We start from the raw sequence: 56,966 nt of genomic DNA, 5'->3' as shown, positions 1-56,966 counted from the left end.
GATGGCGGCCCCGCTCGGGCCGCTCGCCGCGGCGACGACGCCCGGCCATCCCGGCGTCACCGTGCGCCCCTTCCAGGTCGGCCGCGACGAGGAGGCCTGGGTCGCGCTCAACGCCCGCGCCTTCGCCCACCACCCCGAGCAGGGCCGCATGAGCGTCGCCGACCTGCGGGCCCGCGAGGCGGAGGACTGGTTCGACCCCGCGCTGCTGTGGCTGGCGTTCCCCGCGGACGGGCCGGGGTCCGCCCCGATCGCCTCCATGTGGGTCAAGGTGCTGCCTGGCGAGGCGTCGGGGGAGATCTACGCGCTCGGCGTCGACCCCGACGCGCAGGGCCGCGGGCTGGGCGGGATGCTCACGCACCGCGCGATGACCGAGCTCGCGCGCCGCGGCCTGCGCAGCGCCACCCTCTACGTCGAGGGCGACAACGCCGCGGCGCTGCGGACCTACCAGAAGGAGGGATTCCGGTGCGTCAGCATCGACGTCCAGTACCGATGACATGGCCCCGCTCCCGGCAGGACCAGCCCGACGAGGGCGTCACCCGCCGGTCATCTTCAGGTGCCACTATGGATTCCATGAACAGCTCTGAGGGGACGACGGCGAGGGGTGTGCCGGTCGACGGCGTCCTGGAGGAGCCCACGGGCGGGTCGCGGCCTGGCACCGCCGTCGAGCTCGACCACACCGACGATCCCGCGCCCTACGGCGAGGCGGGCGTCGACCAGGACGAGCTCGACGACCTGCTCGAGGACGACACCGAGGACGAGCTCGCCGCCCAGGCCCGCGCGATGGCGCGCACGCTCGGCGGCGTCTCCACGTCCTCCGCGTCCCTGACCCGCCAGGTCGAGGCGGCCGAGGCCGAGGCGCGGGAGGAGAACCTGCCTCTTGACGAGGCCGAGCTCCCCGAGGGCCGGTTCGCGGACCGCGAGCTCAGCTGGCTCGCGTTCAACGAGCGGGTGCTCGAGCAGGCCGAGGACCAGGACGTGCCCATCCTCGAACGGGCCTGGTTCCTCGCGATCTTCGCCTCCAACCTCGACGAGTTCTACATGGTCCGCGTCGCCGGGCTCAAGCGGCGCATCGCCACCGGCATGGCGGTCCCGGCCGCCTCGGGGCTGTCCCCCCGGCAGGTGCTCGACGCCATCAGCCACCGGGCCAAGGAGCTCACCGCGCGTCACGCCGCCGTCTTCTCCCGCGACGTCCAGCCCAAGCTCGCCGAGGTGGGCATCGACCTGCTGCACTGGGACGACCTCAACGACAGCGAGCGCGACCGGCTCCACAAGTTCTTCCGCAAGCAGATCTTCCCCGTGCTCACCCCCCTCGCCGTGGACCCGGCCCATCCCTTCCCGTACATCTCGGGCCTGTCCCTCAACCTCGCCGTGCTGGTGCGCAACCCCGGCACCGGCAAGGAGCACTTCGCCCGGGTGAAGGTGCCGCCGCTGCTGCCCCGGTTCATCGCCGTGGACTCCGAGGGGCGCCCGTACCGGCCCGAGGACGTCCCCGCCGACGCCGGCGGCCGGACCTCCTACGTGCCCCTCGAGGAGGTCATCGCCCACCACCTCGACGCCCTGTTCCCAGGCATGGAGATCATCGAGAACCACACCTTCCGCGTCACCCGCAACGAGGACGTGGAGGTGGAGGAGGACGACGCCGAGAACCTCCTCAAGGCGCTGGAGAAGGAGCTCGTCCGGCGGCGCTTCGGGCCGGCCGTGCGCCTGGAGGTCGCCGAGGGGATCAGCGCGCACGTGCTCGACCTGCTCAAGCGCGAGCTCGGGGTCGAGGACACCGACGTCTTCCACCTGCCGGCGCCGCTCGACCTCACCGGCCTCAACGTCATCCACGACCTGGACCGTCCGGCCCTGAAGTACCCCAAGTTCGTCCCCGTCACCGCCCAGGGGCTCGCCGAGGTGGAGTCGGCCAACCCCACGGACTTCTTCGCCGCCATCCGGGAGCAGGACATCCTCCTGCACCACCCCTACGACTCCTTCTCCACGTCGGTGCAGCAGTTCATCGCCCAGGCGGCGGCCGACCCGAGGGTGCTCGCCATCAAGCAGACGCTGTACCGCACCTCCGGCGACTCCCCGATCGTGGACGCCCTCATCGACGCCGCCGAGGCCGGCAAGCAGGTCCTCGCGATCGTCGAGATCAAGGCCCGCTTCGACGAGCAGGCCAACATCTCCTGGGCCCGCAAGCTCGAGCAGGCGGGCGTGCACGTCGTCTACGGGATCGTCGGCCTCAAGACCCACGCCAAGCTCTGCCTGGTGGTGCGCCAGGAGGCGGACGGCCTGCGGCGCTACTGCCACGTGGGGACCGGCAACTACCACCCCAAGACCGCCCGCGGCTACGAGGACTTCGGTCTGCTGACCTGCGACCGCGACGTCGGCCAGGACCTCACCCGCCTGTTCAACCAGCTCTCCGGCTACGCGCCGCGCACCCGGTTCCACCGCCTGCTCGTGGCGCCGCGCTCGGTCCGCCCCGGGCTGATCGAGCGCATCGAGCGCGAGATCGACCTCAAGAGGGCCGGCAAGCCCGCCTGGGTGAAGATCAAGGTCAACTCCATCGTCGACGAGGCCGTCATCGACGCGCTGTACCGCGCCAGCCAGGCCGGCGTGCACGTCGACGTCATCGTCCGGGGCATCTGCGCGCTGCGCGCCGGGGTGCCCGGACTCAGCGAGAACATCCGCGTCCGGTCCATCCTCGGTCGTTTCCTCGAGCACGCCCGGGTCTTCGCCTTCGCGAACGGCGGCGACCCCGAGGTGTGGATCGGCTCGGCGGACCTCATGCACCGCAACCTCGACCGGCGCGTGGAAGCGCTCATCCGGATCTCCGACCAGTCGCAGATCGACTTCCTCGTGGGGCTCCTCGACGTCTCGGTCGCGGAAACGACCTCCTCCTGGCACCTCGAGCTCGACGGCTGGCACCGACGCTACCTGGCGGCGGACGGGCGGCGCCTCGACGACATCCAGGAGATGCTCATGGCGCGGGCGCGACGACGCGTGGCCGGCAGCCGGTGAGCGCCGACACCGACACCCTGGTCGAGACGCGCACGGTCGAGGCGGCCGGGGCGCTCGTCTGGCGCGTGCGGGGCCGCCACCTCGAGGTGCTCCTGGTCCACCGCCCGCGCTACGACGACTGGAGCTGGCCGAAGGGCAAGCTCGAGGACGGCGAGAGCGTGATCGCGTGCGCCGTGCGCGAGGTGGCCGAGGAGACCGGTGTCCACGTGGCGCTGGGCCAGCCGCTGCGCACGGTCCGGTACCCCCTGAGGGACGGGCGCCGGAAGGTCGCGTACTACTGGGCCGCGCAGGAGGTGCACCCGGACGCGCAGAGCGTCCACTGCCGGTCCGCCGTCAGCCCGGCCCCCTCCACGGAGATCGACGACGTGCGCTGGGTCAGCGTCGCCAGGGCGGCGAGGATGCTGACCTACCCCCACGACCGTGAGCCGCTCGGGATGCTCGAGGACCAGTGGAAGGACGAGCGGCTGCGCACCTGGACGATGGTCGTGGTCCGGCACGCCCGGGCCAAGAAGCGCTCGGCGTGGCCGGACGGCGAGGCGACGCGCCCGCTGACCCCGGTGGGGAGCGCCCAGGCGGAGCGCCTGGTGCCGCTGCTGGGCGCCTACGGCGTCGAGGAGGTCATCACCTCGCCGTGGGAGCGGTGCGCCGCGACCGTGCGCCCCTACCTGGAGGCGACCGGCATCGGGGCGGAGCTCCGGCCCGAGCTGACGGAGGCCGCGCACGAGAAGAAGCCCGGGCCCGTGCGCGAGCTCGTGCGCCGCGAGCTGACCCGCCGCAACGCCACCACCGTGGCCGTGTGCACGCACCGGCCCGTGCTGCCCACGGTGGTCGAGGAGATCGCGGGGCGGACACCGCACCGCATCATGAAGCAGGTGCCCGAGTCCGACCCCTGGCTCAAGACGGCGGAGATGCTGGTCGTCCACGTGGCCCAGCGGCCGCGCCGCGCGAGTGTCGTCGTCGCGCTGGAGAAGCACCGGGCCACGGTCTGACGCGGCTGCGGGGCGCCACGACCTGACCCGGTTGCGAAACTGTGACGCACCCGTCAGCCCGAGTTCACCCGTTGTTCACCGCCTGAGCGCCAGGCAGACACCCGCGGTGCCTAACGTCACCTCTGGTCGGCCCCTCCAACGCCGCCCCACCGACACAGAGGATGGAATGACAGTGAAGCTTGCAGGTAGCCGCCGTCTGGCGGGAGTCGCCACGATCAGCGCCCTCGCGATCACGCTCGCGGCATGCAGCAGCTCGTCCGACGACGGCGCGTCCGCCGCCGGCAGCTCCGCGGGTGGCGAGACCGCTGCGGCGCTCTCCGGCACCCTCCCCGGCGCCGGCGCGACGTCCCAGGAGAAGGCCATGAACGGCTGGATGGCCGGCTTCACCGAGGCCAACCCCGACGTGCAGGTCTCCTACGACCCGACCGGGTCCGGCACCGGCCGCGAGATGTTCCTCAACGGCTCGGCGCTCTTCGTGGGCTCCGACGCCGCGCTCAAGCCGGAGGAGGTCACCGCGGCCAAGGAGCGTTGCTTCGGCGGCGAGGCGCTCGAGCTGCCGCTGTACATCTCGCCGATCGCCGTCTCCTACAACCTGCCCGGCCTCGACGCCGAGCACATCAACCTCGACCCCGCGACCCTCGCCAAGATCTTCGCCGGCGAGATCAAGACCTGGAACGACCCGGCGATCGCCGCGACCAACGAGGGCGTCGAGCTGCCCGACACGGCCATCATCCCGATCAACCGCTCCGACTCCTCGGGCACCACCGAGAACTTCACCGAGTACCTCGACGCGGCCTCCGGCGGCGCGTGGACCCACGGTGCGGTCGAGGACTGGCCGGTCCAGGGCACGCAGTCCGGCAACGGCACCTCCGGCGTCGTCTCCACGCTCGAGGGCGCCGAGGGTGGCATCGCCTACCTCGACGCCTCCCAGGTGCCCGACGGGTTCGGGACCGTGGCCGTCAAGGTGGGCGAGGAGTTCGTGCCGTTCTCCGCCGAGGCCGCCGCCGCCGTCGTGGACGCCTCCCCGGCCACCGAGGACGCCACCGACCTGCGCCTGACGATCGACCTGGCCCGCGACACCCAGGAGTCGGGCACCTACCCGATCGTCCTCGTGTCCTACTCGATCGCCTGCTCCACCTACGACAGCGACCAGGACGCCGCGAACGTCAAGGCCCTGCTCAGCTACATCGCCAGCCCCGAGGGCCAGGAGCGCGCCGCCGACCCGAGCGTCGCCGGCTCCGCCCCGATCTCGGACACGCTGCGCGGGCAGGTCGACGCCGCCATCGAGAAGATCTCGGCCGCCTGACCCGGTCGAACCGGCCCGGTCGCGCCGTGCGATCGAGCCCGGTCTGACTGAACCTGATGAGTGACTGGTGGGCCGCCCCGACGGGGCGGCCCACCGGTCACTCATCCATCGCCTCATCCCGTATCTTCACTCCCGACGCACAAGCACCTGCCTGCCCGGCCCTCGCGCTCGCGGCAGGCTCTTCTCGGAGTGAGGGCCAACCCGCGATGCCGGCTGTTTCCAGCGCCTGTGAGGGACATGACAGGGGTAGTTCACCTGGTGTTCATCTTCTGCCCGCCCGCTGGACACCAGCGCTGCCTACCGTCTCTTCCAGCCGGGCGGACCGCTTCCGGCGCACCGAGACGGGGGATGGTCATGCACGTGGCTCTGCGCGCCTCCGCCGTCTGGCGGCGGCGGCCGTGAGCGGCGCCCTGGCGCTCACGCTCGCGGCGTGCGGCGGCACCGGCGGCACCCTCCCGGGAGGCGGCGCCTCCTCGCAGGAGATCGCCATGACCGCGTGGATCGCCGGCTTCGGCGACGCCCACCCCGACGTCATCGCCTCCTACGACCCGGTCGGCTCGGGCTCGGGCCGGGAGATGTTCCTCAACTCGGCCACCCTGTTCGCCGGCTCCGACGAACCCATGGACGCCGACGAGCTCGCCAAGGGGACCCAGCGGTGCTTCGGTGGCGAGGTGGTCGAGCTGCCGCTGTACATCTCGCCCATCGCCGTGGCCTACAACCTGCCGGGCCTCGCGGCGGAGCACCTCGACCTCGAGCCGAGGACGATCGCCGCGATCTTCAACGGGGACATCACCCGCTGGGACGACCCAGCGATCGTCGCGACCAACCCCGGTGTGGCGCTGCCGGACCTCGGCATCGTCCCGGTGAACCGGTCCGACGACTCGGGCACCACCGAGAACTTCACCGAGTACCTGGCCGCCGCGGCCGGCGACGCCTGGCCGCACGAGCCGAGCGAGTCCTGGCCGCTCTCGGGCACGCAGTCCGGCACCCAGACCACGGGCGTCATCCAGACGATGCAGGCGGCGGAGGGCACGATCGGCTACGCCGACGCCGCGCAGGTCCCGGGCGAGCTCGGCACCGTCGCGGTGGGCGTGGGCGAGGAGTTCGTGCCGTTCTCCGCGGAGGCCGCCGCCGCCGTCGTGGACGCCTCCGCGCCCGCCGAGGACGCGAGCGACCTGCGCCTGACCATCGAGCTGGCGCGCGACACCACCGCGGCCGGGACGTACCCGATCGTGCTGGTCTCCTACACGATGGCCTGCTCGACGTACGACAACGAGCGCGACGCCCGGAACATCACGGACCTGCTCGACTACATCGCCAGCCCCGAGGGACAGGCCCGCGCGGCCGACCCCCGGGTGGCCGGCTCCGCGCCCATCTCGGACGCCCTGCGCAAGCGGGTCGATGCCGCGATCGCGCAGATCTCGGCCGACTGAGCTCAGACCCCTTCCATCCAGCAACCGATCTTCCCGGAGGATCCGTGGCAGCCCCCAGCACGACCGAAGCCCCGCCCGGGGGCACACCCCAGCTGCGGCTGAGCCGCCCACCGGGGCGTCTGGGCAACCCGATCTTCGCCGGGATCTCCACCGGCGCCGGCGTCGTCATCCTCGTCATCCTCGCCGCCGTCGCCGGCTTCCTCATCGTCCGGTCGTGGCCCGCGCTCGTCGCCTCGCAGGCGCAGTACGACGAGATCGGGTTCATGGACGAGAAGAGCCTGGGGGCGTACCTCGCGCCCCTGGTCTTCGGCACGCTGCTGTCCTCGGTGATCGCGCTGCTCATCGCCGTGCCGCTCAGCATCGCGATCGGCCTGTTCATCTCCCACTACGCGCCGCGGCGCGCCGCGCAGGGCCTCGGGTACCTCGTCGACCTGCTCGCCGCGATCCCGTCGGTGGTCTACGGCATGTGGGGCATGGCATGGCTCGTCCCCGTGCTCAACCCCTTCTTCGCCTGGCTGAGCGGCAACCTCGGGTTCATCGCGCCCCTCGCCGGCTTCCAGGCGCCCGCCCGGAACATCATGGCCGCGTCGATCGTCCTCGCGGTGATGGTCCTGCCCATCGTCACCGCGACGATTCGTGAGGTGTTCCTCCAGACGCCCCGCCTGCACGAGGAGGCCTCGCTGGCGCTCGGGGCGACGCGCTGGGAGATGATCCGCATGTCGGTCTTCCCGTTCGGCCGCTCCGGCATCATCAGCGCCTCGATGCTGGGCCTCGGCCGCGCGCTGGGCGAGACCATGGCCGTGCTCATGATCCTCTCGCCCGGCTTCCTCGTGAACTTCTACGTCCTCAGGCCCGGACAGCACCAGACCATCGCCGCGAACATCGCCAACCAGTTCCCCGAGGCCTCGGGCCTCGGTGCCGACGTGCTCATCGCGACGGGCCTGACCCTCTTCGTGATCACCTTCGGCGTGAACCTGCTGGCCCGCTGGGTCATCGCGCGCCGCGCCGAGTTCTCTGGAGCGAACTGATGACCGCCCTCACCTCCGAGCTGGCGACGCGCGCCCCCCGGCTGCCGAAGTGGACGCCGTGGGCCGTGCTGGTCGCCTCCGTCGCCCTCGTCTACGTCCTCCTCCTCCTCGTCGGCGAACCGACCGTCGTCTCGGTCGTGTTCCTCGGCGGGATCCTGTTCATCGTCGCCAGCTGGGCGCTCTCGCGAGCCGTCGAGGGGGAGCGGCCCTCGAAGGACCGCCTCGCGACGTCGCTGGTCACGGGCGCCTTCCTGGTGGCCATGGTCCCGCTGGTCTCCCTGGTGTGGATCGTGCTGCAGCGTGGCCTCAAGCTCTTCAGCTGGGACTTCCTCACCACGGACATGACCGGCATCTTCGGGGACATGGTCGAGGGCGGCGCGCTCCACGCGATCGTCGGCACCCTGTGGGTCACGGGCATCGCCTCCGTGATCTCGATCCCGCTGGGGATCTTCACCGCGATCTACCTGGTCGAGTACGGCAAGGGCCGGCTCGCCCGCGCGATCACCATCCTCGTGGACGTGATGACGGGCATCCCCTCGATCGTCGCCGGCCTCTTCGCCTTCGCCCTGTTCACGATTCTCGTCGGCCCCGCCTACCGGTCGGCCCTCATGGGGGCCGTGGCCCTCGCCGTCCTCATGACCCCGGTGGTCGTGCGCTCGGTGGAGGAGATGCTGCGTCTGGTGCCCAACGAGCTGCGCGAGGCGTCCTACGCCCTCGGCGTGCCCAAGTGGCTCACGGTCATCAAGGTCGTGCTGCGCACCGCGATCGCCGGCATCACGACCGGCGTGATGATCGCCATCGCCCGCGTGATCGGGGAGACGGCGCCCCTGCTGATGACGGTCGGCATCATCGCCAGCATCAACAACAACCCGCTCGAGGGCCGCATGGCGACCCTGCCCGTGTTCGCGTACCGCCAGTTCTCCCAGGGCGGCGTCGGCATCGACCGCGCCTGGACCGCGGCGCTGACCCTCGTCGTCATCGTCATGCTCCTCAACCTCGGGGCCCGGCTGATCAGCCGGTACTTCGCGCCCAAGGGCCGCTCGTGACCGCCGCCCGCGCCCCCCGCCCCCGCACTCCCCGCGGCCCCGCCGCCTGCCCCGCCCCCGGAAGGAACGCCCATGTCTAAGCGCATCGACGTCAAGGACCTCAACGTCTACTACGGGGACTTCCTCGCGGTCGAGGACGTCAACATGGCCATCGAGCCGCGCTCGATCACCGCCCTCATCGGCCCCTCCGGCTGCGGGAAGTCGACCTTCCTGCGGACCCTGAACCGCATGCACGAGGTCATCCCCGGCGCGCGGGTCGAGGGCTCGGCGATCCTGGACGGCCAGGACCTCTACGCCCCCGAGGTCGACCCGGTGATGGTCCGACGCCACGTCGGCATGGTCTTCCAGCGGCCGAACCCGTTCCCCACGATGTCCATCGCGGACAACGTGCTCGCCGGCGTGCGGCTGAACAACCGCAAGATCAAGAAGCACGAGGCCGAGGAGCTCGTGGAGCGCTCGCTGCGCGGCGCGAACCTGTGGAACGAGGTCAAGGACCGCCTCGCCCGGCCCGGCTCCTCGCTCTCGGGCGGCCAGCAGCAGCGCCTGTGCATCGCCCGGGCGATCGCCGTCAAGCCCGACGTCCTCCTCATGGACGAGCCGTGCTCGGCCCTGGACCCGATCTCCACGCTCGCCATCGAGGACCTCATGGCGGAGCTGAAGGACGAGTACACGATCGTCATCGTCACGCACAACATGCAGCAGGCCTCACGCGTGTCCGACCGCACCGGCTTCTTCAACATCGCCGGCACCGGCAAGCCCGGCCACCTCATCGAGATGGACGAGACGGACAAGATGTTCTCCTCGCCGTCCGTCAAGGACACCGAGGACTACATCTCCGGCCGCTTCGGGTGAGCTGACGCACCGGCCCGGCGGAGCCCGGCCGGTCCCGACCGGCCGGGCTCGTCCGTGCCCGGGGCTGGGCCGCTCCGGGGCCGGCCCGTCGCCGGCGTCGGGCCGCTCCGGGGCCGGGCCGCTCCGGCGTCGGGCCCGGCGCTCACGGCAGGAGGACGTGGACCCCGAGGTACAGCCCGGCGGCGACCAGCGCGGATGCGGGGATGGTCAGGACCCAGGCGACGGCGATGTTGCCCGCCACGCCCCAGCGCACCGCGGAGAGCCGGCGCGTGGCCCCGACGCCCATGATCGCTGAGGTGATGGTGTGCGTCGTCGAGATCGGCGCGTGGAAGATGAAGGCCGTCGCGTAGAGCACGCCGGAGGCGACCGTCTCCGCCACGAAGCCGCGCGCGGGGTCCAGCTCGATGACCCGCCGGCCCAGCGTGCGCATGATCCGCCACCCACCGGCGTAGGTGCCCAGCGAGATCGCGCTCGCCGCGACGAGCTTGACCCACAGCGGGATGGACGTGCCCTCGTGCAGCCCGCCGGCCACCAGCGCCAGCGCGATCACGCCCATCGTCTTCTGCGCGTCCTGCAGCCCGTGCCCCAGCGCCATGGCGGCTGCCGAGACGGTCTGCGCCATCCGGAAGCGCCGCATGGTGCGGCCGAACGGCCGGCGTCGGAAGACCCACAGGACCGCCACCATGAGCGCGTACGCCAGGGCGAACCCGACCAGCGGCGAGAGGACCATCGGGACCACCACGCTGCCGCCGATGACGTCCCAGTGCACCTGCGTGGCCGAGGCCAGGCCGGCGCCCGTCAGGCCCCCGATGAGGGCGTGCGAGGACGACGACGGGAGGCCCAGCCACCACGTCACGAGGTTCCAGGCGATGGCGCCGAGGAGGCCGGCGAGGACCACCGCGAGGCCGGAGGCGCCGACGGGCGGCGTGATGATCCCGGAGCCGATGGTCTCGGCGACGCCGGTGCCGAGCAGGGCGCCGACGAGGTTCATGACGGCCGCCAGGACCAGCGCCGTCCGGGGCGTCAGGGCGCGGGTGGACACCGACGTCGCGATCGCGTTGGCGGCGTCGTGGAAGCCGTTGGTGAAGTCGAAGCCGAGAGCGACGACCACCACCACGAGCACGAGGACGAGCGTGAGGTCCACGGCGGGTCAGGACTCCTTGAGGGCGATCGTCTCGATACCGTTGGCCAGCCGCTCGAAGGCGTCGGCGCCGGACTCGAGCGCGTCGACGATCCCCTTGAGCTTGATGACCGTGATCGGGTCGTGCTCCTGCTCGAAGATCTCGGCGAGGAGACGCCGGTAGGCCCGGTCCGCCTGGTTCTCCAGGCGGTTGATCTCCACCCAGTACTCCCGCAGCCCCTCCATCGACTTCAGCCGCGGCATGACCTCGCACGTCAGCTCGGCACACCGCTGCAGGACGGCGACCTGGTCGCTGACGGCGGTGGGCAGGACGCCGACCTTGTACAGGACGATGAGGTCCCCGGCCTCCTCCATGGCGTCCATGCAGTCGTCGAGCCGGGACGCGAGGTGGTACAGGTCCTCGCGGTCCAGGGGCGTCACGAACGTCTGCGCGAGCCGCTTGTAGATCGCGTGCGCGGCCTCGTCGGCCGCGTGCTCGACGGCCCGCAGCTGGTCGGCGAGCTCCTTGCGGTGCGCCCGGTCGGCGCCGAGGATCTGCGCGAGCAGGCCCGCCCCCGTCACGAGGTGCGCGGCGGCGGCGGCGAAGAGGTCGAAGAACGTGCCGTCACGCGGTGAGGGGCGGAATCGCACCAATTGCTCCAGTCGAGAGGTCGTGTCCAGGAGGTGAACAGGCTTCAGGCTAGAGCAGATCGTTGGGGGCGCCGCGTTTCGTGACCTGGCCCACCGGGGGACCGGGGGAGGGGCCGCGCGCGGCGCGTCGGGGCGGCCGCCGTCGGCCGCGGGGGAGGTGAGGACGCCGGGCCGGAGAGCGCCAGTCGGCGCTTAGGCCGCTCTAGGCGGCTTGTGTTGGAGCCCGGGGCTTTCGCGACCCGGCGTCGGGTCCAACAATACGTCAGGTGCGCCCGGCGCGCGCAAGGGCGGGAGGGCGCCGGGGCGTCAGCCGACGGCGTCCTTCTGGGGCACCGTGGCCACGTCCGCGGGGCTGGCGTCACGGCCCCGCGGGTCGAACCGGTAGCCGACGTTGCGGACCGTCCCGATCATCTGGTCGTGCTCGCTGCCGAGCTTGGCGCGCAGCCGCCGGACGTGGACGTCGACCGTCCGGGTACCGCCGTAATAGTCGTAGCCCCAGACCTCCTGCAGCAGCTGGGCGCGGGTGAGGACCCTGCCCGGGTGCAGCACCAGGTGCTTGAGCAGCTCGAACTCCTTGTAGGTCAGGTCGAGCATCCGGCCGCGCACCCGGGCGGTGTAGGCGGAGGCGTCGATGACGAGCTCGCCCGCCTCGAGCTGCTCGGGCGGGGCGGCCTCGTCGTCGTCCCGCGCGTGCTCGCCCATCATGCGCAGGCGTGCCTCGACCTCGGCGGGCCCGGCCGTCTCCAGGATGACGTCGGCCGCGCCCCACGAGGCGGAGACCGCCGTGAACCCGCCGTCGGCGAGGACGAGCAGCACGGGCGGTGCCTCGACCGGCCCGCTGAGGAGCCGGCACAGCGTGCGCGCGGCGACCAGGTCCCGGCGGGCGTCGAGCAGGATCGCGGCGGCGTCCGCGTTCTCGACCACCGCCGAGGGCGACATCGGCGCGACCACCACCTGGTGACCCAGGAGCGTCAGGGCGGGCAGCACCCGCGCGGCGCCACCGGGGTCCGCGGTCAGCAGCACGAGATCCGCCACTATCAGCTCCTCCGGTCCGGTGGCCCACACTTTAGTGGCCGCCCGGCGGCGCTCGTGACCGGGTCGATCCCGTACCCGGCGGCGCCCGGCGGCGCCCGCCGTGGCCCGCGGCCGCACGCCCGGCCGGGGGCGCGAGCCGCATCTGCGACAATCGCCGGGTGACCCCGTGCCCTTCCCCGCTGCCGCCGCGGCCGGTGACCCGCCGGCGGCGCGGGGCGGCGGGTCGGCCGGGCGCCCCGGGACGGCGGTCGTGATGGGGGCCTCGTCCCGCGCCGCCGCCACCGCGCTCGGTGCGGCCGCCGTGGCGGTCGCCGGCTACCTCTCCCACGGCGTGCTCACGGCCCTCGTCCTCCTCCTCGCGCTCGTCTTCGCGGCCGGGTGGCCGCGGCTGATCGACCTGCCCACCACGCGCGGCGCGGGGATCGTGATCGCGCTCGTGGCGGTCGCGTCCGTCGCCGCCGTCCTCCTGGCCTCGCTGCCGGCGCTCGCGCTCGTCATGGGCCTGTCGGTCGTGGCCGCCTTCGTCCACCAGATGCTGCGCCGGGACGGGCGCCCGCGCCTCGTCGAGTCCGTCTCCGGGGTGGTCGGCGGCAACGTCGTGGTGGTCTCGGCGGCCGGCTGGGTCGCCGTCGAGAGCGGCTTCGTCACCGAGGCCCTCGTCGTGACCGCCGCGGCCGCCATCGCCGCAGCCGCCTCCTGCACCGCGATCCCGGCGCGCACCGGGCTGGTCGCCAGCGTCGCGACCGTCGCCGCGGGCGCCGTCGGGCTGGTCACCGGCGAGCTGCTCGCCGAGGTGGGGCCCGTGCCGGGGCTGCTCCTCGGCCTGGCGGCGGGCATCCTCACCGCGGCGCTGCACGTGCTCTTCGGCCGGTTCCCGTCCTCCCGCCGGGTCCGGCCCGCGGCCGCCGCCGCGATGCTCCCGCTGCTGGCCGCCGGGGTGCCGGTGTACCTGGTCAGCCGCCTGCTGACCGTCTGAGGGCCGGGCGGCGCAGCGCGCGGCGAGCGCGGCTAGCCTGGGTGCATGGCCTTCACCATCCCCGACGACCTCGCGCCGGAGTGCTACCCCCTCGCCTGGCTCCTGGGCCGCTGGCGCGGGTTCGGCATGCTCGGGTACCCGGGTGTGGACGAGCAGGCGTTCGTCCAGGAGGTCGTCTTCGACCACGACGGCGGCCCCTACCTGCGGTCCACCAGCACGATCTGGACCACCGACCGCGCCCGCTCCGGCGCCATCGCGCAGGAGATGACGGGGACCGAGGGCGCGGGCGCGCTCGTCCCCGACCAGGTGTGGGCCACCGAGACGTCGTACTGGCGGCCGCTGCCGGCGTCGGTCACGTCGGTGCCCGCCCAGCAGGGCAACGGCGTCCCGACCGGCGCGCAGGCCGCCGGCCCCGCCGTGCGCCCGGCCGCCCGGACGGCGTCCGGCGCCCCCCTGCCCGACGCCACCGAGCTCGAGGTGCTCGTCTCCGACCCCGCCGGCCACCTGAGCGTCTACCTCGGCACGGTGCGGGGCGCCCGGGTCGACCTCGCCACGGACGCCGTCGTGCGCACCGCGACGGCCGCCGAGATGACGGCGGCGCGGCGGGTGTACGGCCTCGTCCAGCACGACCTCATGTGGGCGATGGACCTGGCCGCGTTCGGCCAGGAGCTGCAGTCCTACGCCTCCGGCCGACTGAGCAGACAGGACTGAGATGAGCACCGCCCTGACCCCCGAGGAGCTCCGCTACCGCAGCCCGCTGATGGCGCGGCCGGGCGCCGTGGAGGGCTCCGGCCCGGACGCCGGCGTCGCCCTCCACTACGGCGACCCGACCCACGAGCAGCGTGCGCTGGCCCGCGGCGAGGGCGTGGTGGACCTGTCCCACCTCGGCGTCGTCACCGTGACCGGCCCGGACCGCATCACCTGGCTCAACACCCTGAGCTCCCAGCTGCTCCTGGGCCTGGAGGCCGGGGCGAGCACCGAGCTGCTGCTGCTCGACGTCAACGGCCACGTCGAGCACGCCCCGGCCGTGCAGGACGACGGGACACGCACCTGGCTCCTGACCGAGCACGCCGACGCCGCGCCCCTGGCGGAGTACCTCGAGAAGATGCGGTTCATGCTCCGGGTCGAGGTGGCGCGCCCGGACGACGTCGCCGTCCTCGGGACCGCGGCCGGCGGGTGGGCCCGCCTGGCCGGGCACGAGGCCCACCTGCTCACGTGGCAGGACCCCTGGCCCCGCACCGCCCCGGGCTCGACCCACTACGGCCCGCGCGACGCCGACCACCCGGGCATCGACATCCACCGCGCCCTGAGCGTCGTGCGCCGCGACGCCCTCGGTTCGGTGGTCGACGCGTTCTGCGCGCCCGACCAGGCCGGGGGCCGGCCGGGCCGGCTCGCCGGCACCTGGGCGTGGGAGGCGCTGCGCGTGGAGGCCTGGCGGCCCCGGCTCGGCCGCGAGGTCGACGAGCGCACCATCCCGCACGAGCTGGACTGGCTGCGTACCGGCGTGCACCTGAACAAGGGCTGCTACCGCGGCCAGGAGACCGTCGCGCGGGTGGTCAACCTCGGCCGCCCCCCGCGACGCCTGGTCATGCTGCACCTGGACGGCTCGGAACACCTGCTGCCCGACGCCGGCGCCGAGGTGCGCCTGGGGGAGAAGGTCGTGGGGCGCCTGACCTCCGTCGTCCGCCACGAGGAGCTCGGCCCCGTCGGGCTGGCGCTGGTCAAGCGGTCCGTGCCGGGCGACGCGCAGCTCGACGTCGGCGGGGTCGCCGCCGCCCAGGAGATCATCGTGGGCCTGGAGGGCACCACCGACGTGCGCCCGGCCGAGCGTCCCGGCGCCGGGCTGCGCCGGCGCGACCTGCGGCCATGAGTCTGCGGTCACGGGAGGGCCGCCCCGCCGAATCGGGCGGCGCGCGGACCCCCGGGGCCGCCCGCCTGATCGCTGCCGGCGTCGGGAACTCGATGGACCTGCGCCGCCTCAGGGTGGCGGTCACGGTCCAGGGGCGCCAGGGCTCCCGGCGGGTGCGCCACTCCTTCGTGCCGATCCTCACCGCGGCGCTCGCGGCGGGGATCGCCTACCTCATCTCCGGCCAGGTGCTCGGGCACAACCTGCCCATGTTCGCGCCCATCGCCGCCTGGGTGTGCCTCGGGTTCAACCCCGACCGTCAGGTCCGCCGCGTCGCGGAGATGGGCGCCGGCGTCGCGCTCGGCGTGGGGATGGGGGAGATCTTCGCGAAGCTCTTCGGGGCCGGCCCCGTGCAGATCTTCGCCGTGCTGCTCGTCTCCGCCCTCGTGGCCCGGTTCCTCGACCGCGGGCAGCTGTTCACCACCCAGGCGGGGGTCCAGAGCATCGTCATCGTGGCCATGCCCGCCACGATGCTCAGCGGCGGCGCGCTCGGGCGGTGGTCGGACGCCCTCGTCGGCGCCGCGCTCGCACTGGTGTTCACCGCCGTCCTGCCCGGCGACATCGTGCGCCGCCCGCGGCTGCTGGCCCGCGAGGCCCTCGGCGAGCTCTCCGCCCTCCTCGGCACCCTCGCCCGCGGCCTGCGCGACGGCGACCCCCAGCTCGCCGCCGACGCCCTCGCCCACGGCCGTGGCTCCCAGCCCGTCCTCGAGTCCTGGCTCGAGGCGACGCGCGCCGCGAGCCAGCTCGTGCGGGTCAACCCCGCGCTCCGGGCCGAGCGGTCCACCATCGCGGAGCTCTCCCGCGCCTGCACCCTGGCGGACCGCGCCATGCGCAACGCGCGCGTGGTGAGCCGGCGCGCCATCGTGGCCATCGAGGAGGACGGCGCGTCCCCGGACATCGCCGACGCCGTCGCCCAGCTCGCCGTGGGCCTGACCTCCCTCGCCGCGGCGATGGGCCGCGGCGACCCGCCCGACCACGCCCGCGCGACGCTCTCCGCGGTCGCGAACGAGCTGGCCCCCGAGCGCTACGCCGAGGACGGGTGGCGCAAGCAGACCCTGGTGTCCCTGCTGCGCTCCCTCGCCGTCGACGCGCTGCAGATGTCCGGGATGTCCCAGGGGCAGGCGCGCACGGAGCTCGCCGAGGAGTGACGGGCCCGTCAGGCCAGCACGACCTCGCCGTCTTTGACCGTGACGGGCACGGGCGGCAGTGGCTCCGTGGCGGGGCCCTGGGCCACCTGCCCGGTGGCCGCCTCGAAGCGGGACCCGTGGCAGGGGCACGCCGCCTCGGCACCGTCGATCGCCACGAGGCAGCCCTGGTGGGTGCACACCGCGGAGAACGACACGATCGTGCCCGACTGGGGCTGGGCCACCACCACGGGGTCCCCGGCTGGGGTGGTCACCACGACGCCGGAGCCCACCGGGACGTCCGCGGCGGCCACGAGGGCGCCGCCGGTGCCGCCCGCCGTCGCCGGGGTGGTCGCCGGGGCCGGGCCCCCGCCGCACGCGGCCAGCAGGGGCGTCACGACTAGGCCGGTGCCGGCGGCGGTGAGCACCGCCCGGCGCGAGGGGAGCCCCGGAGGGATGTCCATCACCCCATGCTGCCTCAGGGCGGCGCCCGCCGGTAGCGACCCACGGCCGGGAATGGTGAGGTGGCGGCCTCGGCTGGTTACGCTCAGGGGGTGCTCCTCGTGACCCTGCAGCAGTACCTGATGCTCGGCCTCTCCCTCGTGCTGTTCGGGGTCGAGGCGTGGGCACTCATCGACGCGGCCCGCAGGCCCGCCGCGGCCTTCCTCGCCGCCGGCAAGCGCACGAAGAACTTCTGGCTCATCCTCACGGGCGTGGCCGCCGCCGTCGGGTTCATCGGGATCGGCGGGATCGGCTTCCTGCAGTTCGTCGCGGTGGTGCCCGCCGGCGTGTACCTGGCCGACGTGCGCCCGGCGGTCTCCGGGTACGGCGGCGGGCGCGGCGGACGGCGTCCCCCGCGCTCGGGCAGCGGCTGGTGACCCCGGCCGGACCCGCCGCATGAGGGCGGTGCTGCAGCGGGTCACCCGGGCCTCGGTGAGCGTGGCCGGCGACGTCGTCGGCGAGATCTCGCGTCCCGGGCTCGTCGCGCTGGTGGGCGTGACGCACGACGACGGCGCCGCGGAGGTCGAGCGTCTCGCGCGGAAGATCGCCGAGCTGCGGATCCTGCGCGAGGAGCTCTCGGTCCTCGAGGCCGGGGCGCCGGTGCTCGTCGTCTCCCAGTTCACCCTGTACGCGGACGTGCGCAAGGGCCGGCGGCCCACCTGGAACAAGGCGGCGCCCGGGGCGGTGGCCGAGCCGCTGGTGGACGACCTCGCCGCGGCGCTGCGGGCGAAGGGCGTCGAGGTGGCGACGGGCCGCTTCGGGGCGGACATGGCCGTCGAGCTCGTGGGTGACGGGCCGGTGACGGTGCTCGTCGAGGTCTAACCGCATTTGAGGGTGAGAGGTCAAGTTCTCGCACGTGGTGTGCGGGTGGTGACACGTGGTGTGTGGGTGGTGAGAGGTCAAGTTCTCGCACGTTAGGACTTGACCTCTCGCGGCGGGAGGTGGTGAGGACTTGACCTCTCACCACCGGGGTTGTCGGCTGGGGGAGGATTGGGGCGTGAAGATCGAGGCGGTCCTGGGGGACCTCACCCGCGAGCACGTCGACGCGATCGTCAACGCCGCGAACTCGTCCCTCCTCGGCGGGGGAGGGGTGGACGGGGCGATCCACCGCGCCGCCGGCCCCGGGCTGCTCGAGGAGTGCCGGCAGCTGCGCCGCACCCAGCTCCCGGGCGGCCTCCCGGTGGGCAGCGCCGTGCCGACCGGCGGCTACCGGCTGCCCGCGCGGTGGGTCGTCCACACCGTCGGGCCGAACGCCCACCGCGGCGAGACCGACCCGGCCCTGCTCGCCGCCTGCTTCACCGGCTCGCTGCAGGTGGCGGCCGACCTCGGCGCGCGCACGGTGGCCTTCCCGGCGGTCAGCGCCGGCGCGTACGGCTGGGCGGCCCCGGACGTCGCCCGGGTCGCCGTCGACGCGGTGCTAGGCTTCGGCGCCCGGCAGGACGCCCGGTGCGGGCAGCAGGTCTGCGGGCTGAGCGTCACCGACGTCGGCGAGACGACGGTCGAGCTGGTCCGCTTCGTGCTGTTCGACGAGGCGGTGCTCCAGGCGTTCGAGGCGGCGCTGTCCTGACGGCGTCGACGCGCCCACGGGGTTCCGCGGTGTCAGCCCCGTGCGCGCTGGTGCGTGGCGCCGGCGTCCTCCCCGGCCGGCTCGGGGGTGAAGACGTCCTCGATGCGGCAGCCGAAGACCGCGGCGATCCGGAACGCCAGGGGCAGCGACGGGTCGAAACGCCCGCGCTCGATGGAGATGACCGTCTGGCGGGAGACGCCCAGGCGCTCGGCCAGGGTGGCCTGCGACCAACCGTGGTGGGCCCGGCGGCCGGCGATGTCGTTGTCCATCAGGACTCCCGGCGCGAGAGGACCTGGTAGCGCACGGCCGCGTCCACCATGGACAGGAGCACGACGGCGGTGAGGACGGTTGTGCCGGAGACGTCCAGGTCCGTGATCGCGAGGGTGGTCAGCCCGACGCCGGTCGCGATGAGGACGTCGAGGAAGGCGCCGCTCTGGGCCCGCTCGAGCCAGCTGCGCTCGACGCTCTGCTCGGCGTGCGGCTCTCGCTCCACCGTGTGCCGGGAGACGAAGAGCAGCCAGCCGAGCGCCGCCATCGGGGCGAACGTGCAGAGGGCGAACACCCCGCCGACGAGCCAGAACTGCTCCGGGCGGAAGGTCCCCGCCAGTGCCCCCAGGCCGGTGGCCAGGACGAGGCCGAACCCCGCCGCCAGGACGTATGCGGAGAACGGGGCCTTCTTCTTCGTGCCGGCGGTGCTGGCGCTCATGTGGGTGCCTCCGGTTGTGTGAAGCGTGCTTGACGTCACGCAGTCAAGCGCGCTTGACCAGGACATGTCAAGGTCGCTTGACCGGGAACTTGACACGCCCCTTCCCGGGCATCACGCCCCTGGCGAACACGGGCAGGGTTGGCGCACCCGCGCCGTTAGCATCGATGAAGTTGCCCAGACCGGTCGCCGCCGGGCTCCGGCCGAGACAACCGCCCCATGAGGAGTGCACATGTTTGAACGATTTACCGACCGTGCCCGTCGTGTGGTCGTCCTCGCCCAGGAAGAGGCGCGGATGCTCAACCACAACTACATCGGCACCGAGCACATCCTCCTCGGCCTGATCCACGAGGGTGAGGGGGTCGCCGCCAAGGCGCTCGAGGCGCTCGACATCTCCCTCGAGGCCGTGCGCGCCCAGGTCACCGAGATCATCGGTGAGGGGCAGCAGTCGCCCTCCGGCCACATCCCCTTCACGCCGCGCGCCAAGAAGGTCCTCGAGCTCTCGCTGCGCGAGGCGCTGCAGCTCGGCCACAACTACATCGGCACGGAGCACATCCTCCTCGGCCTCATCCGCGAGGGCGAGGGCGTGGCGGCCCAGGTCCTCACCAAGCTCGGCGCCGACCTCAACCGCGTGCGCCAGCAGGTCATCCAGCTGCTGTCGGGCTACCAGGGCAAGGAGCCCGTCGCCGCCGGCGGCCCCACCGAGGGCCAGCCCGCGGGCTCGGCCGTGCTCGACCAGTTCGGGCGCAACCTCACCCAGGCCGCCCGCGAGGGCAAGCTCGACCCCGTCATCGGTCGCACCAAGGAGATCGAGCGGGTCATGCAGGTGCTCTCCCGGCGCACCAAGAACAACCCCGTGCTCATCGGCGAGCCCGGCGTCGGCAAGACCGCCGTCGTCGAGGGCCTGGCCCAGGACATCGTGCGCGGCGACGTGCCCGAGACCCTGAAGGACAAGCAGCTCTACACGCTCGACCTCGGCTCCCTCGTGGCCGGCTCCCGCTACCGCGGCGACTTCGAGGAGCGGCTGAAGAAGGTCCTCAAGGAGATCCGCACCCGCGGGGACATCATCCTGTTCATCGACGAGATCCACACCCTCGTGGGGGCCGGCGCCGCCGAGGGTGCGATCGACGCCGCGAGCATCCTCAAGCCGATGCTCGCCCGCGGCGAGCTCCAGACCATCGGTGCCACCACCCTGGACGAGTACCGCAAGCACATCGAGAAGGACGCCGCCCTCGAGCGCCGCTTCCAGCCCATCCAGGTGGCCGAGCCGACGCTCGCGCACACCATCGAGATCCTCAAGGGGCTGCGCGACCGCTACGAGGCGCACCACCGCGTCTCCATCACGGACGAGGCCCTCGTGGCCGCCGCCACCCTGGCGGACCGCTACGTCTCCGACCGGTTCCTGCCCGACAAGGCGATCGACCTCATCGACGAGGCGGGCGCGCGCCTGCGCATCCGCCGCATGACCGCCCCGCCGGAGCTGCGCGAGCTCGACGACCAGATCGCCGAGGTGCGCCGCGAGAAGGAGTCCGCGATCGACGACCAGGACTTCGAGAAGGCCGCGCGCCTGCGCGACAGCGAGAAGACCCTGGGCGAGCGTCGTGCCGCACGGGAGAAGTCGTGGAAGAACGGCGACCTGGACGCCGTCGCCGAGGTGGACGAGGAGCTCATCGCCGAGGTGCTGGCCATGAGCACCGGCATCCCGGTGTTCAAGCTGACGCAGGAGGAGTCCTCCAAGCTCCTGCACATGGAGGACGAGCTCCACAAGCGCATCATCGGCCAGGACGCGGCCATCAAGGCGCTGTCGCAGGCCATCCGGCGCACCCGCGCCGGCCTGAAGGACCCGAAGCGGCCCGGCGGTTCGTTCATCTTCGCCGGCCCCACGGGCGTCGGCAAGACCGAGCTGGCCAAGGCGCTCGCGGAGTTCCTCTTCGGTGACGAGGACGCCCTCATCCAGCTCGACATGTCGGAGTACTCCGAGAAGCACACCGTCTCACGCCTGTTCGGCTCGCCCCCCGGGTACGTCGGGTACGAGGAGGGTGGCCAGCTCACCGAGAAGGTCCGCCGGCGCCCGTTCTCCGTCGTCCTCTTCGACGAGGTGGAGAAGGCCCACGCGGACATCTTCAACTCGCTCCTGCAGATCCTCGAGGACGGCCGCCTGACCGACTCCCAGGGCCGCGTGGTCGACTTCAAGAACACCGTCATCATCATGACCACGAACCTCGGCACGCGGGACATCGCCAAGGGCCTGCTCACCGGGTTCCAGGCGTCGGGCGAGCTGTCCACCAGCTACGACCGCATGAAGACGAAGGTCAACGAGGAGCTCAAGCAGCACTTCCGGCCCGAGTTCCTCAACCGCGTGGACGACGTCATCGTCTTCCCGCAGCTGTCCGAGGAGCAGATCGTCCAGATCGTCGACCTGATGATCGCCAAGCTGGACGCGCGGATGCGTGACCAGGCGATGACGATCGAGCTCACCCCGGCCGCGAAGTCGCTGCTCGCCGAGCGCGGGTACGACCCCGTCCTGGGCGCCCGGCCGCTGCGCCGCGCCATCCAGCGCGAGATCGAGGACGTCCTGTCCGAGAAGATCCTGTTCGGCGATCTCAAGGCCGGGCAGAAGATCCTCGTGGACGCGCAGGGCGAGGGCCTCCTCGGGGAGTTCACCTTCACCGGTGTCTCCACCGACGAGATCCTCAAGCCCGAGCCGGTGACCGTGGGCCACGGCGCCACGGTGGAGCAGCGGGACATGCCGACGGCGCCCGACGGCGGCGGCGCGGGCGGCGGCGGGCAGCTCCAGCCCGAGTAGCCTGGGCGCCCGTCCGGGGGTGGGCTGATCCGCCCGCCGCCGGGCGGCGCCTGGCAGGACCACGCGGGGCCCGGCAGCCGACAAGGCTGCCGGGCCCTCGGCATGCCCGGGGAGCCTGCCGACCTCGCACGCCCACCGCGGCCCAGGCCGACTGGTCGTACTCACGCGGACGAAGTCGTCGATTGCGGAGCGCGACCTGCTCCGGCGGAGTACGACCAGTCCGGGGGCCGTGCGCCGGCGGTCCGGGAGTCCGGGCGTCGGCCCGGCGCGCTCATTCCTCCCGGGCGTAGCGCTCGGCGAAGGTGCGCAGCAGGCGGTGCGAGCCGCCGACGTCGGCACGGGAGATCCGCACGATGACCGCCTCCACGGCCTCGGCCGGGAAGTAGCCCGAGTGCCGGTAGACGTTGATGCGGGTGACCATGGCGTCCCGGTCCATCTCTGGGTGGAACTGGGTGACGTACTGGTGCTCGCCGAGGCGGAACATCTGGACGGGGCATGCCGCCGAGGAGGCCAGCAGCACCGCGCCCGGCGGGAGCACCGTGCACGCCTCCTTGTGGCCGACGTAGGCGTCGAACGCCGCGGGCATCCCGGCGAGCAGCGGGTCGCGGGCGCCGTCGTCGGTCAGCTCGACGCGCACGGCCGCGGTCTGCTCGGCGAAGGTGCCGTCGATGACCCCGCCCGCGAGCCCGCCCATCATGCCGACGCCGTAGCAGAGCCCGAGGAAGGGGAAGTCCCGGTCCCGGACCTCGGTGAGCACCCCGGCCAGCTGGGCCTCCACCCGGCGCTGCACCGCGTCCTTGCGCGCGGCGGGGGTGGACGCCGTGAAGGGGCTGCCGCCGAGGAACACCCCGGAGTAGTCGTCCAGGTCGAGCGGGGCGACCCTGCCGGACTCCAGCCGGAACCGGACCAGCTCATCCGGGCCGAGACCCGTGAAGCGACGCAGGCTGGCGTACTCCTCGGCCGCCGCCACATCGTCGCTGCGCGAGGCGAGCAGCGCGAAGGGCTTGATGGGCATGCCCGAAGTCAACACCAGCACCGGCGGGGGGCGCCGCCGTTGTCCACGCCGGAGCGCCCCGGCGCGGCCGCCGGCCGGATGCTGAGACGGCGCGGGCCTCGACGCCCGGCGGGCGCACCCACCGAGAGCTGGCCACCGGGGATGCGGCCTCGGCCCGACCGATCTAGCGTGGTGTGTGCCACCCCCTCTGGGGTCATCGTCGAACGGAAGGAGCCCGTCATGGGTCTGGGAGACAAGATGAGCAACGCCGCCGATAAGGCCAAGGGCAAGGCGAAGGAGGCGGCCGGCAAGGCGACCGACAACGAGCGCCTGGAGGCCGAGGGACAGGGCGACCAGGCCAAGGGCAGCCTCAAGCAGGCCGGCGAGAACGTCAAGGACGCCTTCAAGTAGGCGTCTCGCCACGCCAACCGGACCCCGCGGGAGCAATCCTGCGGGGTCCTCGTCGTGGTGGTGGTGCCACGCTCGGTGGTGAGGGCACCGCTCGTTGTATGCACAGGATCGCCGATTCCGCACCGACAACGCTCAATCCACCCCAATATGTATACAAACAGCGAGCCTTCTGCGTAGAGTCTCCGTGTGCGCGCCAGTGAGAGGGTCTACACCTCGCTCAGGGAGGACATCCTGGCCTGGCGCCTCCTGCCCGGGGACGTGCTGAGCGAGGTCGAGCAGGCGGAACGGCTCGGCGTCTCCCGCACGCCGCTGCGCGAGGCGCTCGGCCGGCTCGCGTCCGATGGGCTCGCCGTGGTCGGCAAGGGCCGCACCCTCGTCGTGACGGACCTCTCGGCCGACGACGTCCGTCACCTGTTCGAGCTCCGCGAGGCGCTCGAGAGCCAGGCGGCGCGCCTCGCCGCCCGCCGCAGGCGCCCCGGCGTCTTCGAAAGCCTCTCCCAGGGGTTCGCCGCCGCCCCCGCGCTGCTCACCGACGCCGACCCCGACCGGGCGGCGTACTACGGCCTCGTCGCCGAGCTCGACGCGGCCATCGACGACGCGATGGGCAGCCCGTACCTGCTCCGGTCGCTCACGGCGCTGCGCGGCCACGTCGCCCGGGCGCGGCGGCTCGCGCACGACAACCCCGACCGGCTCGTGCGCGCGGCGCACGAGCACCAGCTCATCGCCGAGGCCATCGCCGACGGCGACGAGATCCTGTCCATGCAGGTGACCGCAGTACACCTGCGCGCCAGCCTGGTGAACATCCTCGCCAGCCTCGCGCACGTCCGCCCCGGCGAGCACCGGCTCGCGGGCGCAAACCAAGGAGCCGCGTCATGATCACCCATGACATGATCACCCACCACGTGCGCGTGCACCCCAGCGCCGACAACCTCCCGCGCGAGGACCAGCTCGCCTGGAAGATCGCCGAGGTCGCGGCCGACGAGGTCGCCGTCGCCGACGAGGTCACCGAGATGGTGATCAACCGGGTCATCGACAACGCCGCCGTCGCCACCGCCTCCCTGACCCGGGCCCCCGCCGCCGCCGCCCGCGCCCAGGCCCTCGCCCACCCGTACGCGCCCGGCGCCACCGTCTTCGGCGCCCTCCGCACGCAGCGGGTCAGCCCCGAGTGGGCCGCCTGGGCCAACGGGGTCGCGGTGCGCGAGCTCGACTACCACGACACCTTCCTCGCCGCCGAGTACTCCCACCCGGGCGACAACATCCCGCCGATCCTCGCCGTCGCCCAGCACCTCGCCGCGCGGCGCGGCCTGAACGGCGCCGACGTCGTGCGCGCCGTCGCCACCGGCTACGAGATCCAGGTCGACCTCGTCCGGGCGATCAGCCTGCACGCGCACAAGATCGACCACGTCGCCCACCTCGGCCCCTCGGTCGCCGCCGGCCTCGGCACCCTCCTCCGGCTCCCCACGGAGGTGATCTTCCAGGCGATCGGGCAGGCCCTGCACACCACCACCGCCACCCGGCAGTCCCGCAAGGGCGAGATCTCCACGTGGAAGGCGTACGCCCCGGCATTCGCCGGCAAGGTCGCCATCGAGGCGGTGGACCGCGCCATGCGCGGGCAGACCTCCCCGACGCCGATCTACGAGGGCGAAGACGGCGTCATCGCCTGGCTCCTCGACGGCCCCGACGCCGCCTACGACGTCGCGCTCCCCGCCACCGGCGAGGCCAAGCTCGCGATCCTTGACACCTACACCAAGGAGCACTCGGCGGAGTACCAGTCGCAGGCCCTCATCGACCTGGCCCGCAGGCTCCACCGCGCGCACCCCGAGCTGGCCGACCCCGAGAACGTCGCATCGATCGTCATCCACACCTCCCACCACACGCACTACGTGATCGGCTCCGGCGCGAACGACCCGCAGAAGTACGACCCGACCGCCTCGCGGGAGACCCTCGACCACTCGATCCCGTACATCTTCGCCGTCGCCCTGCAGGACGGCGCCTGGCACCACGTCGACTCCTACGCCCCGGGGCGCGCCGCCCGCCCGGACACCGTCCAGCTGTGGCGCAAGGTCACCACGACGGAGGACCCCGAGTGGACCCGCCGGTACCACTCGACCGACCCCGCGGAGAAGGCCTTCGGTGGCCGCGTGGAGATCACGCTCACGGACGGCTCCCGGGTGGTCGACGAGATCGCCGTCGCCGACGCCCACCCGCTCGGCGCCCGCCCCTTCGCCCGCGCGCAGTACGTGAACAAGTTCCGCACCCTCGCCGACGGCGTCCTCGAGCCGGCGGAGATCGAGCGCTTCCTCGACGCCGCGCAGCGGCTGCCCGAGCTGGAAGCGGGCGAGCTCGGGGAGCTCACCGTCACGGCTCCGCGGGGGCTGCTCGACTCCGTCACCACCCCCGAGGGGATCTTCTGATGCTGTACTCCACCACCACGCCCGCCGACAAGCGCGCCGCCCTGCGCGCCCGGCTCGCGACCGGTGAGCTGCTCCGCTTCCCGGGCGCGTTCAACCCGCTCAGCGCCAGGCTCATCCAGGACAAGGGCTTCGACGGGGTCTACATCTCCGGCGCCGTCCTCTCCGCCGACCTCGGGCTGCCCGACATCGGCCTGACCACGCTGACGGAGGTGGCCGGCCGCAGCCAGCAGATCGCCCGCGTCACGGACCTGCCCGCGCTCGTCGACGCCGACACCGGCTTCGGCGAGCCGATGAACGTCGCCCGCACCGTCCAGTCCCTCGAGGACGCCGGCGTCGCCGGCCTGCACATCGAGGACCAGGTCAACCCCAAGCGCTGTGGCCACCTCGACGGCAAGCAGGTGGTCGACACCGACACCGCGCTCAAGCGGATCCGCGCCGCCGCCGACGCCCGCCGCGACCCGAACCTGCTCCTCATGGCCCGCACGGACATCCGGGCCGTCGAGGGGCTGGGCGCCGCGATCGACCGCGCCAAGGCCCTCGTCGACGCCGGCGCGGACGCCATCTTCCCCGAGGCCATGAGGGACCTGGGCGAGTTCGAGGCCGTCCGCCGCGCCGTCGACGTCCCGGTCCTGGCCAACATGACCGAGTTCGGCAAGTCGGACCTGTTCACCACCACCCAGCTGGCCGACGTCGGCATCAACATCGTCATCTACCCCGTCTCGCTCCTGCGCCTGGCCATGGGCGCGGCCGAGCGGGGCCTCGACACGATCAACCGCGAGGGCACCCTCAAACCGCTGCTGGGCGAGATGCAGCACCGCGCCCGGCTCTACGAGCTCCTCGACTACGAGGGCTACAACCACTTCGACACGTCCATCTACACCTACGCCGCCGGGGCCGACCCGCGCTGACACCGCACCACCGACAGGCCGAACGCAAGGGAGCGATCATGACTGTGACCCAGAACGAGAACGAGATCCGCAAGGGGCTGGCCGGTGTCGTGGTGGACACCACCGCCATCTCCAAGGTCAACCCCGACACCAACTCGCTGCTCTACCGCGGCTACCCCGTCCAGGAGCTCGCCGCGCGGTGCTCCTTCGAGGAGGTCGCCTGGCTGCTCTGGCACGGCGAGCTGCCGACGGTGGAGCAGCTCGCCGGCTTCCAGCGGGACGAGCGGGCCCAGCGCGAGCTCGCCGCGAACGTCAAGGCCGTGATCGACTCACTGCCCACCACCGCGCACCCGATGGACGTGGTCCGCACCGCGGTCAGCGTCATCGGCGCCAACGACCCGACGACGCCGGACGCGTCCCGGGAGTCCAACCTGGCCAAGTCGGTGCGCCTGTTCGCGCAGGTGCCCGCCGTCGTCGCGTACGACCAGCGGCGCCGCCGCGGGCAGCGGCTCGTCCCGCCGCGGGACGACCTGGACTACTCCGAGAACTTCCTGCACATGACCTTCGGTGAGGTCCCGGACCCCGCCGTCGTCGACGCCTTCCGCGTCTCCCTCGTGCTCTACGCGGAGCACTCCTTCAACGCCTCCACCTTCACCGCGCGGGTGATCACCTCGACGCTCTCGGACCTGTACTCCGCGGTGGTCGGCGCGATCGGCGCGCTCAAGGGGCCGCTGCACGGCGGCGCCAACGAGGCCGTCATGCACGTCTTCGAAGAGATCGGCGACGCGTCCCGCGCCGAGGCGTGGCTGGACCAGGCGCTGGCCGAGAAGCGCAAGATCATGGGCTTCGGGCACCGGGTCTACAAGCACGGGGACTCCCGGGTCCCGACCATGAAGACGGCGCTCGACACGCTCGTCGCGCATTACGACCGGCCCGACCTGGCCGCGCTGTACGACGCCCTCGAGGGCGCCATGACGGAGCGGAAGAACATCCAGCCGAACCTGGACTACCCGTCCGGGCCCGCGTACCACCTCATGGGCTTCGACACCGCCACCTTCACGCCGCTGTTCGTCGCGAGCCGGGTGACGGGGTGGACCGCGCACATCATGGAGCAGCTCGAGTCGAACTCGCTCATCCGGCCGCTCAGCGCCTACTCCGGGCCGGACGAGCGGCACCTGTGACGGCCCGGCGTCGCCGCGGGGCCCGCGGCGAGGCGCCACCGCGGGGCCCGCGGTCCGGCGTCGGACAGGGTCGTAGGTCACCGATGCGGCCTGGGCCACGCCCTAGGGTGACTAGGGTGATCGAGGTCACGACAAGTGGGAGATCGGCTGCGCGGGCCGCAGCCTGGGGAGGCTTGTGATGGCGAAGTACGTGTACCGGTTCAGCGAGGGCAACAAGGACCAGAAGGACCTGCTCGGCGGCAAGGGCGCGAACCTCGCCGAGATGACGAAGATCGGCCTGCCGGTCCCACCGGGGTTCACCATCACCACCGAGGCCTGCCGGGCCTACATGCGCGACGGGCACGTCCCGCCCGAGCTGCGGGTCGAGGTCACGATGGCGGTGCGCGAGATCGAGGACGCGATCGGACGCCGGCTCGGTGACTTCCACGAGCCGTTGCTCGTCTCGGTGCGCTCGGGCGCGAAGTTCTCCATGCCGGGCATGATGGAGACCGTCCTGAACGTCGGCCTCAACGACGCCTCCGTCAAGGGCCTGGCCGAGTTCTCCGGCGACGAGCGCTTCGCGTGGGACTCCTACCGCCGCCTCATCCAGATGTTCGGCAAGACGGTCCTGGACATCGACGGCGACCTGTTCGCCCGGGCGCTGGACGAGAAGAAGACGGCGGTCGGCGCCGCCACGGACGTGGACCTGAGCGCCGAGGACCTGAGGGACCTGGTCGCGGTCTTCAAGGGGATCGTGCAGGACGAGACGGGCCGGGAGTTCCCCCAGCACCCGCGCGAGCAGCTGGACATGGCGATCGAGGCCGTCTTCGGCTCCTGGAACACCGAGCGCGCCCGCCTGTACCGCCGCCGCGAGCGCATCCCCAACGACCTGGGCACCGCCGTCAACGTCGTGACCATGGTCTTCGGGAACCTCGGGGAGACCTCGGGCACCGGCGTCGCGTTCACCCGGGATCCCTCCACCGGGCACTCCGGCGTCTACGGCGACTACCTGGCCAACGCCCAGGGCGAGGACGTCGTCTCCGGCATCCGCAACACCCTGTCGCTGGCCGACCTCGAGCAGCTGGACCCGGCCTCCTCCGCGGAGCTGCGCCAGGCCATGCGCCGGCTGGAGACGCACTACCGGGACCTGTGCGACATCGAGTTCACGATCGAGCGCGGCAAGCTGTGGATGCTGCAGACCCGGGTGGGGAAGCGCACCGCGGGCGCGGCCTTCCGGATCGCGACCCAGCTGGTCGACGAGAACCTCATCACGATGGACGAGGCCCTGGGCCGGGTCAGCGGCGCCCAGCTCTCCCAGCTGCTGTTCCCGCAGTTCGACGGCGGGGCCGAGAAGGAGCTGCTCACCAGGGCGATGGCCGCGTCGCCGGGCGCGGCCGTGGGCGAGATCGTGCTCGACAACGCCCAGGCTCTCGAGCGCACCGCGGCCGGGGCGAAGGTCATCCTCGTGCGCCGGGAGACCAACCCCGACGACCTCCAGGGCATGATCGTCGCCGACGGCGTCCTGACCTCCCGGGGCGGGAAGACCTCCCACGCGGCCGTCGTCGCCCGCGGCATGGGCACCACCGCCGTGGTCGGCGCCGACGCGATCGACGTCGACGTCACCAAGAAGGAGGTGCGCGTGGCGGGGAAGGTGCTCCACCCCGGCGACGTCATCGCCCTGGACGGCACTACGGGCGAGGTGTTCCTCGGCGAGGTCCCGGTGATGGACTCCCCGGTCATGACCTACATCTCCGACGGGCTCGAGGCGGGCCTCGCCGCGTCCAACGACGACGCCACCCGGGAGCTCGTCGAGGCCGTCGACCGGGTCCTGACCCACGCGGACGACGTACGCCGGATGAAGGTGCGCGCCAACGCCGACACCGCGGAGGACGCCCGCCGGGCGCGTCAGCGCGGCGCCGAGGGCATCGGCCTGTGCCGGACCGAGCACCAGTTCCTCGGCATGCGGCGCGAGTACATCGAGCACGTCGTCCTCGCCCAGACACCCGAGGACCGCGACGCCGCCCTGACCGACCTCCTGCCGCTGCAGCGCCAGGACTTCACCGACCTCCTGGGCGCCATGGACGGCCTGCCGACCACGATCCGGCTCATCGACCCGCCGCTGCACGAGTTCCTCCCGGACCTGACCGAGCTGGCCGTGAAAGTCGCGGTCGCCGAGGAGAAGGGACAGGTCGACGAGCACGACGTCGCCCTGCTGGCGGCGGTGCAGCGCATGCACGAGCAGAACCCCATGCTCGGCCTGCGCGGCGTGCGCCTAGGCCTGAAGGTGCCCGGCCTGTTCGCCCTGCAGATCCGCGCCATCGCCGAGGCCACGGCCGCGCGCCGGGAGGCGGGCGGGAACCCGCTCCCGGAGATCATGGTCCCCCTCGTCGGCTCGGTCCGAGAGCTTCAGATCGTCCGCGAGGAGGCCGAGGGCATCCTCGCCGAGGTCGGGCGCGAGCACGGCATCACCCTCGACCTGCCGATCGGCTGCATGATCGAGCTGCCCCGCGCGGCCCTGACCGCGCACCGCATCGCCGAGGAGGCCGACTTCTTCTCCTTCGGCACCAACGACCTGACACAAACCACGTGGGGCTTCTCCCGCGACGACGTCGAGGGCGCGTTCTTCGCCGACTACCTCGAGAACGGCGTGCTGACCATCTCCCCGTTCGAGACCCTCGACGCCGACGGGGTGGGCGCGCTGGTGCGGGCCGGGGTCGAGGGCGGCCGCTCGACCAAGCCGCACCTGCACATGGGCGTGTGCGGCGAGCACGGCGGCGACCCCGAGTCCATCCACTTCTTCCACAACGCCGGGCTCGACTACGTCTCCTGCTCCCCGTTCCGGGTGCCCATCGCCCGGCTCGAGGCCGGCCGGGCCGCCGCGATGGCGGGGGAGGACGCCACCGCCTGACCCGGGCGGGCGGCGCCGTCGCCCCGGGGCACGCCCCGGGGCGACGCGGCCGGATGCGCTCAGCGCGCCTTGACGGCGAGCACGGGGCAGTCCGCCTCGAGCAGGATCGTCTGCGCGTTGGAGCCCAGGATGAGCTTGCCCACCGGGCTGCGCCGGCGCAGCCCGATGACGATGAAGTCGGCGTCGGACTCGGCGGCCACCTTCACCAGGTCGTCCGCGGGCTCGTTGCCGCGCACCAGGGTGCGGACCTCGTGCTCGATGCCTGCGGCCCGCAGGTCACGCACCACGTCCTCGAACTCGCGCTCGAGCGTGCGCGCCTCCTCGGCGTCGAAGTCGGACCCGCGGTGGGAGTTGACGACGACCAGCTTGGTGTGGCGGAGCTTGGCCTCCTCCGCCGCGCGGTGCAGGGCCGCCCGGCCCTCCGGTGTCGGGATGTAACCCACGATGATGGACACTGCTTCTCCTGACGGTCGGTCGGAAAACTCGAACGTGTGCCGCCGGCTGCATCAATGGAGCCGTGCTCTCGGGCGTCACCTGCAGACTACGCATTCTCGCCCGCCGTGCCCGGGATATTGGTCCCAGCCGTCGCCATCGGGGGCCGGACCACGGACGTCGGGACCTTGATCCCACCAAATTTCGGAGCGGTCACGTCTAGCCTCGGGCCATGAGGCTCTCGCAGTGTCGTGAGTGTGCCCGCGTCCGAGTCGTCGAGGTGGCGGACGGGGCGGCGGGCGCGCCCTCGATCGCCGCGCTCGGCGTGCGGCCGGGCGCGGTCCTGCGGGTGACCGGGCGGGGAGACTTCGGCCGGGTGATGGTCGCGGTCGGCGGCGTCCGGGTGGTGCTCGACGCCGCCACCGCGCGGCGCATCGGCGTGCGGCCGGTCGTCGCCCGCGCCAGGCAGGCCTCCTGACGCGCTCCCGGCGGGCGGCCTGGCCGGCGCGGGTCCGCGCCGGCCAGACCACCGGTTACGCGCCGGTCACGGCCTCCAGCTCGCCCGGCCGGACGCCGAGCTGGGCGGCCGCCGCGCGCCGGGACTCCTCGCGTTGGCGCGCGTACAGGTCGAACGGGTCGTGGAGCTCGCGTCCCAGCGCACCGGCCATCCAGTCGGCGTCCCGTGCGACGCCCTCCTGCGTGACGTCCTTGGACCCCTCGTCGGTGAGGTTCGACTGGAAGATCCCGGCGGCCGACCTCGGGAGGAAGTCCTCGTAGACGATCGGCTCGCGCACCACCTCGCCGTCGGCGACGGCGTAGGTGAAGTACGCGAGGTCCCTCGCCGCGAGGTCGGACTCCGATGCGGGGAACTCGCGGCGCCAGACCTCGCGGTTGATGTCCTGCCGCTCCTGCGCCGTGAGACCGGCGGAGCGCTCGTCGACCTCGGCGACGGCGCGGTCGTAGATGGCCCGTCCCTCCCGCGTCAGGGCGATGCCCCGGGCCTCGACCTCGCCGAAGCGCACCCGCAGCGACGAGCTCTCGATCGACCCGTCGGGCATGCGGAAGGCGCGCGGCTCGGCGAGGGCGCGGAAGGAGGTCTGGCGCAGCAGGACGTCCGGGCCCTCCCAGCGGGGCGGGCCCTGGATGTCGTCGATCATCGTGATGCCGCGCGCCTCCATCCGCTGGTAGAGGTCGTCGATGTCGAGGACTCGCGGGGTCAGGTGGTTGATGTGGGTGCTGGCCACGCCGCCGATGTCCGCGGCGACGGCGGAGACGGCCTCCAGCTCGTCGTACCAGGCCCGGTCCACGGGCTCCCGGGACAGCTCGAAGGAGGCGGTGGCGAGCTCGAGGAAGCGGGCGGCGTCCGCCTCGGACAGGCCGCCGTCGGCCTCGGCGCGGTCGGCCAGCGCGAGGAGCTCGGGCGGGAAGATCTCCCGGGCGCCCAGGAAGGTCTCCAGCCGCTGCTGGAGGTCGGCATGGAAGAACCGCCGGTCGGAGGGGGTGAGCATGGAGGTGAACACGCGGAACGGGTTGCGGGCCAGCTCGTCCGCGGCGATCGGCCGGAACGCGGTGGAGATGACGGGGACCGCCGCGCTCGTGGCGGCCTCGCGCAGGTCGTAGAACCCGACCGGGTGCATGCCCATGGCCCCGAAGATCCTGGCCGCCTGGGCCATCTCCGTCGGGGTGCCCAGGCGGATGGCGCCGTGCCGCTCGGCGGTGACGCGGTCGATGCTGCCGAGCCGCTCCGCCCCGGCGCCGAGGCGCGCGACGACGTCGGCGTTCACCTCGTGGGAGACCTCGAGGAGGGTGGTGTAGGCGGGCACCTCCGTGCCGTACATGTCGGAGAGGCTGCGCGCGAAGGCGGCCCGGAGCTGCCAGGGAAGGACTTCAGACATCGTTCGACTTCCTTCTGTGTGTCGGATCGATCGGGTTCGCGGGGCGGGTGGTGGTCGCTGGTGCGTGGTGGATGGGGCGGGGTCCGGCGCGCCGGGCTAGTAGCCGAGCGCCCGCAGCCGGGGCAGCACCTCGGACCCGTAGATGCGCAGGAAGCGCTCCTGGTCCGTGCCGGGCGCGTGGAACACGAGGTGACGGAAGCCCAGGTCCAGGTACGTCCGGATCCGGGCGACGTGCTCGTCCGGGTCGCTGGACACGATCCAGCGTGACGCGGCCCGCTCGAGGGGCAGGGCGTCCGCGAGGCGCTGCATCTCGATCGGGTCCTCGATCCCGGTCTTCTCCTCCGGCTTGAGCGCCAGCGCCGCCCAGTGCGCGGTGTCCTGCAGGGCGCGGTCCGCGTCGGGGTCGAAGGAGACCTTCATCTCGATGAGCAGGTCGAGGTCGTCCAGGGCGCGCCCGGCCTTGGTGGCGCCCTCGGCCAGCGCCGGCAGCAGGGTGTCGCGGTAGAGGGTGTCGGGCTTGCCCGACGTCGTGATGAACCCGTCGGCCAGGCGGCCGGCGAGCCGGGTCGCCGACGGCCCGGAGGCCCCGACGTAGATCGGCACGGGCGTCTCGGGACGGTCGTAGATGGTGACCAGCTTGGTGCGGTAGTAGGTGCCCTCGAAGGTGACCCGCTCCTGCGTCATCAGCTGCCGCATGAGCAGCAGGGCCTCCTTCAGCCGGGCGAACCGCTCCTTGCCGTCCGGCCACTCGATACCTAGCGGCACCTCGTTGAGGGACTCCCCGGAGCCGATGCCGAGCACGATGCGCCCGGGGAACAGCTGCCCGAGCGTGGAGAACGCCTGGGCGACCACGGCGGGGTGGTAGCGCAGCGTGGGGGTCAGCACCGACGTGCCCATGACGATCCGCTCGGTGCTCGCCCCCAGCGCGCCGAGCCACGGCAGCGCGGCGGGCGCGTGCCCGCCGTCGTGCCGCCACGGCTGCAGGTGGTCGGAGATGAACACCGAGTCGAAGCCGGCGTCCTCGGCGGCGACGCCGAACCGGATGAGGTCCGCGGGACCGAACTGCTCGGCGGAGGCCTTGTAGCCCAGGCGAAGTGGCATGGAGATCCGTCCTAGTAGGTGAGGGCGGCGCTCGGGACGCGCCACGTGATCGACTGACGCGGGGGCGGGGTCTGCTCGCTGCGGCCGTCGACCAGCGGCTCGCCGTCGACGAACACGGCGGCGATGCCGGGAAGGTCGCCCAGCGCGAAGCACTCGAGCGCGTCCGCGCCGAGGGAGCCGGTGATGGGCCCGAGGACGACGAGGTCCGCCGGGCGGCCGGGAGCCAGCACGCCGACGTCGAGGCCGTGGGCGCGCGCGGTGGTGCCGGTCGCCGCGGCGACGGCGTCGGCGGGGGCCACGCCGCACATCGAGGCGAGCATGCAGATGTTGCGGAGCATCCCGCGGGGGATGACGCCGGTGCCGCCGGGCGTGTCCGTGCCCAGGGTCAGCCGGGCCAGGGAGTCCTGCTCGATGAGCTGCTCGACGACGAAGGCGGTGGCCCGGTAGTTCATCGAGCTGCAGACCTCGAGCGCGGTGCCCGGGAGCTGGTCGACGACCTGCGCGATGTCGTCGTCCGGCATGGGGATGGGACCGCCGGAGATGTGGCCGACGATGTCCGGGCCCACGGCGGCGACGATGTCGAACCCGGCGACCCGGCTGGAGCCCGACCGCGACACCCCGCCGGAGTGCATCTTCACGGTGATGCCGCGCTCGTGGCACCACGTCATGTACTGGGCCGGCTCACCCGTGTGGAGCAGGTTCCAGTCGTAGAAGATGAACTTCGCCTGGGTCACGCCCTCCGCCTGCAGCCGGTCGAAGTGGCCCTCGGTCATCCCCGGGACGAGCAGGACCGTGCCGGCGACGGACTTGACGCCCGAGGGGCGCATCCGGGCCGTGGTGTGCCGGGACACGGTGGCGATCGACACGACGAGCTCGGGGGTCAGGGCGGTGAAGTCGAGGCCGGGGATGTGCAGCTCGCCGGCCGAGACCATCGTCGTCGTGCCGCCGTGCAGGTAGTTGCGGACCCACCCGATCGCGTTCTGGGCGGGCGTCCACTCCCCGAAGGTCGGGTGCACGTGGCCGTCGACGAGCCCCGGGATGACGGTGAGGCCCCCGGCGTCGAGCACGCGGTCGGGCGAGGAGACGTCGACGCCGACGCCCGTCACCACCCCGTCCTCGATGAGCAGGTTGGTGTCGCGCAGCGGCGGCGCCCCGACCTCCCCGGTGGCGAGGACCCCGATGGAGTCGATGAGCGTCTTCATGGTCTCTCCCGTGGTTGTGTATCGGGACGGCCGCGTGACGGCCCTGTCCCGGAGGTGCGCGGCTAGCGGGCGGGCTGCAGCGACCGGCCCAGGGACCAGCCGAAGACCGCGCCGGCGAGGGCGACGGCGGCCAGGTGGGCGGCCGCGGCGGTCCGGGGGCGTGCAGCGGTGCGCCCCGCGGAGGTGCGGCCGGGGGTGGGTGGTGCGGGCGCGCGGTCGCCCATCGGCGCCGTGGTCTGGGCCGCCTCGACGAGCGCGCCCATCCGCTTCGCGACCTGCCGCACGATCCGGCCGGAGACCTGCGTGACGAGGCCGGACCCGAACTGGGCGACCTTGCCGCCGAGCTGCATGGCCGTGACGATCGTGACCGTCGTGGCCGCCCCCGCGGGGACGGCGGAAACCACCATGGTCGCCTCGACCGTGCCCTGCCCGTGCAGGTCCTCCGCGAGGATGCGCACCTCCATGCGGCGCTCCGCGTCGTCGCGGCTGACGACGGTGGCCGTCCCGCCGAGCCCCATGGAGATGGGGCCGACCTTGACCTGGACGCGGCCGCGGTACGTGTCGCCGTCCTGCGACTCGATGACCGCGCCCGGCAGGCAGAGCGCGACCTGGCGCATGTCGCCGACCGTCTGCCAGACGACGTCCGGCGTGGCCGCCACGTCGAAGGTGTTGGTGAGCTCCATCGCGAACCTTTCGGGAAAGTCATGGGAACACGAACGGTCTTGACATCGGCGTCTGCTCGACCTCGTGGGTGCCGCCCGGAGCGACGCAGTGCCGCTCCGTGGCGGTCAACGTACCGCAGGCCGCCGTTCTTGGGAACCGTGTCGAACGAGAACCCGTGGGAAGCGGCCCGCCCGTTGCGTTCAGACGGTCCGCAATGAGAGGGTCACGTTTGTAAGTGCACCTACAGTTGCTCGAGGCACGCAGCCTCGGCTAGCGTCCGGTGCCCGGCGCAACGACGACAAAGGGGTAACGACTGTGCTGAGCAAGGGTATTGGCCTCTTCCCGACCGAGCCGATCGACGACATGCGCGAGTACGTGCAGCTGTGCGAGTCGCTGGGGTACGAGAGCGTGTGGTTCGGCGACTCCCAGAACATCTGGCGGGAGTCCTCGCTGACGATGGGGGCCGCGGCGGTCGGCACCGAGCGGATCACGTTCGGCACCGGCGTGACGAACGCGTCGACGCGGCACCTCTCCGTCCTCGCCTCGTTCTGGGCGTCCCTCCACGAGTACACCGGCGGGCGCGCGCGCCTCGGCATCGGCACCGGCGACTCCTCGCTGCGCACGATGGGTCTCAAGCCGCAGAAGCTCGCCGAGCTCGAGGAGTCCGTCGACGACCTGCGGACCCTCTTCCGGGGCGGGGAGGTCAAGGAGGGGACGAGCGGGGCGACGTTCCGCCTCGGGTGGCTCCCCGAGCCGCAGGAGGTGCCCATCTACATCGCGGCCTCCGCCCCCAAGATCCTCAAGCTCTCCGGCCGGATCGCCGACGGGGTCATCGTGCTCGTGGGCACCGCGCCCGAGTTCATCGAGGCGGCGCTGAAGACCATCGAGTCCGGCGCCAAGGAGGTGGGCAAGTCGCTCTCCGACGTGCACATCGTCCTGTGGACCCCCACGGCCATCAACGACGACCGCACCGAGGCCCGCGACCTGGTTCGCGCCCACGTCTCCCGGGTCGCGATCCGCCCCCTCCCGGCGCCCATCGACCCCTCGCTCCAGGCGGCGGTGGACCGGATCAAGGAGACCTACAACTACTACGAGCACATGAACACCGAGGCCGCCCACGCCGATCTCGTGCCGGACGGCCTGGTGGACCTCTTCGCCCTGGCCGGGACGCCCGACGAGTGCGCCGAGCGGCTCCGGGACATCAAGGGGCTGGGCGTGGACCAGGTCTCGATCGTGCCGTTCGTGCGCCCCGGGCAGAGCAAGGAGGCCACGATCCGCACCTTCGCCGAGATCGCGGACAGCCTGTCATGAGCGCGCCGCCCTACCCGCAGCCCGGCAGCGCGGCGCTCGGGGCGCCGCCGGCCCTGCGCCGGCAGGGCCCGCCGGCTCCGGCCGAGCACCCGCCGGCCGCGCGGCACGCGGAGGACCCGGTGACCGTGGAGCCCGCTCCCCGCCCGCCCGCGGCGCCGGCCGACCGGACGTCGGCCGGCGCCCTGGTGGCCGCGCTGCTGGGCGCGGCGGCCGGCCTCGCGCTGCAGCGGAGGTGGGGGCGATGAGGTCCGAGGCCGTCTCGACGAGCGACGCGCCCACCCCGCGCGCCGCGTACTCCCAGGCCGTGCGGCGGGGCCCGCTCCTGGTCCTCTCGGGCCAGGTCGGCACCGACCCGCGGACGGGCCGGCTGGTCGGCGACGACGTCGGCGACCAGACCCGCCAGACGCTGGACAACCTCGGCTCCGTCCTGGAGGCGGCGGGCTCGTCCTGGTCGGACGTGGTCTCGGTGCGTGTCTACCTCGTGGACCGGGGCGACTACGCGGCGATGAACGCTGTCTATGATGCGGCGATGGTGGAGCCCTACCCGGCCCGGACGACGATCTACTGCGGGCTGAACCCCGGCAACAAGGTCGAGATCGACGCCGTCGCCGTGGTGGCCGACTGACGCTCGGCTCCCGCGGCAATCGCCGCAAAACTTGTTCGTGTACCTTCTTTCCACAACCGCAGCCGGCCGGTAGTGTGCGTGGCGCCGGAGCCGCCCACACCGCCAACAACGCCGTTGGTGCCGGTTCCAGACGATTGCGACACCGGCCCTTGACACGGCGAAGAGTTCACGGCAGCCTTCGAAGTCATTTCTATACGTACAGTCCGAGGGCGTGCATCCCGCCGCCAGCTGATCGTCCAACGGAGGAAATCGCAATGACGCGCACCCCACGACGCACCATGTCCATCGTCGCCACTCTCGGTGCTCTCGCGCTGACCCTGGCGGCCTGCTCGGCCGGCGGCGCCGAAGACGCCGCCGGTGGTGAGGCGACCGACAAGCTCACCATCTCCGCCACCGGCGTCGACAGCCTGCCCTTCATGGCCATGCTCCAGGCCGGCATCGACAAGGGCTGGTTCGAGGAGGAGGGCATCGACGTCTCGCTCTACTCGGCCAGCGGCGGCGGCAACACGCTCCGCGTGGTCACGAGCGGCGACGCCGACATGGCCATCGCCGGCAACACGTCCATCGTGCTCGCGGCGAAGCAGGAGGACTCCCACCTCACGATCATCGCGCCGTGGTTCCAGGTCAACGACTTCTCCTGGATCGCGCCCGCCGGCACCAAGCTGGAGGACGGGGCGGTGCTCGGCTTCAGCTCCGCCGGCTCCTCGACGGAGCTCATCACGAAGAACCTCGAGGCGAAGCTCGACGGGATCACCACCCAGGCGGTGGGTGGAGCGGGCGACAACTGGACGGCCGCCCAGGCGAAGCAGATCACGGCCGGCTGGGCGATGCAGCCGTTCATCGCCGACAAGGTCATGAACGAGGGCGCCGAGGTGGTGCTGAACTCCCGCGACGTCATCGGGGACATGCCGGCCGACCTCGTCGCCGTCAACGACGACTATGCCGAGGCGAACCCCGAGAACCTCAAGGCGTTCTTCCGGGCCGTCGAGCGGCTCAACGAGTGGATCGTGAGCGAGCCGGAGGCCGCCGCGGCCGAGCTGGCGCCGCTGCTCGACGTCTCCGAGGACGTCATGGTCGAGGCCATGGCGCAGACTCCCGACCTCGCGAAGGCCTACTCGCTGGCCGTCGACCCGGCGACGCTCGAGAACCTCTCCGAGCTCATGATGACGGCCGGTCAGATCACGGAGCCGATCGACTGGTCCACGGAGCTGGACCAGCAGTACCTGCCCGAGGACGCCCAGACGGACCTGTAACGACCACCGAACCTGCGGAACGACCACCGAACACTGCGGAAGGCCGACACATGAACGACACCGGAATTCGGATCACCGATGTCGGGGTGAGGTTCCCGTCACCCAAGGGCACCGTCACAGCCGTCGAGAACGTGACCCAGCACATCCCCGGAGGCAGCTTCGTCTCCATCGTCGGCCCCAGCGGCTGCGGGAAGTCCACCCTGCTCGCGGTGATCGCGGGGCTGCAGAAGCCCACGTCCGGCGGCGTGGAGGTCCACGGCCGCCAGGTCACGGGCCCCGACCGGCACATCGGGTTCGTGTTCCAGGAGGACTCGACCCTGCCCTGGCGCAACGTCGAGGAGAACGTGCGCTTCGCCATGCAGATGGGCGGCGTGCCCCGTCAGGAGCAGAAGCGCCGGGCGCAGGAGGCCATCGACCTCGTCGGCCTCAGCGGCTTCGAGCACTCGTACCCCTCGATGCTCTCGGGCGGCATGCGCCAGCGCGTCGCCCTGGCCCGGACCCTGGCGCTCGAGCCCAACGTCGTCCTCATGGACGAGCCGTTCGCCGCGCTCGACCAGCAGACCCGCATCTTCCTCGGTGCGGAGGTGCGCCAGATCTGGTCGCGCACCCAGCAGACCGTCGTGTTCGTCACCCACGACATCGGCGAGGCGATCCTGCTCTCCCAGCAGGTCTGGGTGATGTCCTACCGTCCCGGCACCATCATCGACGTCATCGACGTGGACCTGCCGGCGGAGCGGGACGCCTCGATCGTCTCCACGCACGAGTTCAACGAGCTGCACAACCGGATCTGGACCTCGCTGCAGGCGGAGTCGATGCGCGGCTTCCAGCAGGAGGAGAGGTCGGCGTGAGCGCGAGCACCACGGCGCCGCGCCTGCGCCTCGACCCACGCCACCCCGGCGTCAGCGCCACGGGCACGGCCGCCGTCGTCGTGCTCCTGGGCGTGCTCCTCGAGATCGGCGGCCGGGCGCGCTGGTGGGACGTGGTCCCGCCGATCTCGACCATGTTCCAGCGGGTGGGCGAGCTCCTCGGGGAGGCGCAGTTCTGGAGCGACGCCTCCCGCACCGGTCTCGAGGTCGCCGTCTCGCTCGTGCTCGGCGCCGTCCTCGGGCTGCTGGCGGGCATCACGTTCTGGAAGCTCCCGGCGGTGGGCCGCGCCTTCGAGCCCTACCTGGTCGCGCTGTACGCGGTGCCGCTGGCGCTGTTCTACCCGTTCATGATCGTCCTGGTCGGGATCAACGTGTGGTCGGTGATCATCCTGGCCACCCTCATGGCGGCGATCCCGATGGCGCTCAACACGGGCGTGGGCCTGTCCACGATGCGCCCGGTCTACACCAAGCTGGGCCGGTCCCTGAACCTCAGCCCGCGCCAGATGCTGTGGGCGGTGGCGCTTCCCGCGGCGGGCCCCTTCATCGTCGCCGGGCTGCGCATGGCGCTCGTGTACGCCCTCATCGGGTGCGTCGCCATGGAGTTCGTGACGGCGCAGGCCGGCCTCGGCTATCGCATCCGGTATCTCTACGAGATCTTCGACGACAACGGGATGTATGCGTACATCGTCGTGGTCCTGCTGATCTCGGTGGCCCTGACGGTCCTGCTCGGCCTGGTCGAGCGGCTGATCCTGCGTGGACGGATTACACGATGAGCACTCCAGACCTGGCGATGACCCGTTCGCGGACCACGTCGCTGCCGAAGATCCGGCTGTCCAGGAACACCGTCGGGCCGGTGCTGCTCGCCGTCGCCGTCCTCGTCCTGTGGCAGATCTCCTCCGGCCTCGTCTTCGTCATCCCCTCACCCGCCGCGACCGTGGGGCGCCTGGTCGAGAACATCTCGGACCCGCGGTACCGCACGGACCTCGCCGTCACGGCCCTCGCGACGGTGCAGGCCTTCGTGATCGGCGCCGGCATCGGGTTCGTGCTCGGTCTCCTCCTCGGGTTCTCCGACTGGGCCAAGGCCCTGTTCGAGCCGCTGCTGGTCGCGTTCAACGGCATCCCGAAGATCGTCCTGTACCCGGTCCTCCTGCAGCTGTTCAGCCTCAGCGGCGGCAAGATCGCGATGGGCATCCTCTTCGCCCTCTTCCCGGTGTTCGTCAACGTCGCGACCGGCGTGCGGGAGCTGCCCCGGGTCTACTGGAAGCTCGCCCTCTCGACCCGGGCGTCGCGGTGGCAGCGGCTCGTCCACATCGTCCTGCCCGGCATCCGCAAGCCCCTGCTGACGGGGGTGCGGCTGTCCGTCAGCCTCGCGATGTCCGGCGTGGTGCTCTCCGAGTTCTTCGCCACCGACCGCGGCCTGGGCCGGGTGGTGCTGCAGGCGTTCAGCCACGCCGAGTACGCGACCATGGTCGCCACGCTGCTGCTGCTGGTCGTCACCTCCTTCGTCATCTCGGTCGGGCTGTGGAACCTGGAGAAGAAGGTCCGGTGAACGAGCCGGAGGCCTCGCTCGTCGGTCGTTCGCTCCCGCGCCGGGAGGACGCACGCTTCCTCACGGGACAGGGCAGCTACGTCGCGGACGGGACGGCGGGGGCGTACCACGTGGCCTTCGTGCGGTCCCGGGAGGCGGCCGCCGAGATCCTCGGCATCGACGCCGACCAGGCGCTCGCGGTGCCCGGCGTCGTCGGGGTGTACACGGCCGCCGACCTGGGGCTCGCCATGAACCGGATCGAGGTCCTCACCCGCCCCTCGCCCGAGTTCGCCGAGGCCGCCGGCTTCGAGATGTTCCCGCAGGAGATCTACGTGCTCGCCGAGGACCACGTCACCTACGTGGGCCAGCCGATCGCCGCGGTCATCGCGCAGGACCGGTACACCGCCGAGGACGGCGCCGAGCTCGTGCACGTGCGCTACGCGGCCCGCCCGGCCGTGGTCGACCCCGAGGCGGCGCTGACGCCGGGCAGCCCCCGGGTCCACCCGGGGACCGCCGACAACGAGGCGGGGCGCATCGCCATCGAGTTCGGCCCCGCCGAGCTGCCGCCGGACGCGGTCACGGTCGAGGGCCGGTACCGGATGGGCCGGCACGGCGCGGTCCCGATGGAGACCCGCGGGGTCCACGCCTGGTACGACCCGCAGCGTGACCGGCTCGAGGTGCGCACCTCCACGCAGATCCCCCACATGGTGCGCCAGGCCGTGTGCGGGGCCCTCGGCGTCGGCGCCGACACGGTCCGCGTGGCGGTCCCCGACGTGGGCGGCGGGTTCGGGTCCAAGGCGAACGTCTACGCCGAGGAGGTGGTGCTGGCGGCGCTCGCCCGCGCCACCGGGCACCCGGTCGCCTGGATCGAGGACCGCCAGGAGAACCTCACCGCGGCGGCCCAGGGACGCGACCAGGTCCACGACGCCCGGCTCAGCGTCGACCCTCAGGGGCGGATCCTGCGGTGGGAGGACGACTTCGTCGTCGACATCGGTTCCGGCAGCCTGTGGGTGGGCGGGATCGTGGCCAACACCGGGATCCACCTCCTCGGGCCCTACCGCGTGCCGGCCGCCCGGATCCGGGGCCGGGCCGCGATGACGAACAAGTGCATCGTCGCCCAGTACCGGGGCGCCGGCCGCCCGGAGGCCTCCTTCGCCCTCGAGCGCAGCCTCGACGCGGCCGCCGCCGCCGTCGGCCTCACGCCCGAGGAGATCCGGCGGCGCAACCTGCTGCGCGCCGAGGACATGCCGTACGAGCGCCCGCTGCCCTACCGCGACGGGGTCCCGATCGCCTACGACGGCGGGGACTACGTCGCCTGCCTGGACGCCGTCCTGGAGCTGCTCCCGCGCGCGCAGGTCGCGGCGTACGCCGCCGCCCACCCCGACCTCGAGATCGGCTACGGCCTCGCCTCCTACATCGAGGCCACCGGCCGGGGGCCGTGGGAGGCCGCCCGCGTGCGGCTGGACCCAGGCGGAGGGTTCGTCGTCGTCACCGGCGCCGCCTCGGCCGGGATGTCGCACGAGACCTCCTTCGCCCAGGTCGCCGCGGACGCGCTCGAGGTGCCCTTCGGGCAGGTGCGCTACGCCCGCGCCGACACCGACCTCCTCGAGTTCGGCGTCGGCTCCTTCGCGAGCAGGTCGGCCGTCCTGGCCGGGTCGGCCGTGCACCTCGCGGGCCGCGAGCTCCTCACCCGCGCGGCCGGCGTCGTCGCGCTGCTGACCGGCGCGCCGGCGGAGTCCGTGACCTACGCGGCCGGCACGTTCCAGGCGCCCGACCGGGAGTACACGTGGGCGGAGCTCGCGGCCGCCCTCGGGCCCGGCGGGGCCGGCGAGCGGCTCGCGACGCAGCTCGACGTCACCCACGTCTTCCGGCCCCGGACCGTGACCTGGACCATGGGGGTCCACGCCGCCGTCGTCGGGATCCAGCCCGCGAGCGGCGTCGTGCGCGTCCTGGACTACGCGGTCGCCCACGAGGGCGGGGCGGAGATCAACCCCGTCGTGGTCGCCGGTCAGGTGTCCGGCGGGGTCGCCCAGGGCATCGGGGGCGCGCTGACGGAGGAGTTCGCCTACGGGCCCGACGGCCAGCCCCTGTCGACGACGTTCCTCTCCTACCAGGTCCCCGCCATGGGCGAGGTGCCGCGGGTGCGCATCCGGCATCTCGCGGTGGAGACGCCCGAGAACCCCATCGGCGTCCGGGGGGCGGGCGAGAGCGGCACCATCGCGGCGTACGCCGCCGTCGCCTCCGCCGTCGACGACGCGGTCGGCGACGGGTTCCACGTCCGGTCGACCCCCGTGGCGACGGCGGACGTCCGCCGGGCCGTGCGCGCACGGAGCCGGGCATGAAGCCGGCACCGTTCCGCTACCTGCGGGCACGGACCGTCGAGGAGGCCCTCGAGGCGCTCCAGGACCCGGGCGCGAAGGCGCTCGCCGGGGGCCAGAACCTCCTCACGCTCATGAACATGCGGCTCGCGCGGCCGGAGCTCGTGGTCGACCTCGGCGGGCTGCGCGAGCTGCGCCGCTCGTTCGACGACGACGGCCAGGTGATCCTCGGGGCGCTCCTGACCCACCGCGACCTCATCGAGCACCCCACCCTCGCGGACCGTCATCCCGTCCTGCCGGAGATGGCCTCGCACATCGGGCACGTCGCCATCCGGAACCGGGGGACCCTCGGCGGCGCCCTCGCGCACGCCGACCCGGCGGGCGAGCTGCCGTCCGCGATGGTGCTGCTCGGGGCCCAGGTCCACGCCGACTCGCTGGAGCGCGGACGCCGGACGATCCCGGCGGAGGACCTCTTCGAGGCGCACTACGAGACGGTGCTGGAGCACGACGAGCTCATCACCTGGGTCAGCGTGCCGGACCGCGGCCCCCGGCAGGGCTGGGGGTTCGTCGAGCACGCGCACCGCCACGGCGACTACGCCATCGCGGGCGCCGCCGTCCTCGTCGGCACCGACGCGGACGGCCGCGCCCAGAGCGTGCGCGCCAGCCTCCTGAGCGCGGGGGAGACCCCCGTCCTCGTGGAGGCGACCGGACGCGACCTCCCGGACCGCGACTGGGAGCCGTGGGCGCGTTCGGTGACGGCGGACCTCGAGCCCGGCGTCGACGACGTCGACCACGTACGAGATGTGGCCGCCGGTGCGCTCGCACAGGCCGCCGCGCAGGCCCACGCCCGCGCGCTCGCAGAGCTGAAGGAGCAGTCATGAACGAGATTCCTGGCGGTAGCGAGGTCGACGTCCGGGCGACGGTCAACGGCGCGGCCGTGCACCGCACGGTCCCGGCGCGGCTGAGCCTGGCCGACTTCCTGCGGGACCACCTGCGCCTGACCGGGACGCACCTGGGCTGCGAGCAGGGGGTCTGCGGGGCCTGCACCGTCATGGTCGACGGCAGGTCCGTGCGCGCGTGCCTGATGCTGGCCGCGCAGGCGGACGGCAGCGAGGTCACCACGGTCGAGGGCCTCGAGGACAACGAGCACGCCGCCCGGCTGCGCGGCGCGCTCAGCCGGCACCACGGGCTGCAGTGCGGGTTCTGCACCCCGGGGATCGTCGTGGCGGCCTGCGAGCTGCTCGGGCGGTGCACCCAGCCACCCGCCGAGGACGAGGTCCGCGAGACCCTCTCGGGCAACATCTGCCGCTGCACCGGGTACACCGGCATCGTGGACGCGGTGCTCGAGGCCGGGCAGAGCGTGGGCTCCTGAGCGGCGTGAAGACGACCTGTGCGCAACGTCGCAGCGCGGCTGCGGGCCGCGCTCAACCGCCACAGCCTGACCCGGCCCGCCGGTGCGCCCACGTGGGGCCTGAGCGCCGCGCTGGCCGTCGCGGTGGGTGGCGCGCTGCTGGTGGGCGCCCGCACCGGGCGTGCGGACGAGGCGGCGCGGGTGGTGCTGTCGATGATCCTCGTGGCGCTGCCGAGCATCCCCGAGGCTCCCGCCGCCGCGACGCGTGCGCTCCTGGTGCGGACCTCGGCCGTGACGGCCTCGTCCCTCGCGGTCACCGCGCTCGGCGGCGACCAGCTGGCCGTGGCGATCGCCGTGGTGGCCGCGGCCCTGCTGGGGTTCACCGTGCCGTCGATCGGCACGACCGCCGCCCTGGCGCTCCTGCTGCTCGGCCTGCGGACGGACATGACCTCCGGCTCGACGAGCCTCCCGGCCCTCTGGGAGCTGACCGGCGCGCTCGTCGTCGCGCTGGCGACGTTCGCGACCAGGATCCGGCGCTCTCCCGCGGCTGCGGCCCCGGCGCCCCCGGCAGGGGCGCCCGGGCCCTCGTGGACGGCGCGGCGGGTCGCGTCCGTCGGTGTGGCCGTGGCCCTGGCACTGGTCTCGCCGCTGGGGATCTACGGCGGGCACTGGCTCGTCACGGCCGTGCTGCTCTCGGTCCGGCCCACGCCCTCCGCGACGCGGGTCAGGCTGGCCCAGCGGCTGCTCGGGAACACCGTCGCGGCGCTGCTGGTCGCGCTGCTCATGGCGGCCGTCCCGGGGCCCGCCGCGATGGCCCTCGTGGCGGCCGGCCTGGTGTTCCTGGCGTTCGCGCTGCGGCCCCTGAGCTACCTGTGGTGGGCCGTGACCGCGCCGCCCGTGCTGCTCATCGCCGGGGACTTCCCGCTCACGCACGACTGGTACGAGGGCATGGTCCGGGTGGGCCTCAACGTCGTGGGCGCCGTCATCGTGCTGATCGTCTGCTACGCCGCGCGGCCGCGCCCGGGGTGGGTGCGGCGGGTGCGGCCGGCATGACGCGCGCCCCGGCCACCCTGCCAGACCCGGCCGGCCGACCCCGCCCGGCGGCCCGCACCATGCAAGACATCCTCGACGACCTGCATCACCTGAGCGAGCCGTTCGCCCATCCACCGCGACCCGGCTCCGCCGTCGGCCGTCTGGCACGCCGCGGTGCCCGTCCCCGGCTAGTGCCCGTGCCGTGGGCGCGCAACAATCGACCCTCGATGAGGAAGAGCCACCGATGACCAGCACGGACATCCAGCACCCCGGCCACGACATGGCCGGGCCCGACGCCGACTACGACCTCCACTCGAACATCGGCTACCTGCTGCGCCGCGCCCACCAGCTCGGCTCCGCGGCGTTCCAGCACGCCGACGACACCGGGCTCTCCGTGATCCAGTTCGCCACGCTGGCCAGCCTCGTGCGCTCCGGTCCCGACTCCCAGAACAGCCTGGGACGCAGCGTCGGGTCGGACGCCGCCACGACGAAGGGGATCGTCGAGCGCCTCTACCGGCGCGGCTTCGTGGAGACCCACGACGACCCGACGGACCGGCGGATGAAGACCATCGCGATCACGGACGAGGGGCGGGCGGTCTACCGCCGGGCCGTGCGCGCCTCGCGCGAGTCGAGCGAGGAGATCCTGGCGCCCTTCAGCCCCGGGGAACGCACCATGCTGGTGGAGATGCTCCAGCGGATCGTCGCCGCGGACGACCCGCACCTGGGGCACAAGCCGTGACGGCGTGCGCCCGAGGCCGTGACCTGCGCGTCGGCCGCCGGGCCGCCCGCGCGTCCGACGTCCACGCACCGGTCCGGCCCGCCCGCCCGTGCCGCGCCGTGCCAGACTGCCGCCGGTGAGCACGGTCACCGGGAATGACGTCGCAGCGGCCCTTCGCGCGGCGGTCGATGGCGAGGTCGACGACTCCGCTCGGCGTCGGGCGGAGTACTCCACGGACGCCTCGAACTACCGGGTCCCGCCCCGCGTGGTCGTCGCCCCCCGGGACGCCGACGACGCGCTCGCGGCGCTCGACGTCGGCCGGCGCCTGGGCGTGCCGGTCACCGCCCGCGGCGGCGGCACGTCGGTGGCCGGCAACGCGGTGGGCACGGGCATGGTGCTCGACTTCTCCCGGCACATGAACCACATCGTCTCGGTGGACCCGGAGGCGCGGACCGCCGTCGTCCAGCCCGGCGTGGTCATGTCCAGCCTGCAGGCCGTGGCCCGGCCGCACGGGCTGCGCTTCGGCCCCGACCCGTCGACGCAGAACCGGGCGACGCTGGGCGGGATGATCGGCAACAACGCGTGCGGCCCGCACGCCGTGGCCTACGGGCGCACGGCCGACAACGTGACCTCCCTCGACGTCGTCGACGGCACCGGGCGGCGCTTCACCGCCGGCGCGGGCACCGGGGCGCTGGGCGTCGTGCCCGGCCTGGACCGGCTGGTCAAGGCGAACCTGGCGACGATCCGCACGGCGCTGGGCCGCTTCGGCCGCCAGGTCTCCGGCTACTCCCTCGAGCACCTCCTGCCCGAGCACGGCCAGGACCTGGCCAAGATGCTCGTGGGCACCGAGGGCACGCTCGTCACGCTGCTCGAGGCCACCGTGAACCTGGTGCCGATGCCGACCGCGCCGGTGCTGGTGGCGCTCGGCTACCCGGACATGCCCACGGCCGCGGACGCCGTCCCCGCGCTGCTGAGGCACCACCCGCTGGCGGTCGAGGGCATCGACGCCCGGCTCGTCGACGTCGTCCGGCGCCACCGGGGCCCGGGCGCGGTGCCCGAGCTGCCCGCCGGCGCGGGCTGGCTGCTGATCGAGGTCGGCGCCGGCGAGGGCGAGTCCGACGCCGACGTGCTCGCGCGGGCGCGGGCGCTGGCGGCCGACGGCGGCACGAGCGCCGCCCGGGTGGTCCCGGCGGGGGAGCAGGCCGCCGCGCTGTGGCGCATCCGCGCCGACGGCGCCGGGCTGGGCGGCCGCACCCCGGCCGGTGCGCCGGCCTGGCCGGGCTGGGAGGACGCCGCCGTGCCGCCGGAGCGCCTCGGGGACTACCTGCGTGACTTCGCCGCCCTCATGAGCGACCGGGGCGTCGACGGGCTGCTGTACGGGCACTTCGGCGACGGGTGCGTGCACGTGCGGCTCGACCTGCCGCTGGAGACACCGGCCGGCGTCGGGCCGTCCCGGGAGTTCCTCGAGGCCAGCGCGGACCTGGTGGTGGCCTACGGCGGGTCCCTCTCCGGCGAGCACGGCGACGGGCGGGCCCGCTCGGAGCTGCTCGCGCGGATGTACGCGCCCGAGGTCATCGACCTCTTCGGGCAGGTCAAGGCCCTGTTCGACCCCGCGGGCCACCTCAACCCCGGCATCGTCGTCGACCCCCGCCCGCTCGACGCCGACCTCCGGCGCCCGCACGCCCTGCCCACCCCCGCGCGGCGGGGGTTCGCGTTCGCCGAGGACGGCGGGGACTTCACCACCGCCGTGCACCGGTGCACCGGCGTCGGCAAGTGCCGCGCGGACAACTCCGGCGCGGGGGGCTTCATGTGCCCCAGCTACCAGGCCACGAAGGACGAGAAGGACGTCACCCGCGGCCGCGCCCGGGTGCTCCAGGAGCTGACCAACGGCTCGCTCGTCACGGACTGGAACTCCCCGGCCGTCCTGGACTCGCTCGACCTGTGCCTGAGCTGCAAGGCCTGCTCCGCGGACTGCCCCACCGGCACCGACATGGCCCGGTACAAGTCCGAGGTGCTCCACCGCGCCTACGCCGGCAAGGTCCGCCCGCGCAACCACTACCTCCTGGGCCAGCTGCCCCGCTGGTCGGCCCTCGTCACCAAGGTCCCGGCCCTGGCGAAGCTGGCCAACACGGTCCTGTCCGTGCGGCCGGTGGCCAAGGCCGTGCTCTGGGGCGGTGGGATGGACCCGCGCCGCCAGATGGTGACCTTCGCCGAGGAGCGCTTCTCCTCCTGGTGGGCGAAGGACGACGCCGCCCGGCCGGGAGGCGCGGACGGGGCCGGCGAGCCGCGGTTCGTCGTGCTGTGGGCGGACACGTTCTCCGAGACGCTGGACACCACCGGCGCGAAGGCGGCCGCCCGTGTGCTCGAGGGCGCCGGGTACACCGTCATCGTCCCCGACGAGCAGGCCTGCTGCGGCCTGACGTGGATCTCCACCGGCCAGCTCGACGGCGCGAAGAAGCGGCTGACGCACCTGCTGGGCGTCCTGGCGCCCTACGCCGCGAACGGCATCCCGGTGGTCGGCGTCGAACCGTCCTGCCTGGCGGTGCTGCGCTCCGACATGGTCGACCTCCTGCCGGACGACCCCCGCGCGCCCATGCTCGCGGCCGACACCTACACCCTCGCCGAGCTCCTCACCGCGCCCGCCCCGCTCGGACCCGGCCCCGACTGGCTGCCCCCGTCCCTCGCGGGCGTCGAGGTCGTCGCCCAGCCCCACTGCCACCACCACTCCGTCATGGGCTGGGACGCCGACGCCGCGCTCCTCGCCCGGGCCGGGGCGACGGTCACCCAGCTGGCCGGATGCTGCGGTCTCGCCGGGAACTTCGGCATGGAGGCCGGCCACTACGACACCTCCGTCGCCGTGGCCGAGAACGCCCTGCTCCCGGCCCTGCGCGAGGCCGGGCCGCAGACCGTCTACCTCGCCGACGGGTTCTCCTGCCGCACCCAGGCTGAGCAGCTCGCCGGCCGCCACGGCGTCCATCTCGCCCAGCTCCTCGCCGGCCAGCGGTAACCCTCCCGGCCACCAGGTGGCGGCCCGGCCAGGACCGTGCCACACCATGAGATGATGGGGACAGATCCCATCCGCAACCGAGCGAGACAGTCAGGTCTAACGTCGCATGCCGTTCTTCGAGTTCGACGAGGGGCGCCTCGTCCCGGCCCAGTTTGGTCGACCCGTCGCCGACGAGGTCGAGCCCGAGATCTTCCAGGCCGTCCGGGACCAGGTCCTCGAGGTGGTGCAGCATCCCCTCTTCCCCGTGTCGTGGCACGGTGACGGGCGTCGCCCCGGCAGCTACCGGGACGCCGCGGCGCCGGCGCCGCGCCTGACGGCGATGGACGCCTCCGGGCAGGTCGTCACCGTCGAGGTGATCGAGACGCTCGACTCCGCGGCGCTCGTCGCGGCGCTGTCACGCTCCGCGCGCAACGCGGAGCTCGGCTGGACCCAGCTGAGCGACCTCTACCCCCAGGGCGTCGCGGCCTTCCGGCGCGACTGGAACATCTTCCGCGAGTCCATGCCGCCCAGGTCCGAGCCTGGCCCCCGGCTGATCCTGGTGGCCAGCGCCGTGGCCGACGAGGTCCGGCCCGCGCTCGACGCGCTCGTCGGCTCGGGTGTGGAGGTCCACGAGATGGCGCTGCGGCAGATGACGAACGGCCGCCGATTCCTCGAGGTCACCGAGCTCACCCAGCAACGGCTGCGGCTCGCCACCGTCCTGACCGGCCGGACGGTCGAGCACGCGGAGCTCGGCGGCGGCCCGGACGCCGTGACGCAGGTGATGACGGTCGTGCCGGCCAGCACCGTGGACGCGGCGCTGACCGCGACCTCGGGCGCGCAGGACGCACAGCCCACGAACCCCGACGCGCACAGCACGCCTCCCCCCACGCCCGACGTGGACGAGCCCGCGGCGGACGAGCCGGCGGCGGACGAGCCCGCGGCGGGTGTACGCGTGGCGAGGCGGGGGCACCGCGACGCCGTCGCGCCACCCGAGGCCGCGGCGGATGCCCCGGCGCACGCACATGCGGACGCCCCGGTGGTCGTGACGTCGGCGGAGGCCCGGCCGGCCCCGACCCAGGGGGCGCCGGCCGACGGCGGGGCACCCGCCCCGAACGCGACGGCACACGCGGACGGCACCCGCCCGGGGGAGGCGCCCGCGCCGGCGCCCTCGGACGAGCTCCGCATCGTCGGGCTGGCGCAGATCGCCCGGGCGCTCGGCGGCGACACGCCGCTGCTGTGGTCCCAGCTCCGGCGGGGGATCAGGCACGAGGCGACGCTCACGGCCGCCGGCGCGCTGGTGCTGGGCGACGGCTCGACGTTCGAGGACCCCGACGCCGCGGCGACCGCGGCCTCGGGCCGGGTGGACGTCGACGGCTGGCGCGTGTGGCGTTTCGGCGAGGCCGGCCCGAGCCTGGCGGACGCCCGCAGCGAGCTGACGGCGGCGGCGGGCCGCCCGGCCGAGCCGCGCGCGTCGGCTGGCGGCCCGGCGCGCCGCTCGTACGCGCGCTGACCCGCAGGGTGTCGAGCGGTCAAGTACTCGCAGCTGGGGCGTGCCGGCTGCGAGGACTCGACCGCTCACGCCCGCTGGCGGCTGCGAGGACTTGACCGCTCACGCCCACAGGTGGGCTCACGCTCGCCGGTGGGCTCACGCCCACAGGTGGGCTCACGCTCGCCGGTGGGCTCACGCCCACCAGCGGGGCTACCGCTGCACGTACGCGCCTGACCAGCGGCGGAGCTCGCTGTAGACCCGGGCGCGGACCTCCCGGCCGGACAGCGTGACGTCATGGATGGCGCCGTCGAAGCGGGCGACGGTCACCAGCGGCCCGAGCTGCAGCGCCCGGCGGCGGATCTGGTCGACGTCGAGCACGGTGTCCGCCTCGCGCATCTGCGCGGACCACCTCGGGCCGAGCAGCGTGCGGCCCGAGGTCATCACCAGCACCGGGCAGCTGACCTGCAGGCCCGCGGCGACCTGGGCGTGACCGGCCAGCACGGCCGAGAGCCAGCCGGGCCGCACGGCGGAGCCGGGCGAGAGCCGCCACGTCGGCTCGGGGTTCCACCCGGTGACGAACGGGTCGGCCTCCTCGCCGTCCGGGACGGGACCGTCCGCCTCGGTCCAGCCGAGCAGCGTCCGCTGGTAGAAGCCGAGGTCCGCCGTCGGGATCACCGCCTTGGGCTGCAGGCGGGCGAGCCGGCCGATGATCGGCTGGGACACGGCGCGCAGGATGGCCGAGCCCTGGAGCTCCAGCCAGGGGGAGTTGAGCACCAGCGCGCGCAGCGCGCCGGGGTGGCGGTGCGCCCACAACGCGGCGGTCAGTCCGCCGGTGGAGTGGCCCATGAGCACGAGGTCTGTGCCGCGTCCCTGCTCCTGGCGCAGCACGCGCAGGGCGGCGTGGAGGTCTTCGTCGTAGGTCGAGAGCGACTCGACGTACCCGCGGGTCTGGTGCGCCCGCAGGGACCTGCCGTACTTGCGCAGGTCCAGGGCGTAGAACGCGCCACCGAGGGCGGACCACTCCCGGGCGAGCTCGCGCTGGTGGAAGTAGTCGTTCCAGCCGTGCAGGTAGAGCACCGAGAACGTCGGCGACGACGGCGTGCCGGGCAGGGCGCCGGCGTCGTCGGCAGGGACGTGGCGCACGAGCGTCGCGACGACCTCGCCCTCGTCGTCGTCCAGCAGCGGGAGCGTGCGGGCCTGGAAGCCGGCGCCGAGCACGTCCTCGGCCCACCGGTCGGCCGGCGGGGCGGGCGGGAAGACGACGGCGTCCTCCGGGACGGTCTCGTCCGGGCGGTGCTGCGGGGCGGGGGTCTCGACGTCGGAGCTCCTGCGGGCCATGGCCCCATCATGCACCGCCCCACCGACACGCCCCGCGGGGGCGGGCGGGCACGCCGCCCCCGGGTGGGCGGCGCGGGCTCCCACGCCGCGCGGCCTACCGGCTCGTGCGCGCCACCGGTGCCACGCTGCGCAGGAACCGGCCGAGCAGCGCCGAGACCTGGTCGTGCTCGATGAGGAAGCCGTCGTGCCCGTTGAGGGAGCGCACGTAGGCCACCTCGCCGCTGCGGGCCACGGCGGCGGCGATGCGCTCGGACTCCGCCGGGAAGAAGAGCCGGTCCGAGTCCACCGCCACCACCAGAGCCTCCGCCTCGATCTGCGCCAGCGCGGCCTCGACCCCGCCGCGGTCGCGCCCGAGGTCGTGGGTGATCATCGTCTGCGTGAGCGTGAGATAGCTGTTGGCGTCGAAGCGCACCGCCAGCTTCCCGGCGTGGTGGTCGAGGTAGGACTGCACGGCGTAGCGCCCGCCGGCCAGCGGCTCCTCCGCATGCTGTGGCAGCCGACCGAAACGGGCGTCCAGCTCTGCCGGGCTCCGGTAGGTGGTGTGCGCGATCTGCCGCGCCAGGCCCAGGCCCACGTGGGGCCCGCGCCCGGGGGCGGCGGAGTAGTAGTCGCCACCGAGCCAGCCCGGGTCCAGCCGGATGGCCGCGAGCTGGGTGTGCGCCCAGGCGATCTGCTCGGCGCTGGTCTGCGCCGTCGAGGCGATCACGGCGATGGCCCCCACCCGCTCGGGCGCCATGACCGCCCACTCCAGCACGCGGTGCCCGCCCATGGAGGCACCCACGACGAGGGACCACCTGCCGATGCCGAGCCGGTCGGCCAGCTCGATCTCCGCGGCCACCTGGTCCCGCACCGTCAGCACCGGGAACCGGGAGCCCCAGGGGGTCCCGTCCGGCGCGGGGGAGGACGGCCCGGTCGAGCCCTGGCACCCGCCGAGCACGTTCGGCGCCACGACGAAGTACCTGTCGGTGTCGATCGCGCGGCCGGGCCCCACGACCTGTGCCCACCACCCTTCGTCGGCGCCGCCGGCAGGGGGGCCGTGGCCGGTGACGTGGGAGTCGCCGGTGAGGGCATGGAGGATGAGGACGGCGTTGTCGCCGGCCTCGTTCAGCTCGCCCCACGTCTCGTACGCCAGGCGCACGTGGGGCAGGCGGCCCCCGGCCTCGAGCGGGAGGGCGCCGAGGTCCGCGAAGAGGCGCGGTCCGGGGTCGTCACCCTCGCGCCAGGCACCCGAGGCCGTGATGGCCGCCCGGTCGACGTCGCGCCGCACGTGGCGACGGACGCCGTCGTGCCGGCGGTCGCCGTCGTGCCGGCGGTCGTCGGCGTGCCCGGCGGGGGCGCCGGCCGGCGTGGCCGGCGCCCCCGCGTGGTCCCCCCAGCGCTCTTCGGTCAACTCAGGCGCCCGTCGCGGCCGGCGCGGCGGTGAAGGCGGACGCCGCGGCGAGGCCGAGCCGGATGTCGGCCAGGATGTCCTCGATGTTCTCGATGCCCACGGCCAGGCGCACCAGGCCCGGGTTGACGCCGGCGGCCGCGAGCTCCGCCGGGCCGAGCTGGGAGTGCGTCGTCGAGGCGGGGTGGATCACCAGCGAGCGCACGTCGCCGATGTTGGCGACGTTGGAGTGCAACTTCAGGGCGTCGACGAAGGCCAGGCCGGCGGCGTACCCGCCGGCGAGCTCGAAGGCGAGGACCGCGCCGGCCCCCTGGGGGGCGTACTGCTGCGCCTTGTCGTACCAGGGCGACGACGGCAGCCCGGCGTACGCCACCCGGGTCACCTGCTCCTGCCCCTCGAGGAACTCGGCGACGCGCTGCGCGTTGGCCACGTGCCGCTCGATGCGCAGGGACAGGGTCTCCAGGCCCTGGCCGATGAGGAAGGCGTTGAACGGGGAGATCGCCGGCCCGAGGTCGCGCAGCAGCTGGATGCGGGCCTTGAGGATGAAGGCCGGGGCGCCGAGGTCCTTGTACACCAGCCCGTTGTAGCTCGGGTCCGGCGTGTTGTAGTTCGGGAACCGGGCGGGGTCGGCGGACCAGTCGAACGTGCCGCCGTCGACGATGACGCCGCCCACGGCGGTGCCGTGGCCGCCGAGGTACTTCGTGGCCGAGTGCACCACGATGTCGGCGCCGTGCTCGAGCGGGCGGATCAGGTACGGCGTCGCGATGGTGTTGTCCACGACGAGCGGCACGCCGACCTCGTGGGCGACGGCGGCGACGGCGGCGATGTCCAGCACGTCCGACTTGGGGTTGGAGATGGACTCGCCGAAGAACAGCTTGGTGTTCTCGCGGGACGCGGCGCGCCAGGACTCGGGGTCGTCCGGGTCCTCCACGAACGTGGTGGTGATGCCGTACTTGGCCAGCGTGTGCTGGAGGAGGTTGTACGTGCCGCCGTACAGGCTGGGGCTGGCGACGACGTGGTCGCCCGCCTCGGCGATGTTGAGGATCGTCAGGGTCTCCGCCGCCTGCCCGGACGCGACGAGCAGGCCGCCCACGCCGCCCTCGAGCACCGAGATGCGCGTCTCGACGGCCTCCTGGGTGGGGTTGTTGATGCGGGTGTAGATCGGCCCGGGCTCGGCGAGGGCGAAGCGCCCGGCGGCCTGGGCGGCATCCGCGAAGACGTAGGACGTGGTCTGGTAGATCGGCAGCGCCCGCGCGCCGGTCGCCGAGTCTGGAGTCTGGCCGGCGTGGATCTGCTGGGTCTCGAAGGACCAGGCCTGCTGCGCGTCGGGGGTCTCGTTGCTCATGATCGTGGCTCCTGATGAGGTGGAGCGGGCCAACGAGTCGCGGCTGCGCCGATCCCGTCAGCCCGCGGGGGGCTGGCAGTGACGTGCACGTCGGGTGTGGCGTCCCTGGCCGAGAGAGGTCGACCGGCGTGCGGGCCTCGCGGCCGGCGTCAGGGCATGCCGAACGTGCGCGTCAGCGGCACATTCGACGGGAGAGCATGACGGCGACTCTAGGGGCCCGTCTCGCGCGCCGCGAGAGGTGTCTCACTTTCCGAGACCGACGCTGGGCCGGCGGCGATGTTACTGGTGTGACTGGAGTGACCAAAGAGGCAGGTGTTTTCTTTTAGTCATCGTTCCGATACGGTCGGCGCGGGCCGCTCCCGCGGCGTCAACCTGACACGCCGCGCCTGACGCGCGTGGCTCTCGCAGACACGGAGGAACGGTGACGGACTCCCCCCGGCGCGGCAGGCGCGCGCTCGCGTCGCTCGCGGCCCTCACGCTCGGCGGCACGCTGGTCGCCACGACGGCGGCCGCCGCGCCCACCGAGGAGCAGGTCGAGTCCTCCCGCACGGCCGAGGCATCGACGTCCAGCCAGATCGCCTCCCTCGAGGTCGAGCTCGCCCAGGTCGGCGCGCGGGCCGACGAGGCCACCGTGCGCGCCCAGGTCGCCAACGAGGAGTACCTCCGCTCGCAGGAGGACCTGGACGCCGCCGCGGCCGCCGCCGCCCAGACCCAGGCGGAGGCGGACGCCGCCGCCGCGGAGCTGGAGACCTCCCGGCGCGAGCTCGGCCAGATCGCCGCCGCCCTGTACCGCGACGGCTCCACCGGGCTGGGGCAGGTTACCCCCTTCCTCTCGGCCACCAGCTTCGGCGACGCGATGGCGCGCTCGGGCACCCTCAACCGGCTCGGCACCCGTACGGACAGCCAGGTGCAGCGCTTCGAGGCCATGGAGCAGGTCGCAACGACGCTCCAGCGCCGCGCCGACGACGCGCTCGCCGCGCAGGCCACCGCCACGGCCGCGCTCGCCGAGGCGGCCGAGACGGCCGAGAGCAGCGCCTCCGCCGTCCAGACGCAGGTCACCCTCTCCGCCGAGCGACGCGACGAGCTCATCACCGAGCTGGCCGCGCAGCGCGAGACGACCGTCGAGCTCGAGCGGGCACGCCAGGACTCCCTGGACGCCGAGCGCCAGGCCCGTCAGGAGACGGTGGCGCACGCCGCGGTGCTGGCCGCGGCCCAGGCCGCCCCCGTCCCGGCCACCACCGGCGGCGCGCCGGCGGCGGGCTCCGCCGCTCCCGCGGCGCCCGCTCCCGCGGCGCCCGCGCCTGCC

Annotated in this window: 52 protein-coding genes and 1 pseudogene (1 of these 53 running past the window's edge); 38 read left to right on the top strand and 15 right to left on the bottom strand. The window is 73.2% G+C overall.

Translation table 11 applies throughout. The features are described from left to right. The 8 genes from mshD to pstB all read left to right on the top strand — a co-directional run. Positions 1-493, top strand: partial view of a mycothiol synthase gene (gene mshD / locus EJK16_RS04795; RefSeq protein ID WP_164737196.1) — the 3' end only. Its footprint begins 566 nt before the window's first position; the window shows 493 of its 1,059 coding nt (coding positions 567-1,059); the start codon falls outside the window, past its left edge; its stop codon occupies positions 491-493. A gap of 287 nt (positions 494-780) precedes the next feature. Continuing rightward, positions 781-3,003, top strand: coding sequence for an RNA degradosome polyphosphate kinase (locus tag EJK16_RS04790; RefSeq protein WP_205739599.1), 2,223 nt, complete (start codon positions 781-783; stop codon positions 3,001-3,003). Next, positions 3,000-3,992 carry an NUDIX hydrolase gene (locus tag EJK16_RS04785; protein WP_240645776.1) on the top strand — a complete coding sequence of 331 codons (993 nt, stop codon included), beginning with the start codon at positions 3,000-3,002 and terminating at the stop codon, positions 3,990-3,992. Before EJK16_RS04790 ends, EJK16_RS04785 begins: the two co-directional genes overlap by 4 nt. A 166-nt stretch (positions 3,993-4,158) precedes the next feature. After that, positions 4,159-5,298: a phosphate ABC transporter substrate-binding protein PstS gene (gene pstS, locus EJK16_RS04780; RefSeq protein ID WP_127126893.1), complete on the top strand. Its 1,140-nt coding sequence runs from the start codon at positions 4,159-4,161 to the stop codon at positions 5,296-5,298. A 398-nt stretch (positions 5,299-5,696) separates the two neighbouring features. Beyond that, positions 5,697-6,731 (top strand): phosphate ABC transporter substrate-binding protein PstS, encoded by a 1,035-nt coding sequence (locus EJK16_RS04775; protein ID WP_240645775.1) that lies wholly within the window; start codon positions 5,697-5,699, stop codon positions 6,729-6,731. Positions 6,732-6,775: 44 nt separating this feature from the next. After that, entirely contained in the window at positions 6,776-7,759 is a 984-nt protein-coding gene (pstC, locus tag EJK16_RS04770; RefSeq protein WP_205739595.1) for a phosphate ABC transporter permease subunit PstC, read from the top strand. Continuing rightward, entirely contained in the window at positions 7,759-8,805 is a 1,047-nt protein-coding gene (pstA, locus tag EJK16_RS04765; protein ID WP_127126889.1) for a phosphate ABC transporter permease PstA, read from the top strand. The genes pstC and pstA overlap by 1 nt, the downstream gene beginning before the upstream one ends. A 72-nt stretch (positions 8,806-8,877) precedes the next feature. Continuing rightward, positions 8,878-9,657 carry a phosphate ABC transporter ATP-binding protein PstB gene (gene pstB / locus EJK16_RS04760; RefSeq protein ID WP_127126887.1) on the top strand — a complete coding sequence of 260 codons (780 nt, stop codon included), beginning with the start codon at positions 8,878-8,880 and terminating at the stop codon, positions 9,655-9,657. Positions 9,658-9,799: 142 nt separating this feature from the next. On the opposite strand, the gene EJK16_RS04755 is transcribed toward pstB, so the two are convergent. The 3 genes from EJK16_RS04755 to EJK16_RS04745 form a co-directional block, all read right to left on the bottom strand. Further along, positions 9,800-10,801 (bottom strand): inorganic phosphate transporter, encoded by a 1,002-nt coding sequence (locus EJK16_RS04755; RefSeq protein WP_127126885.1) that lies wholly within the window; start codon positions 10,799-10,801, stop codon positions 9,800-9,802. A 6-nt stretch (positions 10,802-10,807) separates the two neighbouring features. Beyond that, positions 10,808-11,428, bottom strand: coding sequence for a DUF47 domain-containing protein (locus tag EJK16_RS04750; protein WP_127126883.1), 621 nt, complete (start codon positions 11,426-11,428; stop codon positions 10,808-10,810). A 306-nt stretch (positions 11,429-11,734) separates the two neighbouring features. Next, positions 11,735-12,463, bottom strand: a complete 729-nt coding sequence (locus EJK16_RS04745) for a response regulator transcription factor (RefSeq protein WP_127126881.1) — start codon at positions 12,461-12,463, stop codon at positions 11,735-11,737. A 166-nt stretch (positions 12,464-12,629) separates the two neighbouring features. Here EJK16_RS04745 and EJK16_RS04740 point away from each other — a divergent pair, with 166 nt between their 5' ends. Genes EJK16_RS04740 through EJK16_RS04725 form a run of 4 tightly spaced genes read left to right on the top strand, consistent with a single transcriptional unit; the run spans position 12,630 to position 16,493 of the window. Next, entirely contained in the window at positions 12,630-13,439 is an 810-nt protein-coding gene (locus EJK16_RS04740) for a hypothetical protein (RefSeq protein ID WP_127126879.1), read from the top strand. A 45-nt stretch (positions 13,440-13,484) separates the two neighbouring features. Continuing rightward, entirely contained in the window at positions 13,485-14,150 is a 666-nt protein-coding gene (locus tag EJK16_RS04735; RefSeq protein ID WP_127126877.1) for an FABP family protein, read from the top strand. 1 nt (position 14,151) lies between these two features. Further along, complete coding sequence (locus EJK16_RS04730) at positions 14,152-15,309, top strand: folate-binding protein YgfZ (protein WP_127126875.1); 1,158 nt, start codon at positions 14,152-14,154, stop codon at positions 15,307-15,309. Next, a complete protein-coding gene (locus tag EJK16_RS04725; RefSeq protein ID WP_127126873.1) occupies positions 15,306-16,493 on the top strand; it encodes an aromatic acid exporter family protein in 1,188 nt (395 codons plus the stop codon). Before EJK16_RS04730 ends, EJK16_RS04725 begins: the two co-directional genes overlap by 4 nt. Positions 16,494-16,501: 8 nt before the next feature. Here the strand turns inward: EJK16_RS04725 and EJK16_RS04720 are convergent, their stop codons facing one another. Next, positions 16,502-16,933, bottom strand: coding sequence for a ubiquinol-cytochrome c reductase iron-sulfur subunit (locus EJK16_RS04720; RefSeq protein WP_127126871.1), 432 nt, complete (start codon positions 16,931-16,933; stop codon positions 16,502-16,504). 90 nt (positions 16,934-17,023) lie between these two features. Here EJK16_RS04720 and EJK16_RS04715 point away from each other — a divergent pair, with 90 nt between their 5' ends. The 3 genes from EJK16_RS04715 (at position 17,024) to EJK16_RS04705 (ending at position 18,537) form a co-directional block, all read left to right on the top strand. After that, on the top strand, positions 17,024-17,347 hold the full coding sequence (locus tag EJK16_RS04715; protein ID WP_127126870.1) for a DUF2516 family protein: 324 nt from the start codon (positions 17,024-17,026) through the stop codon (positions 17,345-17,347). 19 nt (positions 17,348-17,366) lie between these two features. After that, positions 17,367-17,792 (top strand): D-aminoacyl-tRNA deacylase, encoded by a 426-nt coding sequence (dtd, locus tag EJK16_RS04710; RefSeq protein WP_127126868.1) that lies wholly within the window; start codon positions 17,367-17,369, stop codon positions 17,790-17,792. A 175-nt stretch (positions 17,793-17,967) separates the two neighbouring features. Then, positions 17,968-18,537, top strand: a complete 570-nt coding sequence (locus EJK16_RS04705) for an O-acetyl-ADP-ribose deacetylase (RefSeq protein WP_127126866.1) — start codon at positions 17,968-17,970, stop codon at positions 18,535-18,537. A gap of 32 nt (positions 18,538-18,569) precedes the next feature. Here EJK16_RS04705 and EJK16_RS04700 read toward each other — a convergent pair whose 3' ends face one another. Both EJK16_RS04700 and EJK16_RS04695 read right to left on the bottom strand, forming a co-directional pair. Continuing rightward, positions 18,570-18,806 carry a helix-turn-helix transcriptional regulator gene (locus EJK16_RS04700; protein WP_127126864.1) on the bottom strand — a complete coding sequence of 79 codons (237 nt, stop codon included), beginning with the start codon at positions 18,804-18,806 and terminating at the stop codon, positions 18,570-18,572. Next, positions 18,806-19,243 (bottom strand): hypothetical protein, encoded by a 438-nt coding sequence (locus EJK16_RS04695; RefSeq protein WP_127126862.1) that lies wholly within the window; start codon positions 19,241-19,243, stop codon positions 18,806-18,808. Before EJK16_RS04695 ends, EJK16_RS04700 begins: the two co-directional genes overlap by 1 nt. A 229-nt stretch (positions 19,244-19,472) precedes the next feature. Between EJK16_RS04695 and EJK16_RS04690 the strand changes: the two genes are divergently transcribed. Further along, a complete protein-coding gene (locus EJK16_RS04690; RefSeq protein WP_127126860.1) occupies positions 19,473-22,046 on the top strand; it encodes an ATP-dependent Clp protease ATP-binding subunit in 2,574 nt (857 codons plus the stop codon). 271 nt (positions 22,047-22,317) lie between these two features. Here the strand turns inward: EJK16_RS04690 and EJK16_RS04685 are convergent, their stop codons facing one another. After that, positions 22,318-23,061, bottom strand: a complete 744-nt coding sequence (locus tag EJK16_RS04685) for a glutamine amidotransferase (RefSeq protein WP_127126858.1) — start codon at positions 23,059-23,061, stop codon at positions 22,318-22,320. Between the two features lie 219 nt (positions 23,062-23,280). Here EJK16_RS04685 and EJK16_RS04680 point away from each other — a divergent pair, with 219 nt between their 5' ends. The 6 genes from EJK16_RS04680 to ppdK all read left to right on the top strand — a co-directional run bounded on the left by EJK16_RS04680 (position 23,281) and on the right by ppdK (position 30,820). Continuing rightward, positions 23,281-23,451 (top strand): CsbD family protein, encoded by a 171-nt coding sequence (locus EJK16_RS04680; protein WP_127126856.1) that lies wholly within the window; start codon positions 23,281-23,283, stop codon positions 23,449-23,451. 186 nt (positions 23,452-23,637) lie between these two features. After that, complete coding sequence (locus EJK16_RS04675; protein WP_127126854.1) at positions 23,638-24,327, top strand: GntR family transcriptional regulator; 690 nt, start codon at positions 23,638-23,640, stop codon at positions 24,325-24,327. An 11-nt stretch (positions 24,328-24,338) separates the two neighbouring features. Continuing rightward, a complete protein-coding gene (locus tag EJK16_RS04670; RefSeq protein WP_127126922.1) occupies positions 24,339-25,865 on the top strand; it encodes an MmgE/PrpD family protein in 1,527 nt (508 codons plus the stop codon). Beyond that, complete coding sequence (gene prpB, locus EJK16_RS04665; RefSeq protein ID WP_127126852.1) at positions 25,865-26,773, top strand: methylisocitrate lyase; 909 nt, start codon at positions 25,865-25,867, stop codon at positions 26,771-26,773. The genes EJK16_RS04670 and prpB overlap by 1 nt, the downstream gene beginning before the upstream one ends. Before the next feature lie 38 nt (positions 26,774-26,811). Beyond that, positions 26,812-27,933: a bifunctional 2-methylcitrate synthase/citrate synthase gene (locus EJK16_RS04660; RefSeq protein WP_127126850.1), complete on the top strand. Its 1,122-nt coding sequence runs from the start codon at positions 26,812-26,814 to the stop codon at positions 27,931-27,933. Between the two features lie 178 nt (positions 27,934-28,111). Further along, positions 28,112-30,820, top strand: coding sequence for a pyruvate, phosphate dikinase (gene ppdK / locus EJK16_RS04655; RefSeq protein WP_127126848.1), 2,709 nt, complete (start codon positions 28,112-28,114; stop codon positions 30,818-30,820). 59 nt (positions 30,821-30,879) lie between these two features. Here the strand turns inward: ppdK and EJK16_RS04650 are convergent, their stop codons facing one another. Continuing rightward, positions 30,880-31,275 (bottom strand): universal stress protein, encoded by a 396-nt coding sequence (locus tag EJK16_RS04650; RefSeq protein ID WP_127126846.1) that lies wholly within the window; start codon positions 31,273-31,275, stop codon positions 30,880-30,882. Between the two features lie 209 nt (positions 31,276-31,484). Between EJK16_RS04650 and EJK16_RS04645 the strand changes: the two genes are divergently transcribed. Further along, a complete protein-coding gene (locus EJK16_RS04645) occupies positions 31,485-31,730 on the top strand; it encodes a FeoA family protein (protein ID WP_127126844.1) in 246 nt (81 codons plus the stop codon). Between the two features lie 55 nt (positions 31,731-31,785). Here the strand turns inward: EJK16_RS04645 and EJK16_RS04640 are convergent, their stop codons facing one another. The 4 genes from EJK16_RS04640 to EJK16_RS04625 all read right to left on the bottom strand — a co-directional run bounded on the left by EJK16_RS04640 (position 31,786) and on the right by EJK16_RS04625 (position 36,133). Continuing rightward, positions 31,786-33,147 (bottom strand): VOC family protein, encoded by a 1,362-nt coding sequence (locus EJK16_RS04640; protein ID WP_127126842.1) that lies wholly within the window; start codon positions 33,145-33,147, stop codon positions 31,786-31,788. 96 nt (positions 33,148-33,243) lie between these two features. Beyond that, entirely contained in the window at positions 33,244-34,248 is a 1,005-nt protein-coding gene (fgd, locus tag EJK16_RS04635; protein WP_127126840.1) for a glucose-6-phosphate dehydrogenase (coenzyme-F420), read from the bottom strand. 11 nt (positions 34,249-34,259) lie between these two features. After that, the gene (locus tag EJK16_RS04630; protein ID WP_127126838.1) at positions 34,260-35,450 is read right to left on the bottom strand and encodes an amidohydrolase family protein; all 1,191 of its coding nucleotides are present in this window, start codon (positions 35,448-35,450) and stop codon (positions 34,260-34,262) included. A gap of 62 nt (positions 35,451-35,512) precedes the next feature. Continuing rightward, positions 35,513-36,133 carry an SRPBCC family protein gene (locus tag EJK16_RS04625; protein WP_127126836.1) on the bottom strand — a complete coding sequence of 207 codons (621 nt, stop codon included), beginning with the start codon at positions 36,131-36,133 and terminating at the stop codon, positions 35,513-35,515. A 295-nt stretch (positions 36,134-36,428) separates the two neighbouring features. Between EJK16_RS04625 and EJK16_RS04620 the strand changes: the two genes are divergently transcribed. The 14 genes from EJK16_RS04620 to EJK16_RS04555 all read left to right on the top strand — a co-directional run bounded on the left by EJK16_RS04620 (position 36,429) and on the right by EJK16_RS04555 (position 51,611). Next, a complete protein-coding gene (locus EJK16_RS04620; protein ID WP_205739594.1) occupies positions 36,429-37,424 on the top strand; it encodes an LLM class flavin-dependent oxidoreductase in 996 nt (331 codons plus the stop codon). Continuing rightward, positions 37,421-37,669, top strand: coding sequence for a hypothetical protein (locus tag EJK16_RS04615; RefSeq protein ID WP_127126834.1), 249 nt, complete (start codon positions 37,421-37,423; stop codon positions 37,667-37,669). The genes EJK16_RS04620 and EJK16_RS04615 overlap by 4 nt, the downstream gene beginning before the upstream one ends. Then, a complete protein-coding gene (locus EJK16_RS04610) occupies positions 37,666-38,049 on the top strand; it encodes a RidA family protein (RefSeq protein WP_127126832.1) in 384 nt (127 codons plus the stop codon). The genes EJK16_RS04615 and EJK16_RS04610 overlap by 4 nt, the downstream gene beginning before the upstream one ends. A gap of 254 nt (positions 38,050-38,303) precedes the next feature. Then, positions 38,304-39,302 carry an ABC transporter substrate-binding protein gene (locus EJK16_RS04605; RefSeq protein WP_127126830.1) on the top strand — a complete coding sequence of 333 codons (999 nt, stop codon included), beginning with the start codon at positions 38,304-38,306 and terminating at the stop codon, positions 39,300-39,302. Positions 39,303-39,352: 50 nt separating this feature from the next. Continuing rightward, a complete protein-coding gene (locus EJK16_RS04600; protein ID WP_127126828.1) occupies positions 39,353-40,150 on the top strand; it encodes an ABC transporter ATP-binding protein in 798 nt (265 codons plus the stop codon). Further along, a complete protein-coding gene (locus tag EJK16_RS04595; RefSeq protein WP_205739593.1) occupies positions 40,147-40,941 on the top strand; it encodes an ABC transporter permease in 795 nt (264 codons plus the stop codon). The genes EJK16_RS04600 and EJK16_RS04595 overlap by 4 nt, the downstream gene beginning before the upstream one ends. Beyond that, positions 40,938-41,717 (top strand): ABC transporter permease, encoded by a 780-nt coding sequence (locus EJK16_RS04590; protein ID WP_127126826.1) that lies wholly within the window; start codon positions 40,938-40,940, stop codon positions 41,715-41,717. Before EJK16_RS04595 ends, EJK16_RS04590 begins: the two co-directional genes overlap by 4 nt. Then, positions 41,714-44,038, top strand: coding sequence for a xanthine dehydrogenase family protein molybdopterin-binding subunit (locus EJK16_RS04585; protein WP_127126823.1), 2,325 nt, complete (start codon positions 41,714-41,716; stop codon positions 44,036-44,038). The genes EJK16_RS04590 and EJK16_RS04585 overlap by 4 nt, the downstream gene beginning before the upstream one ends. Next, on the top strand, positions 44,035-44,895 hold the full coding sequence (locus tag EJK16_RS04580) for a xanthine dehydrogenase family protein subunit M (protein ID WP_127126821.1): 861 nt from the start codon (positions 44,035-44,037) through the stop codon (positions 44,893-44,895). The genes EJK16_RS04585 and EJK16_RS04580 overlap by 4 nt, the downstream gene beginning before the upstream one ends. After that, positions 44,892-45,386, top strand: coding sequence for a (2Fe-2S)-binding protein (locus EJK16_RS04575; RefSeq protein WP_127126819.1), 495 nt, complete (start codon positions 44,892-44,894; stop codon positions 45,384-45,386). Before EJK16_RS04580 ends, EJK16_RS04575 begins: the two co-directional genes overlap by 4 nt. An 18-nt stretch (positions 45,387-45,404) precedes the next feature. Continuing rightward, positions 45,405-46,418 carry an FUSC family protein gene (locus EJK16_RS04570; RefSeq protein ID WP_127126817.1) on the top strand — a complete coding sequence of 338 codons (1,014 nt, stop codon included), beginning with the start codon at positions 45,405-45,407 and terminating at the stop codon, positions 46,416-46,418. A gap of 223 nt (positions 46,419-46,641) precedes the next feature. After that, a complete protein-coding gene (locus tag EJK16_RS04565; protein ID WP_127126815.1) occupies positions 46,642-47,136 on the top strand; it encodes a MarR family winged helix-turn-helix transcriptional regulator in 495 nt (164 codons plus the stop codon). A gap of 115 nt (positions 47,137-47,251) precedes the next feature. Beyond that, on the top strand, positions 47,252-50,122 hold the full coding sequence (locus EJK16_RS04560) for an FAD-binding and (Fe-S)-binding domain-containing protein (protein ID WP_240645774.1): 2,871 nt from the start codon (positions 47,252-47,254) through the stop codon (positions 50,120-50,122). A gap of 106 nt (positions 50,123-50,228) precedes the next feature. Next, positions 50,229-51,611 carry a hypothetical protein gene (locus tag EJK16_RS04555; RefSeq protein ID WP_127126813.1) on the top strand — a complete coding sequence of 461 codons (1,383 nt, stop codon included), beginning with the start codon at positions 50,229-50,231 and terminating at the stop codon, positions 51,609-51,611. Positions 51,612-51,800: 189 nt separating this feature from the next. Here the strand turns inward: EJK16_RS04555 and EJK16_RS04550 are convergent, their stop codons facing one another. From EJK16_RS04550 to EJK16_RS04540, 3 genes are all read right to left on the bottom strand, one after another. Further along, a complete protein-coding gene (locus EJK16_RS04550; RefSeq protein ID WP_127126811.1) occupies positions 51,801-52,928 on the bottom strand; it encodes an alpha/beta hydrolase in 1,128 nt (375 codons plus the stop codon). A gap of 94 nt (positions 52,929-53,022) precedes the next feature. After that, positions 53,023-54,195 (bottom strand): homoserine O-acetyltransferase, encoded by a 1,173-nt coding sequence (locus EJK16_RS04545; RefSeq protein WP_205739597.1) that lies wholly within the window; start codon positions 54,193-54,195, stop codon positions 53,023-53,025. 124 nt (positions 54,196-54,319) lie between these two features. Then, positions 54,320-55,660 (bottom strand): bifunctional o-acetylhomoserine/o-acetylserine sulfhydrylase, encoded by a 1,341-nt coding sequence (locus EJK16_RS04540; protein WP_127126807.1) that lies wholly within the window; start codon positions 55,658-55,660, stop codon positions 54,320-54,322. 421 nt (positions 55,661-56,081) lie between these two features. Here EJK16_RS04540 and EJK16_RS04535 point away from each other — a divergent pair. After that, a pseudogene (locus EJK16_RS04535) lies at positions 56,082-56,966 on the top strand (glycoside hydrolase); the annotation flags it as partial.

Source organism: Georgenia sp. SYP-B2076, from assembly GCF_003991205.1.
Lineage (GTDB): Bacteria > Actinomycetota > Actinomycetes > Actinomycetales > Actinomycetaceae > Georgenia.
This window is presented reverse-complemented; position numbering and strand designations above follow the sequence as displayed.

Coding starts and splice junctions, on each gene's coding strand:
- EJK16_RS04790 (WP_205739599.1), top strand. CDS start 781: ATGGCGCGCACGCTCGGCGGCGTCTCCACGTCCTCCGCGTCCCTGACC.
- pstS (WP_127126893.1), top strand. CDS start 4,159: ATGACAGTGAAGCTTGCAGGTAGCCGCCGTCTGGCGGGAGTCGCCACG.
- pstA (WP_127126889.1), top strand. CDS start 7,759: ATGACCGCCCTCACCTCCGAGCTGGCGACGCGCGCCCCCCGGCTGCCG.
- pstB (WP_127126887.1), top strand. CDS start 8,878: ATGTCTAAGCGCATCGACGTCAAGGACCTCAACGTCTACTACGGGGAC.
- EJK16_RS04735 (WP_127126877.1), top strand. CDS start 13,485: ATGGCCTTCACCATCCCCGACGACCTCGCGCCGGAGTGCTACCCCCTC.
- EJK16_RS04730 (WP_127126875.1), top strand. CDS start 14,152: ATGAGCACCGCCCTGACCCCCGAGGAGCTCCGCTACCGCAGCCCGCTG.
- EJK16_RS04725 (WP_127126873.1), top strand. CDS start 15,306: ATGAGTCTGCGGTCACGGGAGGGCCGCCCCGCCGAATCGGGCGGCGCG.
- EJK16_RS04720 (WP_127126871.1), bottom strand. CDS start 16,933: ATGGACATCCCTCCGGGGCTCCCCTCGCGCCGGGCGGTGCTCACCGCC.
- dtd (WP_127126868.1), top strand. CDS start 17,367: ATGAGGGCGGTGCTGCAGCGGGTCACCCGGGCCTCGGTGAGCGTGGCC.
- EJK16_RS04700 (WP_127126864.1), bottom strand. CDS start 18,806: ATGGACAACGACATCGCCGGCCGCCGGGCCCACCACGGTTGGTCGCAG.
- EJK16_RS04695 (WP_127126862.1), bottom strand. CDS start 19,243: ATGAGCGCCAGCACCGCCGGCACGAAGAAGAAGGCCCCGTTCTCCGCA.
- EJK16_RS04690 (WP_127126860.1), top strand. CDS start 19,473: ATGTTTGAACGATTTACCGACCGTGCCCGTCGTGTGGTCGTCCTCGCC.
- EJK16_RS04685 (WP_127126858.1), bottom strand. CDS start 23,061: ATGCCCATCAAGCCCTTCGCGCTGCTCGCCTCGCGCAGCGACGATGTG.
- EJK16_RS04680 (WP_127126856.1), top strand. CDS start 23,281: ATGGGTCTGGGAGACAAGATGAGCAACGCCGCCGATAAGGCCAAGGGC.
- EJK16_RS04670 (WP_127126922.1), top strand. CDS start 24,339: ATGATCACCCACCACGTGCGCGTGCACCCCAGCGCCGACAACCTCCCG.
- prpB (WP_127126852.1), top strand. CDS start 25,865: ATGCTGTACTCCACCACCACGCCCGCCGACAAGCGCGCCGCCCTGCGC.
- EJK16_RS04660 (WP_127126850.1), top strand. CDS start 26,812: ATGACTGTGACCCAGAACGAGAACGAGATCCGCAAGGGGCTGGCCGGT.
- ppdK (WP_127126848.1), top strand. CDS start 28,112: ATGGCGAAGTACGTGTACCGGTTCAGCGAGGGCAACAAGGACCAGAAG.
- EJK16_RS04645 (WP_127126844.1), top strand. CDS start 31,485: ATGAGGCTCTCGCAGTGTCGTGAGTGTGCCCGCGTCCGAGTCGTCGAG.
- EJK16_RS04640 (WP_127126842.1), bottom strand. CDS start 33,147: ATGTCTGAAGTCCTTCCCTGGCAGCTCCGGGCCGCCTTCGCGCGCAGC.
- fgd (WP_127126840.1), bottom strand. CDS start 34,248: ATGCCACTTCGCCTGGGCTACAAGGCCTCCGCCGAGCAGTTCGGTCCC.
- EJK16_RS04630 (WP_127126838.1), bottom strand. CDS start 35,450: ATGAAGACGCTCATCGACTCCATCGGGGTCCTCGCCACCGGGGAGGTC.
- EJK16_RS04625 (WP_127126836.1), bottom strand. CDS start 36,133: ATGGAGCTCACCAACACCTTCGACGTGGCGGCCACGCCGGACGTCGTC.
- EJK16_RS04615 (WP_127126834.1), top strand. CDS start 37,421: ATGAGCGCGCCGCCCTACCCGCAGCCCGGCAGCGCGGCGCTCGGGGCG.
- EJK16_RS04610 (WP_127126832.1), top strand. CDS start 37,666: ATGAGGTCCGAGGCCGTCTCGACGAGCGACGCGCCCACCCCGCGCGCC.
- EJK16_RS04605 (WP_127126830.1), top strand. CDS start 38,304: ATGACGCGCACCCCACGACGCACCATGTCCATCGTCGCCACTCTCGGT.
- EJK16_RS04600 (WP_127126828.1), top strand. CDS start 39,353: ATGAACGACACCGGAATTCGGATCACCGATGTCGGGGTGAGGTTCCCG.
- EJK16_RS04590 (WP_127126826.1), top strand. CDS start 40,938: ATGAGCACTCCAGACCTGGCGATGACCCGTTCGCGGACCACGTCGCTG.
- EJK16_RS04580 (WP_127126821.1), top strand. CDS start 44,035: ATGAAGCCGGCACCGTTCCGCTACCTGCGGGCACGGACCGTCGAGGAG.
- EJK16_RS04575 (WP_127126819.1), top strand. CDS start 44,892: ATGAACGAGATTCCTGGCGGTAGCGAGGTCGACGTCCGGGCGACGGTC.
- EJK16_RS04565 (WP_127126815.1), top strand. CDS start 46,642: ATGACCAGCACGGACATCCAGCACCCCGGCCACGACATGGCCGGGCCC.
- EJK16_RS04555 (WP_127126813.1), top strand. CDS start 50,229: ATGCCGTTCTTCGAGTTCGACGAGGGGCGCCTCGTCCCGGCCCAGTTT.
- EJK16_RS04550 (WP_127126811.1), bottom strand. CDS start 52,928: ATGGCCCGCAGGAGCTCCGACGTCGAGACCCCCGCCCCGCAGCACCGC.
- EJK16_RS04540 (WP_127126807.1), bottom strand. CDS start 55,660: ATGAGCAACGAGACCCCCGACGCGCAGCAGGCCTGGTCCTTCGAGACC.